We start from the raw sequence: 55,278 nt of genomic DNA, 5'->3' as shown, positions 1-55,278 counted from the left end.
TGGATCTGCACCATGATGCGGTGGCCGCGCCGGAAGGTGTGGTTGACGTCGCTCATGGCGTAGTTGACCGCTTCCACCTTGCCCGGCGTGAACGGCTCCGGTTTTTCGAAGCTGTTGCGGAACTTGCCGCGCAGCGGATCGCCGCGCACCAGTTGCTGATAGCCGGCCATCGTCAACGTCGGTTTCGGCACGTCCGGACCGCGCTCGTCGTCCTCGCCCGCGCCTGGGTAGGCGGTCGGATAGACGTCGATCAGCTTGACCACCCAGTCGGCATCGGTGCCGGTGGTGGAAACGAACAGCTTGGGCTTGACCGGGCCGGCCAGCGTGACGTCCTCTTCCAATACTTCGCTGCGGTAGGTCAGCACGTCCGGCCGGCTCGAGGCGAAACGCTGGTCGCCGACCATGTATTCCTTCGGTGCACCCAGCGCAGGATAGGCCGTGAAGGGCACCGGCTTGCGCGGATCGGCCACATATTCGTCGTAGGCCTCGCCCGCGGCCGGCTGCTTCCAGTTCAGCGTGCCGTTCGGCCCGAGGAACAGCGTGCGCGGCTGGGCCTGCTTGGGTGGCCAGGCGGCATAATTACGCCACACATTGCTGCCCGTCTCGAACGCATAGACCTCCGACACGTTCTTGTTGGCTACGCCTTTCAGGTGCTGTTCGAAGAACGGATACAGGATGTTGTTGCGGAATTGCTCGCCAGTCTTGGCATCGAACTTGATGTAGCCGAGGTTTTTGCCGTCGGCGCGGCCCCAGGCGCCGTGCGACCACGGGCCCATCACCAGGCCGTTGTAGATGCCGGGATTGTTGCGTTTGATGCTGCTGTAGGTGGTCAGCGGGCCTTGCAGGTCTTCGGCGTCGTACCAGCCGCCCACGGTCAGCACGGCGGCCTTGATGTTCTTCAGGTGCGGCGCGATGTTGCGGGTTTTCCAGAATTCGTCGTAGCTTGAGTGTTCGATGGTCGGCAACAGCAGGGCGCGCTGCTTCGGCGTCATCGTGCCGGTGATGTTGGACAGCGTCAGGTGCGACAGGAAGAACTCGTAGCCGTCGGCGGTACCGTAGTCGAAATGATCCCAGGTCTTCGGCAGCGGGGTCGGGTTTTCCGCTTCCACGAAGGCCGAGTAGAAATCGAAATTGGCCGCCAGCATGAAGGCGCCGCCGTGATAGGAATCGTCGTTCATGTACAGGTCGGTCACCGGCGCCTGGGGTGACGCCGCCTTGATCGCCGGATGCGAATCGATGATGCTGGCCGAGGTGTAGAAGCCCGGGTAGGAGGTGCCCAGGATGCCGACCTTGCCGTTGTTGTTGGCGACGTTTTTCAGCAGCCACTCGACGGTGTCGTGCATGTCCTCGCTCTCGTTGCCCTGGCCTTTGGCGCGGTTGGGATTGACGTGCGGCGTCATCTCGATCCACTTGCCCTCGGACATGTAGCGGCCGCGCACGTCCTGCTTGACGAAGATGTAGCCGCTGTCCTCGAAGTCCTGCGAAGGGCCTATGTGTTCAGGGTAGTAGTCCACGCCGTAGTGTAGCTCGCCGCCCGACTGCACGCCTGCGCTGTACGGCGTGCGCTGAACCAGGAAGGGATAGCTCTTGCCGGTATCCTTGGGCACGTAGACGGCGGTGAACAGGCGCACGCCATCGCGCATCGGGATGCGGAATTCGTACTTGGTGTAGTGTTCGCGCAGGCTGTATTTCGGCGCGGCGCTCGCATCGGCGGCGCCGGCATGGCAGGAAAGGCCGCCCAGTATCAGGGCGAGGGCAAGGGCAGTAAGACGCGGTTTCATGAATTCCTTGTGTATGAGAAGTCAAACCCGCCCAGTGTAATGCCAGTGGATAACTTTGGCTGCGACAATTTTGCGCAGCGAAAGTTTTCCCTTTCTAAACAGTCACTTGGCTACCTGGATTGACGCTTGTTAACAGCCTTATCCACAGAATTTGTTAACAACCCGGCGTTCACAGCATCGGCAGCTTCAGCGAGTCGACCACCAGCCGTATCAGGCGCAAGCGGCCTTGCGTGTAGGGCGGGAAGAACAGTTTGATGAGCATCAGCGGCGATGCGCGCAGCACCGCGCGTTCGTGCGAAAAAGTCTTGAAGCCATACTCGCCGTGCGCGCTGCCCATGCCGGAATTGTTGACGCCGCCAAAAGGCAGATTGCCATGCGCAAAATGCGCGACGCAGTGATTGACGCAGGCCCCGCCCGAGCTGGTTTGCTTCAGCATCTTGTCGATATTGGCCTGGCGCGTGCTCCACACATACAAGGCCAGCGGCTTGGGCGCGGCGTTGATGGCGGCGATCACCTGGTCCAGCTCGCGGTATTCGATGATGGGCAGCAGCGGGCCGAAGATTTCCTCCGACAGGATAGCCGCGCCGGCCGGAATCTGCTCGATCAGCGTCGGCGCGACATAGCATTGCGCCTCGTCGACTTCGCCGCCGGTGTGCACCACGGCGCCGCGTTGCACCGCGTCCGACAGCAGTCCGGCCAGCCGTTGCGTGTGGCGTTGGTTGACCACGCGCGTCAGGTCGGGGCTGCGCTTTTGCGCCGCCGCGTCGGCGCCGTATCGTTGTTGCAGCACCTGGCGGCAGGCGGCGACAAACTGGGCCTTCACGCTGGCGTGCACGTACACATGATCGGGCGCCACGCAGGTCTGGCCGTTGTTGAGGAACTTCCCCCACATCAGCGTTTCCGCCGCCAGCTTCAGGTTGGCGGTTTCGTCGACGATGGTGGGCGATTTGCCGCCCAGTTCCAGCGTCACGCTGGCCAGGTGCCGGGCGGCCGCGGCCATCACCAGCTTGCCCACCGACGGCGAACCGGTGAAGAAGATGTGATCGAAGGGCAGCTGGAGCAGGGCGTGCGAAGTCGGCTGGCTGCCTTCAAACAGCGCCACCTCGTCGGCCTTGAACACCTCGGCGACGATGCGCGCCATCAGGGCGGACACGGCCGGCGTCATCTCGGACGGCTTGATGATCGCCGTGTTGCCGGCGGCCAGCGCCGACACCAGCGGGCCGAAACACAAACTGAGCGGATAGTTCCACGGCGCGATGATCAGCACCCGTCCGCGCGGCTGGTATTGCACCGAAGCGTAGGTGCCCAGCATGGTGGTGGTGGGCCAGTGGCGGCGCGGCTTCATCCAGCGCTTGAGGGCGCCCAGCACCTGGCGGATTTCCTCCATCACCGGCAGGAATTCGGACGCTTCCACCTCGGCCGGGGACTTGCGGTAGTCGCGCTGGAAGGCTTCGTAGAACGCCTCGCGCTGCGCCATCAGCGCGTCGCGCAGGCGCTTGACGCGGGCGATGCGCTCGGCCGCGCTCGATTCCCGCCAGCGCAGCGCGGTGGCCTGCTGGGCCTCGAATGCCTTGCTGACCTGCTGCACGTCCGCTTCATTCATCGCCGCTGTCCCTGTTCTTATATGTTGGAGGACCATTATTGCTGCAATTTTTATAGCAAGCAAGCGCTTGATTAGTATGATCTATCGGGCGTGGCGTGCCGCCCAAACGGCCTACAATGCGGCCTATGAAGACGCTGCGCAAATTGCTGCCGGTATCGGTGTTGTGGCTGCTGCTGGCCGCAAATGTGCAGGCCGCGCCGCCCGCAAAGCAGGCTCATGTGGAGAAGGAAAAGGCGGCGAAAGCCGCGCCATCCGGCCATCATCTCGACCGCTCCGGCAAGACCCGCAAGGGCAAGGCCTCCTACTACGGCCGCCGTTTCCATGGCAAGAAAATGGCGAACGGCGAACCCATGAAACCCGACAGCAATGCCGCCGCCAGCAAGACGCTGCCGGTGGGCACGGTCGCCAAAGTCACCAACCTGGACAACAACAAGAGCGAGGTGGTGGTGGTCAAGGACCGCGGCCCGTATGTGGACGGCCGCATCATCGACGTCACCCCCAAGACCGCCGACAAGCTGGACATGAAGGAGGAAGGCGTGGCGCCGGTGGCTGTCACACCGCTCAAGCTGCCGCCCAAGACCGAGGCCGCATCGGTCCCGCCCGAGAAATCGCACTAAGGCGCCACAAACACTTTCGGTAGCAGCGGATTGATGTCTTTTCTCAGCAACGTCGGTATGTAAGGATCGTTGTGAAAGGACAAGGACTCGTAGAATTTTTCGCTGCCGTTGGCCGGCTCCAGCATCAGGCGGCGTACGCCGAAGCTGTTGCAATATTGTTCGATGCGATGCATGAACCAGCGGCCCACACCCTGCGACCGGTATTTGCTGCGGACTATGAGCTCGCTGACGGCGCAAAATTCAGGCGGCGCCAGCTCCAGCCGGGCGATGGCGATTTGCTTGCCCTTGGTTTCCACGCTGACCCAGACGATCCTGCCGCGTGGGTTAGGCGGCAATTCGGGGTTCGGCCAGTTGGCATCCTGGCGGTAGTCGTGCAGCACTTTGGCCGAGATCGCTGACTTGAGCGGGACGAATTGTAATTCCAGGGGCATAAGTGCTTCAGGCTAAGGGAAACACTTAGCCTAGGGCGCGCACAATAGGAATACAAGCAAAGATTTGTATAAATTGTTGCTTAACCTGGGCGAAAGCGCGCGAGCATGGCCTGGATCTCGCCGCGCCGTTTCAACGCCTGGATCGCCTTGTCCAGCGCCGGCAAGTTCAGCTTGCCCCGCTGCGGCAGGGCGCAGTAGGTATCAAAGGACGACACCTTGAACGCCACCGGATTGAGCAGGGCCCGCTCCGGGTGCACCTTGCGCTGGTAATCGAAATACAGGGAATTGGTCAGCATATAGACAAAGCGCTTGCGCAACAGCTTGGACAGGTTGAGGTCGTCGCTGGCGGCGTCGTCGCGGATGAATTCCTCGCCCAGCGGCTGTTCCAGGTGGGCGTAGCGGTAGCCGAGGATGGTGCCGATGCGCTGCCGGCGCAACTCGCCAACGCGGCGCACGGCCGCCGTATCGATACGGGTGGTGACGATTTCGTTGTTGGTGAAAATCGCCTCCGACCACAACCAGTCTTTGCCATCCAGCCATTCAGGCCGCAGGTCGCACAGGATGTCGGCCTGGCCGCCGGCCAGCGGCGCCTCCACCCGTTTGCGCGGCACGGTCAGGTAGCGCGGGGTCAGGCGCAGCTCGCGCGCCAGCGCATCGCCGAACTCCTTGAGCAAGCCGCCCACCAGCACGCCATTGCGGAAATCCGTCATCGGCATCGCGCTGCCCATGGATACCACGTAGACCAACTCCCCGGCGCGGGCTGGCGCCATCAGCATCAGGACGGTGAAAAATAAAGTCATCAATCTCATACGGCTATCATACCGGTAGCCCGGGCAGGGGCCGTGACCGTATGCGAAAATGTTCCATCGGCGCGCGCGCGTCATTTGGAGCCACCATGGAAGACCGCTATTTCTATCAGCCTGCGCTGGGCCACGGCCTGCCGCATGACCCCTTCAACGCCATCGTCGGACCGCGCCCGATCGGCTGGATCTCCTCGCGCGGCGCCGACGGTACGCTGAATCTGGCGCCCTACAGTTTCTTTAACGCTTTTAACTACACGCCGCCGCTGATCGGTTTTTCCAGCCAGGGCCGCAAGGACACGCTGCGCAACATCGAGCAGACCGGTGAATTCGTGTGGAACCTGGCAACGCGGCCATTGGCCGAGGCGATGAACGCCAGTTGCGCGCCGGCGCCGCCGGAAGTGGACGAGTTCGCGCTGGCCGGCCTGACGCCGGCGCCTTCGACCATCGTCGGCGTGCCGCGCGTGGCGGAAAGTCCGGTGGCCTTCGAATGCAAATGCACGCAGATCATCCGCCTGCAAGACGCGTCCGGCGCGCCGACCGACGGCTGGCTGATCATGGGGGAAGTGGTGGGCGTGCACATCGCGCAGAGCTCGCTGCGCGACGGCGTGTACGACACGGCGGGCTCGCAGACCATCTTGCGTGGCGGCGGCCCGGCCGATTATTTCGAGATCAAGCGGGATAGCCTGTTCCGCATGCGGCGGCCAGACTATCCCAAGGCGGATCAGTAGGTGTAGAACATGCGCTGGATTTCCTTGCTGTCGCTGGTCTTGGTCAGGGCCAACATCAGCAGGATGCGCGCCTTTTGCGCATTCAGCGTATCGGAGACCACGAAGTCCAGCTCATCGTCGTTGGCTTCGCCGTTGCGGGCCACGATGCCCTGGCCGACGCGGGCCGAGCGCACGATCAGCACACCTTGCTTGCGGGCCGCGGTCAGCGAAGGCAGGACCTTGGACGCCAGGCTGCCGTCGCCGACGCCGGCGTGGATGATGCCCTTGGCGCCAGCGGCCACCAGCGCATTCAACGCGACCGGGCTGACGTTGGCGTAGCCGTAGACGATGTCGACCTGCGGCAGCGCGTCCAGCTTGCTGATGTCAAACTCGGTGTCGACCGTGTGCTTGCGGGTCGACGCATGGTAGAAGTAAGGCTTGTTGCCCTGGAAGTAGCCCAGCATGCCCAGTTCCGGCGTCTTGAAGCTGTCCGGGGTCGAGGTGTTGGTCTTGGTGACGTCGCGGGCGCCGTGGATCTGGTCGTTCATCGCGACCAGCACGCCCTTGCCGACGGCTTCCTGGCTGGCGGCCAGCAGCACGGCGTTGTACAGATTGATCGGACCGTCGGCCGACAGCGCGGTGCCCGGACGCATGGCGCCGACCAGCACGACCGGCTTCTTGCTCTTGACGACCAGGTCCAGGAAGTAGGCGGTCTCTTCCAGCGTGTCGGTGCCGTGGGTGATGACGATGCCATCCACATCAGGCTGGGCCAGCAGCACGTTGACGCGCTTGGCCAGCGTCAGCCAATGCTCGTTGCTCATGTTTTCGCTGGCGATCTGGAACACTTGCTCACCCTTGACCTGGGCCACCTTGGCCAGTTCCGGCACGGCCTGGATCAGGCGCTCGACACCGACCGTGGCGGCGGTGTAGCCGACCGTGGTGGTGCTGGTGGCGCCGCTGCCGGCGATGGTGCCGCCGGTGGCCAGGATGGTGACATGGGCCAGCGGAGCTGCGGCCTTTTCTGCTGCCCCGGCATAGGCACTAAGCAACATTGCGCAGGCTAACACTGCCTTGAGGAACCGTGCGGGCATAGGGTGGGTCATGCGATCTCCTGATCTGGTTCTAAAGCTTGAGATAGTAACAAATAGCCCGGCTGTCAACAATGCGCACCGTTGCCGCGTTATGGGTGGTGTGAGATCATGTTTGCATAGATAATTGCTGTAAGAAAATTAAAAAAGAGAAATATTATGAATTTTGCTAACACCACGCGCAGGGTCGCGGTGCTGGCGCTGATGGCCGTGTTGGCCGCCTGCGGCAAGAGCGCGGCGGAGAAGCGGCAAGAAGAAGCCGCGACGCTGACCAGTTTGGGCGAGAAGTATGTGAAGGAAAAGGTGCGCGAACCGTCGTCGGCGATGTTCCGCAACCAGGTGGTCGGCAAGGGCGGCGCCACGTGCGGCGAGTTTAACGCCAAGGACGCCTTCGGCACCTACATCGGCTACCAGCGCTACATCTCGGTGGCGCGCGACCTGACCCTGCTGGCGCAGGACGTGTCGCCGGCCGAGTTCGAACAAAACTGGAACCAGCTGTGCCGCTAGCCCGGCCTGTCGCCTTGCGTGTTTAGCGCTATCATGGGCGGATACTGACTGAGGACACGCATGGGCATGGAACCAAGAACCGCGGGAGGCAAGGGCGAACTCCCGATCGCGGTATCGACCGATATCGCCAATCGCCTGCACCAGATATTGCCGACGCTGAGCGCGGCCGAATTCGACCTGCTCAGCCGCTATGGCGAGCGGCAAAGCTTCAAGGCCGGCGACATCCTGTTCAAGCAGGGCGACCGCCACATTTCGATGTACGTCATCATCACCGGCGCGCTGGAGATCGAGCGCGCCTCGGCGCTCGGCACGGCCATCCTCAGCACCCACGGTCCCGGCATGTTCACCGGCGAGATGGGCACGCTGGCCGGCCGCGCGGCCGTCGCCACCGGCCGCGCCATCGCCGACAGCGAAATGATCGTCATCAGCGAAGAATCGCTGCGCACGCTGGTAATCTCGGAAGCGGCGCTGAGCGAAACCATCATGCGCGCCTACATCCTGCGGCGCGTGGCCTACATGCAGGACCAGGCCGGTGGCGTGGTGGTGTTCGGCGCCCGCCATTCGCAGGCGACGCTGGTGCTGCGCCACTTCCTGACCCGCAACGGCCAGCCCACCGCCTACTTCGACACCGAACTGCACACCGAAACGGCGGCGCTGATGGAACGCTTCGGCGTCACCGAGGCCGACATCCCGGCCGTCGTCACGCCGTCCGGCGAAGTGCTGCGCCAGCCGACCCTGCGCCAGGTGGCCGACGGCATCGGCCTCAGTTCCGACAACATCGACGGCCGCACCTTCGACCTGGTGGTGGTCGGCGCCGGCCCGGCCGGATTGGCGGCCGCGGTGTATGCGGCGTCGGAAGGACTGAGCGTGGCGGTGCTCGACTCCAAGGCGCCGGGCGGCCAGGCCGGCTCCAGCTCCAAGATCGAAAACTATTTCGGCTTCCCGACCGGCGTTTCCGGCCAGGCCCTGGCCGGACGCGGGCTGTCGCAGGCGCGCAAGTTCGGCGCCGAAGTGGCGGTGCCGGTGCGCGTCAGCTCAGTCAATTGCGAGGGGCCGGATTTCGAGATCGCCATCGACAGCGGCGAGCGGCTGCGCGCCCGTTCCATCGTCGTCGCCACCGGCGCGCGCTATCGCAAGCCGGACTTGCCGGGACTGGAGCGCTTTGAAGGCCGGGGTGTCTACTACAGCGCCTCGTTCATGGAGGCCACCTTCTGCGCCAACGAGGAAGTGGTGATCGTCGGCGGCGGCAACTCGGCCGGACAGGCTGCGGTGTTCCTGGCCGCGCACGCGAAGCACGTGCACATCGTGGTGCGCGCCGACGGCCTGGCCGCCAGCATGTCGCGCTACCTGATCCAGCGCATCGAGGCCGCGCCCAACATCACACTGCACACGCGCAAGCAGATCGTCGAGCTGCAAGGCGAAGACAAGTTGGAACACATCTGCTGGCAAACGGCCGGCGGCGAGGTGAAGACCGCGCCGGCGCGCCATCTGTTCCTGTTCCTCGGCGCCGAGCCGAACACCGCCTGGCTGGGCGATTGCGTGGCGCTGGACGATAAGAACTTCGTGTTGACCGGGCCGCAGGTGCCGGCGGCGTCGTGGCCACTGGAGCGTAGCCCGCACTTCCTGGAAACCAGCCGGCCGCGCATCTTCGCCGTCGGCGACGTGCGCAGCGGATCGGTCAAGCGGGTGGCGGCGGCGGTGGGCGAAGGCTCGGCGGCGGTGCAGTCGCTGCACCAGGTGCTGGCCTCCGACTGATCACACGCTGCGCAGCGGCTTGCTGTAGCGCGTGGAGCGGCGGATCGCCGGATGCTTGCCCGGCGGGTGCGCCAGCGCCTCTGTCGCGCGGTCGTAGCCGTACTGCCACTGGTCGTTCATGTGCTGGACGAAGGTGTCGTAGGTCGGCGGCATCGCCAGCTCGATGCGGTTGCGGCGCCAGTCCAGCTTTTGCTGCAACTGCTGCTTGGCCAGCACCAGCGATACGTCCGAGGTATCGATGCGCATGTCGGCCAGGTGGATGTTGGCGTAGCGCAGGCGCGCGTTGCCGTCGATGCCCAGCACCGAACGCCAGGCGGGGATCGCAAACACCTGGTCGAACGCCTCCTTGAATTCCATGACGACTTCCGCGCCCAGCCGGCGTGCAATCTCCACCGGGAACAGATCCAGCACGCCGCCGATGTATTCCTGGCCGCGATGCTGCTGGCAGCGGAAGTAGATCATGTCGGCGATGGAGATGCGGGCGGCGTCGGTCAGCGGCACGCTGCCGTCGACCAGCAAGTCCTGCGCGACCGCATGCTGGCCCCAGCGGGCGTCGCTCAGCGGCGACTGCATGTTGTGCAGCAGCGCCGCCGCCTGTTCGCCGCAGAACACCGTTTGCGCAAACAGCTTGCGTCCCGCGCGCGGCTGGCCGACGTCCGATTCGTCGAACAGCAGCTTGCCGCCGATGATGGCCACATCCACTTCCGGCGTGCCGGTGGCGGGCGGGAAGGGCAGCTGCGGCGGGATCTCGAATAGATAATCGCCGAACAGGTCGGGGATCACCGGCGCCCTGGCGGTCGACAGCTTGCGCTTGGCGGCGCGCATCAAGCTGCCCATCAGGTCCGCGCGCTGGGTCGATTTCAGGCTGCACCAGAACTGGTACATCTCCGGCGACGACAGCCAGGCGCGCTGCGCTTCCGGGTCGGGCAGGTTGTGGATGATGGTGGCGGCGATCGCGCCACCGCAGCTGGCCAGCAGCACATCGGGAGCGCGGCCGGCCTGCCGCAGCGCGGCGTACATGCCGATGTAGATGCCGAAACGGAAACCGCCCCCGCCCAGTACCATGCAGCGTTTATACGGTTTATACGATTGTTGCCAAGGTTGAATTTGTGCTTGCGTCATAAACCGAACCATACCACAGCAGGCGCTACGCCGATGGAAACTGACGACGGCCGCCGTCTATTTCATTACGCGTAACGTTCACCAGGTGATCGGCGGCGCAGGGCGGCGTTGGCCGGTTCGGAGACGTAGCGGGCGACCAGGGCGGCGGCCAGCGCCGTCAGGCACAGGAACAGCAGCAGACAGGGCAGCCTGGCGCCGTAGCTCAGGTGCACTTTGTCCACCACGTTGCGCATGGCCGCCAGGACGATGATGTGGAACAGGTAGATTTCGTAGCTGTGCTGGCCGAACCAGCGCAACAGCGACCAGCGCGGCGTGCGCTGCGCCGCCGGCGCTTGCGCCGAACTGCCCAGCAGGAAAACCCCGCTCGCCAGCGCAACTAGCGTGAAGCCGAACACCTCGTGGCTTTCGATGCCGCGCAGGTACAGCGCCGCCAGCGCGACGCCGGCGGCGATGCGCAGCACGCGTCCCTGGCGCGCGTTCGGCACTTCGCGCTGCGCCAGCATCGCCGTCAGGCAGCCGATGGCGATGGCGTCGAAGCAGGCAAGGTAGCCGTACATGAAATAAATCTCGTTGTCGGTATGCTGGCTGCGATAAACCGGCCCGGCGACGATGGCCGCGCAGCACAGCAGTACGATCAGCCAGTTGCGGCGCAACAGCAGGCATGACAAGGGCAGCAGCAGGTAGAACATCTCCTCGACCGACAGCGACCAGTACACATTGAGGCAGTAGTTGAAGTAGCCGGCGGTTTGCATCAGCTGGTTGTGCCAGAACGTCAGCACCGAACCGGCGGCGACGAAGAAGTAGCTGGCCGGCCGGTCCACGTCGCCGTCCGAGTTGGAGAAGAACGGCACGTCAAAGCTGCCCAATACCACGATGATCGCCAACGCCAGCAGCAGGCAAGGCATGATGCGCGCGAAACGGTATAAATAGAATGTACGGATATCGATCTGCGCCAGGCTGCCCCAGCGGCGCAGCGATGTCGATGTGATCAGATAGCCGGATACGGTGAAGAACATCGTCACGCCGAAGTTGCCCTGTAGCGCCGCGCGCAATAGCCAGGTTGGCAGGATGTCGCCCAGCGGGCTATTTTTCAAGCCGTAGGCCAGCGTAAAGTGCAGCACCAGCACGCACAGGATGGCGACGCCGCGCAGGGTGTCGATATGGTTGTTTCTCATTGGTCGATATCCGTTCAAAGTTGATGCTCCAGCAGGATGCGCAGCGTGGCGCTGGTCGGCGTTTGCGAGATGCGGTAGCGGCGGCCGCGGCCGTCTTCATTGACGTATTCGTGCGATTCGCTGGACTGCTGGCGCAGCAGGTTGCTGGCCGAGATGCGGAACTGCGTCTTCGCATCCATCTTCCACAGCCCATACAGATCCAGCTCGCGTTTCGGGCTGGTGTTCATTTGCACCAGCGCCGATTGCCGCACCGGGCCGCCGGCCTGGTAGTTCAGGTTACCGCCGAAGGTCCACGCCGCGCCGGGCAGGCGATAGTCGGCACCCAGGTTTGCCGTGAACGGCACCTGGTTTTCCAGGCGGTTGTCCGGCCCCGGCACGCTGTCCACCCGCGACCAGTTGCGGGCCAGGTTGGCGCGCAGGTCCAGCTTGGGCGACAGCGGCAGCTTGGCTTCCAGCTCGATCCCGCGCACGCTGGCGTTGCCGCTGTTGAAGGGCGCTTCGACCCATTCGCCGTCCTGCTGGAACAAACGGGTCAAGGTCACGTCGCGGATGCGCCGCACATAGGTGCTGGCGCTGAGCAGCGCCCCCGCGCCGAGATAGTGTTCGTAAGCCGCGTCCATGCCCCAGGCCAGCTCCGGCCGCAGATTGGGATTGCCCTGTTCATCGGGATTGGTTTCGTTATTGTTGTTGTCGTTGGTGTAGCGGCGCGGCACCAGCTTGACCAGCGGCGGCGCCTTGTAGGTGCGGCTGATGGCCAAGCGCAGCACATCCTTGTTCGGCAACTCGTAGCGCGATTGCAGCGAAGGGCTCCATACCTGCGAGCGCAGGTCCAGCGCGTCCGGCGCGTTGGCGGCTTCCGCGCGGCTGGCGGTGCTCAGGCGTTCGTGGCGCAGGCCCAGGTACAGGGAATAGTGCGGTGTGACCTGCCATTCGTCCTGCGCGAACAAGGCCAGGCGGTTGACGTTGGCGCGATAGTCAGCGTTGCTGCCGCCGGTCTGCGCACCGCTGGCGTCGAACAGGGTTTCGTTGCGGTCTTCGCTGCGTGCGGCGCGGCTGGCATCCCAGCCCAGCGCGATCGCATGGCGCTCGCCGACCGGGTGGCGATAGGTGCCGCTGATCGTGACGCTGGTTTCCGACGGCCCGGAGTCGACGTGGTGGCGGCCCGATGGCTTACCGTCGCTGTCCATGCCGTTGAAGTCGAAAGTGCCGCTGCGGCGGTTGCTGCTCGCGCCCAGTTTGGTCTCCAGTTTGGCGCCGCTCTCCAGCAGGTGCGTCCAATTCAGGTCGCTGCGCAGCATGGCGAAATTGGCGACGAAGTTGGCGACGCTGCGCGGGTACTCGCTGTGCGGGCCGATGAGCGCCGTTTCGTTCTCGCCGTGGACGTTGTCGACGCGGCGCAGATTGGCGAAGCCTGTCCAGGTCAGCGTGTCGCCGCCGGTCAGCGTCCAGTTCAGGCGCGGCGCGAGGGTTAACGCGTCGGTATGGCCGGATTCGGTCTTCTGCGTGCGGCGCTGTTCGAGGACGGCGCCGGTGGCGTCGCGGCGTTCTTCCAGATCGGTGAACGGCGCTTCGCTGCGCTTGTGGGTGAGCGTCGCGGCCAGGCTGTAGGCCAGGCGGCCGTCCTGGTCCGACAACGTCGCCGACAGCGCGGGCGTATCGACGCCCGCCTGCCGCGCGAGGCTGGCGCTGAACGCGCGCTGGCCGCGTTTGACGGTCTTCTTCAGGATGATGTTGATCGCGCCGGCGACCGCCTGGTTGCTGAATTCAGCCGTGGCGCTGCGCATGATCTCGATGCGCTCGATCGTCTCGGGTTCTAAGGCGTCCAGCGAGAAGCCCGCCGCTACCGGTTCGCCATTCAGCATGATCTGCGTGTAGCCGTTGCCCAGGCCGCGCATGCTGATCGTGCCGCCCCGTCCGGGCACGCCGGTGATGCTGATGCCGGGCAGGCGTTTCAGCACATCGGCCAGCGTCTGGTCGCCCTGGCGCATGATCTCGTCGTGGTCGACCACGATGCTGGTGGTGGTTTCGCGCTGGCGCTGGTCGGCGCGCTGGCCGCTGACTTTCACTTGCTGCGGCTCGCTGTCGGCGGCATGCGCGCTGGCGGCGATCAATAGCAGGCTGGCGGCGATATGGTGTGGCTGCATATTCTTCCTTGTTTTCAAAAACGCGGGCGACAGTCCCCCTTGCCGCAGCGTGGAGGCTGCGGCCTGGTGGACATCGGTGGCGTGGGTTTAGTAGCCTTGCTGCTGTTGGCGCAGGCGCAAGGCGCGTTTGGTGGTGTAGGCGTCCAGGTTGGCCAGCTTGGTGGCAGGGTTGATGAATTCCTCGTCCTGCCGGACTTCGAAGTGCAGGTGCGGACCGGTGGCGAAACCGGTTTCGCCGACGGTGCCGATCTGCTGTCCGGCTTCCACCGTGGCGCCGGCTTTGACGTTCATGCTGGTCAGGTGGGCGTACAGGGTGCGTTGCGCTCCGTGCTGGAGGATCACCGTTTTTCCGTAGCGGCCGCCGTTCTCGGTCAGCACGCCGGCGCTGACGACTACGCCGCCAGCCACCGCATGCACCGGCGTGCCAGCCGGCGCCGCGATGTCAATGCCTTTGTGCGGCGTCACCAGCACGGTGCGGCGCACGCCGAACAGACCGGTGACGCGCATCTTGTCCAGCGGGTAGCGCCAGTGTGCGTCGGCGGGCGAGGGTTTGGCTTCCGTGGCAGCCGGAGCTTCAGGCGCGGCCTCAATCGATGCCGCAGCCGGAGGCGGGACTTGCGCCGGGACTGGCACTGCGTACGGCTGCTGGCCGGTGTTGAACGCCACCGCCGGTTGCAGCATGGCGCCGCCGGCCAGTACGGCGATCATCAACGCGGCGATGCTCCAGGCGACCGCGCTGCTCAGCACCGGCAGTGCTGCCTGCTGCATCTGGCGGATACGCGCGGCGGCTGTGGCGCCGTCGATGCCGCCGAAGGCCACGCCGCCGGTCGGCATGGCGGCCGTTTGCGCTTTCCATTGCAGCAGCAGGGCGGCGGCGTACTGTTTGCGCTGCTGTTGCGGACGGCCCGCCAGCACGCGCTGGTCGCAGATCAGTTCCAGCGCCCATTCCATTTTCGCGTTCATCCAGCGCAGCGCCGGATTGAACCAGAACACCGTCTGCAGCAAGGCCGCTACGCCCAGGCACAGCGGATCGCGCGCACGCCAGTGGTGCAGCTCGTGGGCGATAACCATGTGCTGCTGCTCGGTGCTGAAACCGCGCAGGTGGCGCGGCAGCAGCAGCACCGGGCGCCGCACGCCGACCAGCATCGGCGAAATGGCGGCGTCGGTTTCCATCACGGTCAGGCGATGGCGGGCGATGTCCGCCAATTGGGCGCTGTCGAACGCGCCGTGTGCCAGCAAATCCTGCGGCGACAGGCGCTGCGAGGTGGCCAGCAAGCCGCGCCAGACGCGCCGCGCGCGCAGCCGGCGAGCCAGCATCCACGCCAGGCCGGCGGCGTAGACCAAGGTCCACAGCGCGGGCAGGAGCAGGGTGAGGGAAGGCGGATCGATATCGCCGGCTGCGGCATCCGGTTCCGCTGCTCCGGTTGCCGCGCCGCCTTGCCGGTCGACTGCCGATACGCCATCCTGCGCCACGCCCGCCAGCGCCGGCAGCCCGGTGCGGATAGCCGACGATTCGGCCGCGCTCAGCGTCACCGTCGGCGCCAGGCTTTGCTGCGGGCTGTGCGGCAGCAGCGCCAGCAACGCGGCGCCGGCCGTCACGGCTTGCGCCGCCAGCCAGAGCGCGCGGCGCGGCAGCAAGGCCGGCCAGCGGCGCAGCGCGACCACCAGCACCGCCCACACCAGCGCGCCGGCCAGCAGGCAGCTGACGCTGGCCAGCATCCATTTGAACAGCATCACATAGGCCAGCATCATGGCTTGCCGGCCTCGTCGGACGGCCAATCCTGGAGCATCTGCTCCAGCTGCGCCAATTCAGCCTGGTCCACCAGCTTGCTGCCGGTGAACATGGTGACCGGCAGCGGCGCCGCCATTTCCATCACGCGGGTGCCGAAATCGCGGGCGAAGGCGGCCAGCGTGCCGACTTTTTCCAGCCGCGCGCTGTAGACGTTGACGCCGTGCGCCGTGTGCTGGGCCAGCATCTGCTTGTCGAGCATGCGGTCCAGCGTCTTGCGGGTGGACGAGAACGACCAGCCGAGTTCTTCGGCGACGGCGTCATGCAGCTCGCGCGCGCTCAACGGCTGCTGTTTCCATAGTGCTTTGAGCAAGGTCAGCTCGCTGACGGACGGGATAGGGATGGATGTGGACATGGCTAGGCCTCTTTGCGACAGATGGGATGATTATGCGACACATGTCGCACACCAGTCAATCTGTTGTCTAAAAATTTGTAACATTGCTTTATATTAATTCTCTATATGTTACGATTAAGTTTTTGCTAATTGCCAATTCTGTACGGTCGTGCCGGACAGTCCGCAAGGTAGCGTGGCGTGGGTCTTCGCATGAAGCCGGCAGCACCGTTATGAAATGCGCTATACAATGCTTGGGGCCGCAGCCTTCCGCCGCTGCCTCACTGTATTGGAAACACATATGTATTACGGAGAGCGCTTCAACAGCATCACTCACACCGTGGGCGCCGCGCTCGCGGCAATCGGCGGCACCTTGCTGATTGTGCTGGCGGCGCGCACCGGCGACGCCTGGAAAGTGGTGAGCTTCAGCATTTATGCCGCCACGCTCCTGGGCTTGTACCTGACGTCGACGCTGTACCACAGCCTGCGCGGCCGCGCCAAAGACGTGCTGCGGCAGATGGATTACTGCGCCATCTACCTGCTCATCGCCGGCAGCTACACGCCGTTCACGCTGGTCAGCCTGCGGGGACCGTGGGGCTGGTCGCTATTCGGCGTGGTCTGGGGCCTGGCAGTGATCGGCATTTTGCAGGAAATCTGGTTTGCCAAGGGCGCGCGCGTCCTGTCGCTGCTCATATACGTGGCGATGGGGTGGGTGGGCGTGATCGGCGCCAGCCCGCTGATCGACGCGCTGGGCTGGAGCGGATTCGCCTGGCTGGCGGCCGGTGGCCTGGTGTACACGGTGGGCATTGCCTTCTTCGTCACCGACCACAAATGGAGCTACGGCCACGGCGTCTGGCACTTGTTTGTGCTGGGCGGCAGCGCTTGCCATTTCGGCGCGGTCTTGCTGTATGTAGCGTGAAGCACCTGTACAACTGTTGGATTTCGAGAGTAGAGCACCAGTGGATATTAATTCCGACGACCTGAAAACGTTTATCACCGTGATCGACAGCGGCACCCTCAGTGCCGCCTCGGTCCACCTCGGCCAGACCACGTCCGGTGTCAGCCGCGCGCTGTCGCGGCTGGAGGACAAGCTGGCGACGTCGCTGCTGACGCGCACCACGCGCCGCATGGAGCTGACCGAAGAGGGACACCTGTTCCTCGAACGCGCGCGCGCCATCCTCGGCGCCATGGAAGAAGCCGAGGAATCGATCCGCATCCGCCGCCAGAAGCCGGCCGGACGCCTGTGCGTGGACGCCGCGTCGCCCTTCATGCTGCATTGCGTGGTGCCGCACATGGCCGAGTTCCGCGCCATGTACCCGGAGATCAAGCTGGAATTGAGCAGCAACGACCAGATCACCGATCTGATCGAGCACCGCACCGACATCGCCATCCGCATCGGCACGCTGACCGATTCCACGCTGCATGCGCGCGCGCTCACTTCGAGCCCGCTGCACGTGCTGGCCAGCCCGGACTACCTGCGCCGCCACGGCACGCCGGAAACGCCGCAAGACCTGGCGCGCCATTCGCTGATCGGCTTCGCCCAGTACGAGCAGGGCAACAACTGGCCGCTGCGCCACGCGGCCGGCAACAGCCTGCCGATCACGCCGTCGATCGCCGCCTCCAGCGGCGAGACGCTGCGCCAGCTGGCGTTGACCGGACAGGGCGTGGTCTGCCTGGCGGACTTCATGACCCGTGCCGACATCGAAGCGGGCCGCCTGGTGCCCATCCTGGTGGACGCCAACACCGGCTACTGCCAGCAGATCCATGCGGTCTACTATCGCAACACCCAGCTGGCCCAGCGCATCAGCTGCTTCCTCGAGTTCCTGCAGCAAAAGCTCTGAGGCATCCAGTGTGCGGCGCCGTACAGATAGCCCTCCGGTGCGGCGCTACACTGGCCTTGCGTGCTGGGGAAACCGGCAGCAGGTGAGCCGATAGCCTCAAGTATCGGCACCAACATTGCGTCGTCGCCGGGAGGCCATCATGTCGCAGACCACTCATCCATCGAAGTTTCTGGTGCGCGCCTACCTGGAGCGCCGTTCGCATGAAGTCAAGCCGCCGCCTACGCCGGAAGAGATCCGGCGCCAGCTGGGCTGGGGCATGCTGATGTTCGAAGCCAAGGCCGGCAACGGCCGCTGCTGACGCCTTTTCGTCGTTCACCGTCCCTTTTCCGCCGTTCGCCGAATAGCGGTTTCCCCGCCAGCCGTTCCCCGGTATTGTTACATCCATACCGACTTGGGGGACTAACATGAGTATTCACACCGCCTACCGCTGGCGCCAGCAAATCGTCTGGGGCACCGGCTTGATCATCTTCGGCTGCGTGCTGCTGCTGGACCGCGCCGATATCATCGAACTGGATTTCAACCCGATGAACTTCTGGCGCTGGTGGCCCTGGCTGCTGGTCATTTCCGGCCTCACCAAAATCATCCCGCCGACCACGCCGCGCTATTTGCTCAGCGGCCTGTGGGAGATCTTCTTTGCCGGCTGGTGGTACGTATCGTTCAACCACATCTGGGGCCTGGGCTTCGGCGAAACCTGGCCCGCGCTGGTGGTGGCCACCGGCGTCGGCATGCTGTTGCGGCCTTTGCTGGACAATATCTTCGCAGCGACCAGGGAGCCGAAATGAGAGACAAACGTCAAAGGAATCCGGCCTCGCAGATGGTCGTTGGGCTGTTCGTCGTGGCCATGGGCATGATCTTCCTGCTCGATAACCTCGGCTGGCTGGACCTGGAATTTACGCTGCACCTGTGGCCAACCGCGCTGATCTTCTTCGGCATCCTGAAGGTGCTGCAAACCCGGTCGCCGTCCGGCGCCATCGTCGGCGGTGCGCTGATACTGGTCGGCAGCATGATGCTGCTGAAGGAAACCGGCTTCATTTCGATCAGCTGGGGTTCGCTGTGGCCGGTGCTGCTGATCGCCGCCGGCCTGTCGGTGGTGTTCCGCTCTCCTAACAGCCGCTGGCTGTTCGAGCAGCGTGGCGACATGCTGGACACGACCAGCAACGACGCCGTCATCAACATCACGGCCGTCATGGGCGGCTTCAAGCGCCGCATCACGTCGCCGGATTTCCGTGGCGGCGAGATCACCACGGTGATGGGCGGCTGCGACCTGGACCTGCGCCAAAGCTCGATCAACGGCGAGGCGGTGCTGAATGTGTTCGCGATGTTCGGCGGGATCACCATCAAGGTGCCGATCGACTGGACCGTGGTCCTGCAAGGCACGCCCATCATGGGCGGTTTTGAAGAAAAGACCGTGCCTCCCGGTTCGCCGGACAAGCGCCTGATCATCCGCGGCTACGCCATTATGGGCGGCCTGGAAGTGCGTAACTAGGCATGCAGGAGATTTCCTCCAGCCGGCGCGGCATCACCATCTACCTGCTGGTGTGGCTGTTCCTGGGGATCGCGCTGGGCGGCGTGATCTCGCTGGCGAACGACGCGCCGGTCGCCAACGCCATGATGTTCGCGATTCCGCTGAACCTGTTGTACGCGTTCGCGGCGGGCTATTCGTCCTACTACCTGTGCCGCGCCTATCCGCTGGGCGGCAGCAGGCCGGGCGCCACCGCGCTGGTGCTGACGGTGGCGGCGGTGGTGTCCGGCTTCCTGTGGCTGACTGTGGGGCGCGCCTGGAACGGCGCCTGCCTGATGCTGGATGTCTCGTGGGCCGGCATCGCATTCAGCCCGCAGTTGTCGGCGCTGATCGTCGGCCTGGGCATCCTGCTGTACGGCTTTGCGGCGGCGGTGCATTACCTGGTGATCGAGTTCGTGCGCGCCAAGAGCGCCGAGCAGCGCGAGCTGGAATCGCTGCTGATGGCGCAGGAGGCCGAGCTGCGCATGCTGCGCACGCAGATCGATCCGCACTTCCTGTTCAACAGCCTCAATTCGATCAGCGCGCTGACCTCGCAGGATCCGAAAGCGGCGCGCCGCATGACGCTGGAACTGGCCAGCTTCTTCCGCCAGAGCCTGGGCATGGAGGCGCATAAAAAAGTCACGCTGGACGAGGAGATGCGCTTGATACGCCACTTCCTGGCGATCGAGCAGGTGCGCTTCGGCGCGCGCCTGCAGGTGGAGGAGCAGGTCGGGGACGAAGCCGCCGCCTGCCTGGTGCCGCCGATGATCATCCAGCCGCTGGTGGAGAACGCCGTCAAGCACGGCATCTGCAATATGCCCGATGGCGGCACCATACGGGTGACGGCGCGCCGTGCCGGCTCGATGCTGCACATCCGGGTCGACAATCCGGTCGACCCGGACATGGCGTCCGTCCGCAGCGACGGCCACGGCATCGGCTTGAGCAATGTGCGCCAGCGCCTGTCCGGCGCCTACAAACACGAAGCCAGCATCCACTGGGGACGTATCGACAACAGCTTTGGCGTGGACATCGCGATGCCCGCGCAAACAGGCGAAGAGGGAGAGTAGAGCATGCGTGTGATTATCGTCGACGATGAAATGCTGGCGCGCGGCGTGGTGCGCGAGTACCTGGCCGAACATCCGGATGTGGAAGTGGTGGCCGAATGCGCCAACGGCTTCGAGGCGGTCAAGTCGATCACCGAGCTGGCGCCGGACCTGGTGTTCCTGGATATCCAGATGCCCAAGCTGGACGGCTTCGAAGTGGCCGAACTGGCGGGCGGCAAAACGCGCTACATCTTCGCCACCGCCTTCGACCAGTATGCGATCAAGGCCTTCGAGTTCCACGCGCTCGATTACCTGCTCAAGCCTTTCAGCCAGCAGCGCTTCGACCAGGCGCTGGCGCATGCGCGCGCCAACCTTGGCAAGCCGGAGGGCGATACTGCGCTGGCGAGCATGGTGCGCGAGGCGGCCGGCCGCAACAAGCCGCTGGGCCGCGTGCTGATACGCGACGGCGCCAAGGTCCACGTCATCAACAGCGACAAGATCGAGGTCATCGAGGCGCAGGACGACTACGTGCAGATACGCTCGGAAGGCAAGTCCTACCTGAAGAACCAGCGCATGGCGGAGCTGGAAGAGCAGCTGGACGCGCAGCAGTTCCTGCGCATCCACCGCTCATGGATCGTCAACATCGCCTGGGTCGATCGTATCGAGCAGGCCACCAGGGACAGTTATGTCGCCATCCTCAAGGACGGCGGCAAGGTGCCGGTCAGCCGCAGCGGCTACCAGAAGATCCGCGCCGTGCTTCAGTAGCGTCAGGCCGCTTGCAGCGCCAGCCGCGCCGGTTCGAAGCCCAGGTTCTCGAACCACGCCACGTTTTCCTGCAGCGCGGTGAGCACCAGCTGGTAGGCGCCGGGAGCGGCGGGGGCATCGACATCCACATGCCATGCCAGCCGCTCGCCGGGCGCCACGCCGGCAGCGGGCAAGGGCGTGCGCACGCCGTCGTACACGCACGGAACGCCGTCCGGACGCAGCCAGTGGTAGCTCAGCATGACCGGCCGCGGACCGTCGCCGTGCCAGGCTTCGGCGCCGTCGTGGCGCAAATCGACCGGGATGCGATAGCGGTGCTTGCAGCGCATCGCCGGCAGTGGCGTGTGCGCCTGCAGCGCACCGGGCGCATGCCGGATCGCGGTATCGGCCACCGGCGGCGCCGCATCCATCAGCAATTGCGCGGACAGGTCGGCATAGCCCAGGCCCACGGTCGATGCGGGCAGCTGCACTTCAAACGCGCACAGGCTGTCGTGCCAGGCCAGGTCGCGCTGGCCATCCTTCAATACTTCGACCACCGCGAAGCCCGCCGTGTACCTGCCGGCGGGCAGCGCCGCCGTGACGCTGTAGCTCAGCCGATGCCGGCCCGCCTCCAGGCCATCCTGCAATGCGCCCAGCATGCCGCTGTGGACACCGTAGACCAGGCGGTTGTCGCTGTCGCGGATGTGTATGCCCAGCAGCAGTTCCGGCAGGCGGCGCGTGGCCATCAGCTCCAGGTCGAAGTGCATGCTGCCGCCTGCTGTGATTTCACCGTGCTCGCGTAGCGTGGCCTGCGTGATGGCGAGGTCGCCGGTCCGCACGCTGTAGGCGGGCTGGCGCTCGAAGTGTTGCCAGCGGCGTGCCGTGGCCGCGGCCGCCGGCCTGCTGGCCGCGATGGCGCGCGCGGCCTGGTACAGCTGAAGGTCGAGCTGATTGAGCTCGAGCAGCCGCGCGCGCAAGGCGGGCGATACCTGCGCCGCGCCGGGCCGGCTGACGGTGGCGTTCACCCGCTCCAGTGGCGGCATGTCGGCCTGCTCCAGCAGTGCGCCGAAGCTCGCCAGGAAGCTCTCCAGCTGGTCGTAGACGCCCACCACCTCGTAGCGCTGCAGCGCCGTCATGGCATTGCGCAGGCGTGTCGGCGGGTCCTCGGTGCCGTCGCCGTCGATACGGCAGAAATGCTCGACATAGGTGTTCGATACGTGCGGCAGCAGGCGCTCCGCCAGGTCGGCGCCATCGCTGTCGAGGAAGCGGCGCACCAGCGGCACCAGTCCCCACAGCTGGTCGTCGCCATGGTTGGTCAATGCGAAATACAGCGACGACAGGATGCGGTCGAGCGGCTCGCGCAGCAGCGTCGCATAGCTGTAGCGTGGATCGAGGCCTTCCGCCTTGAGGTAGCTGACGTGCGCGCACAGCACGCTGTACTGGCCGCCGTGGCGACGTATCAGGCTCTGGTGCTCGTCGTCGATGTGCGGCGAAACGCAACCCGATCCCAGGCCGCGCGCCAGCCAGCCGGCGACCGCGCTGCCGCCGGTCTTGGGAAGATGGTCGAAGATGACGCGGCCGGAGTAAGCTTTTAGTTGAGGCATGGGACGCTGATGAGTCGACGTTGATGGAGCAGCTTGAATATCTGCGCCGCGCATTGCCGGACCGTTTGCCGCGCCGTGTCGAGCACCAGGTCCGGCGCGCGTGGCACTTCATACGGCGCCGAGATGCCGGTAAAGTCGGGAATGCGGCCTTGCCGCGCCAGCGCGTACAAGCCTTTGACGTCGCGCGCTTCGCAGACTTCCAGCGGCGCGTTGCAATACACTTCGAAGAAGTTTTCACCGGCCAGTTCACGCACCATGTCGCGGTCCGCCTGTAGCGGCGAGACAAAGGCGGCGATGATGATGGCGCCCGTCTCGGTGAACAGGCGGCATACCTCGGCGGCGCGGCGCAGATTTTCGCGACGGTCGCTGGCGCTGTATCCCAAGTCCTTGCAGAGGCCTTGCCGCAGCTGGTCGCCGTCGAGCAGCACGGTGCGCAGCCCGGCTTCCGCCAGCATGCGGCTGAGCTGGATGGACACGGTCGTTTTCCCCGCTCCGGACAGGCCGGACAGCCACACCACGCCCGCACGCTGGGCCGGCGCCGGCCGGAAGGAGTCGTCCATGTTTACCTCACTGATTCGATAAGTTCGGCTCAATGTTATGCCAAACGACATCGCGCACAGTAGGTCAGGGCTTGAAATTTACATTTTCTAACACGGAATACAAACCGACATCCTGCGCCATGCATTGCTACACAACGTCAATCCGGTCAGGAAGACGCTGGTCGCTGTCGCGCCGCCGCGCGCGGTCGGACAGCACGCGCAGAATGGTGTGGTCGGGGACGTCCAGGGCGCTGAGAAACGCCCATGCATGGGCGGCGCCCGCCGTGGCATCGATGATGATGGCGTGCCTGATCGCGTCGGCAAGACGCGTATTTTCCCGAGGTCTCATGGCCGCAGTCCTGAAAAACTGAAGGCTCACGGAGTCGGAGTGAGTCGCAAAATATCAACGGCAATGCGCAAAGGCGGGGCGCAGCCCGTTTATGAGGAAAATATAGCAGACGCGCCGGTGACTGTGGATTGCATATCGCTATCAAACTGCTAGTAACGATACTGCTTCGGGGGCGGCGGCGCGTTCGATGCGCCACCAGGCCGGCATCAGCTGTTGTATTTCGGGGCGGCCGAAGCGGTCGTCGATCAGGTAGACGGTGCCGCGGTCCGATTGCGTGCGGATCACGCGGCCGGCCGCCTGCACCACTTTCTGCATGCCGGGGAAGGTGTAGGTGTAGTCGTAGCCGGCGCCGAAGATGGCGTCCATGCGCTGGCGGATCTGCTCGTTGACCGGGTTGATCTGTGGCAGGCCCAGCGTGGCGACAAAGGCGCCGATCAGGCGCGCGCCCGGCAAATCGACGCCCTCGCCGAAGGAGCCGCCCAGCACGGCGAAGCCGATGCCCTCGCTGTCGAGCGTGAAGCGGGCCAGGAACTGCGCCCGCTCCGCCTCGTCCATGCGGCGCGACTGGCGCCACACCGGCACCTCGGGATAGCGTTCGGCGAACTGGTTGGCGGCCTTGTCCATGTAGTCGAAGCTGCTGAAGAAGGCCAGGTAGTTGCCCGGCTGGCGGCGATATTGCTCGCCCATCAGTTCGGCGATCGGGCGCAGCGATTGCTGGCGGTGCTGGTAGCGGGTGGAGATGTGCGCGGCCACCTGCACCGACAGCTGCTCGGCCACGAACGGCGATTCGACGTCGACCCAGGCCGTGGTCTCGGGCATGCCCAGCATGTCGCCGAAGTAGTTCCACGGGCTGAGCGTGGCCGAGAACAGCGCCGTGCTGTGGGTGCTCTCGAAGCGCGGCTTGAGGAAGGGCGCCGGCACGATGTTGCGCAGGCAGAGCACGGAATTGGAATGGCTGGCGCGCGCGCCTTCCGACTTCTCGATATCGAACAGCGCGTGGTCGCCGAAGCTCTCCGCCAGCCGCGTGAACAGCAGCGCGTTGAAATAGAAGGCCTGCAAATCCGCGTCGACATAGGACGGGTGGTCGGCCATGTAGTCGGAGATGGCGGTGGCCGCCGTTTGCAGCGCGCCCATGAATTTTTCCGGCAGCGCGGCGTAGGACTGGTATTCGGCCGACTGGTCTTTTTCCAGCTGGTTCCACTGGCGGTGCACGCGGTCCAGCGGTTTCTTCAGTTCTTCGGGGACCAGCTTGCGCAGCAGGCGCAACGCGGCGTGTTCCATGTCGGCCGAATACATCTTGCGGGCGCGCGCGACCATGTTGTGGGCCTCGTCCACCAGCACGTTGACCTTCCAGTCGTTCAGCAGCGTCAGGCTGTGCAGCATGGCGCTGAGGTCGAAGTAGTAGTTGTAGTCGCCGATGACGATGTCGCACCAGCGCGCCATCTCGCTGCTCAGGTAGTAGGGGCAGACCTCGTGCGCCAGAGCGACCGCGCGCAGCGTGTCGCGGTCCAGCGCGAGCAGGGTGGGGGCGGCGTCGGTGGATGCGGGCGGCAGCATGATGTCCAGCGCGGCCTGGCGCGCGGCCGGCAGGCGGTCGTAGAAACCCTTGGCCAGCGGGCAGGAATCGCCGTGGCAGGCTTTGTCCGGATTGACGCAGGCGGTGGCCTTGGACGCCATCTCCAGCGTGCGCAAGGGCAGCAGTGGCGCGCCGCTGCGGATCACGTCGACCGCGTCCAGCGCCATCTGCCGGCCCGAGGTTTTCGCGGCCAGGAAGAACACTTTGTCGACGCCGTGTTCGGCGCTGGCTTTCAGCATGGGGAACAGGCTGCCGACGGTCTTGCCGATGCCGGTCGGCGCCTGCGCCAGCAGGCACACGCCGCGCTTGCTGGCCTTGTACATCGCTTCGGCCAGCTGGCGCTGGCCGGGGCGGAAGTCCGCATGCGGAAAACGCATCGCCTTCAGCTGCAGGTCGCGTTCGGCGCGGTGCGCCATTTCCTGCTGCGCCCATTGCAGGAACAGCGTGCATTGCTGTTCGAAGTAGATGCGCAGGCTGGCCGCCGTGTGCTCTTCCTGCAGCACGGTTTCCTTCTGGCTGCCGATGTCGAAGTAGACCAGCGCCAGTTTGATCCGGTCCAGTCCTTGATCCGCGCACAGCAGGTGGCCGTAGATTTTGACCTGCGCCCAGTGCAGCTGGCGCTGGTTGTCCGGCATCTTCTTCAGGTCGCCGCGATAGGTCTTGATTTCCTCGAGACGCCGGGCGCGGAGGTCGTAGCCGTCGGCGCGGCCGCGCACGCGCAGCGGGCCGAAATCGCCGGACAGTGCGACTTCGGTCTGGTAATCATCGTCGCGCCGCGCGGTGACGACGGCGTGGCCGGCGATGCCTTCCTGCGCCGTCGGCGAGGGCGTGAAGCGCAGGTCGAGGTCGCCGGTCTTGGCGGTGAACTCGCACAGCGCGCGCACGGCGATCGTGTAGCCGGGTGCGCTCATGCCGCCCATTGCAGGTAGCAGACCGAGATCGGCATGTCGTGCGTGGCGCAGTAGTCGATCCAGCGCAGCTGGTTGTCCTGCAGCCGGTCGCCCGGGCCTTTGACTTCAATCATGTTGTAGCGGCGCTCGGCCGGCCAGAACTGGATCAGGTCGGGGAAGCCGCTGCGGTTGGCCTTGATGTCGGCCAGGATGCGTTCGAAGGCGCGCTTCAGGTGCAACGCCGGGATGCAGTCCAGCGCCAGGTCGAGCAGCGCCGGGTCCAGCGTCTCCCAGTACACGAAGGGCGACTGGATGCCGGCCTTGGCGGTGAAGTTGGCGCGTATCGTGGTGCGGTATTGATCGCTGTCGAGCTGCGCCAGCGCGGCGGCGAACTGCTGCGCGCGGCGGCGCTGGAAATCGGCGCTGTGCAGGTCGGCCGGGCCGCGGTGGTAGGGATGGAAGAAGGCGCCCGGTATCGGGCTGAACACGGCGTCCCAGCACAGCAGGCCGAACAGCGAATTGATCAGCGCGTTCTCGACGTAGTAGACCGGGGCATCGTCGCGGTTCAGGTGGTCGCGCACGACGAATTCGACGTAGCTCGGTTCCTGCGGTGGCGGCAGGCTGAGGTCGATGCGCAGCGGTTGCGCGGGCGCGTGCGGCGCCGGCTTGGCGTGGCCCAGCTTGCGCGCCAGGCGCGGCTGCATGCGCAGCAGCTGCTGGCGTTCGGCTTCGCTTTCCGGCGCTTGCAGCGCGGCTTGCAGCAGCTCGAAGGCGGCGCGCGGCTGTTCGTCTTTTTCCAGCACGCGCACGGCGCGCGCGCGGGCGCCGGGGTAGTTGCAGTTCGCGTAGAGCGCGTGCGCGGCCGGCCAGTCGGCCAGCTTCTCGAGGTGCTGGGCGATCTGGAAGGTCAGCTTGTCGCGGCGGCTGCGCAGCCATTCGTTGTCGGCCGGGCAGGGCGGCAGGTCGCGGATCACGTCGGCCGGCGCTTCGCCTTCGATGAAGCGCTCGTGGCAGCGGTGCAGCGCGAGGAAGTCGTCGATGTCACGGCGGCTGCGGAAGCCGCGCGCGGCCGGCGAGAAGTCGACCTTTTCGTACTGGTAGATGCCGAGGTCGGACAGCACGAACTCGGTCCAGTCCTGGTGGTAGTTGCCGAAGAAGATAAGCCGCAGGCGGTCGCACAGTTCCTGCGTCAGGTTGCGGTAGCAGTGGTCGCCGGAACCCTGGTACCAGCTGGAGTAGCGGTGCTCGCCTTCATGCTGTGCGCGCAGCGCTTCCAGCTGGTCGGCCTTGCGCAACTGGCGCAGGTGCGGGGGGAGCTGGAAGATCTGGCCGATCTCGGGTTTTTGCAGCAGTTCGAACAGCTGGTCCAGGTCCAGCGCGGGGTCTTCCTCGATCAGGCCCAGGGCCGCCAGCGGACGGGCGGCTTCATGCGTGCTGCCGATCTCCGCATAGGCCAGTTTGCTGGCGCGGAACACCGTCCCCTTGCGCATCACCATGCGCACGAACAGCGCGCGCGAGGCTTGCGGCAAGGTGGGGAAGGCGGTGAGGAAGCTGCGTTCCTCGGCGGTCAGCAAGTCGTCGTAGCGCTCGCCTATCCACGTCAGTACCTGCTGGAAGTTGTCCAGGTAGTACAAGGGATTTTCTAGGACTTTGATCATTGCCGGAGTGAGCTGTTGCGATAACTGTGTTTATGTACAGTGTATCGCATTTGGCGGCGCACGCCCAGCAAAATAAAAAGCCAGGCGCGCGGGCCTGGCTGGTGCGGGGAGTTGAACCTGCTTACTTTTTCGCGGTCTTGGCCGGTTTGACGGTGTTTTGATCGACCAGGGCGCTGGCTTTGGCGATTTGCGTTTCCACCGCTTCGACCGCTTGCTTGGTGGCCTTGGTCACTTGCTCGTAGCCGCTGAAGGCGTTGTCGATCGCGGTCTTGACGATCTGCACCGCGTTCTCCGATCCGGGACGCACGTTCTTGGTGACGTCATAGATCAGCGCGCTGAGCGTGCTCTTGGCTTCGGTCATATGGGCGTCGGCGGCCTTGGTGAATTCTTCGCGGATCTCGGCGATGATGCTGCCCAGTTGCTGATTGTAGGCGGCGGCGCCGGCTACGCCCGGTTGCATCTTGGCGGCGGCCAGCGACATGGCGGCCTTGGGATCTGCGGTCTGGCTGATTTCCTTGCCGGCGGCGAGGCCGTCTTCCAGCTGGGTTTTGGCGGTGGCCATGTTCAGGGCGACGACTTGCTCGACGCCTTGCACGGCTTTACTGGTCAGGCTGTTGAAGGTTTCAAGCTGAAATTCAAACAGTGCTTTGGTGGCGTTGGCAAATTGTTCGGGATTTGTAAACATACAGTCTCCTCAAGATGATGAAATGTAGCCAGTAATGCCCCGGGGTTCCCCCTGTTATTGCGACCCCATTATTTAGCAAGAACCAACTTTTCGCAACGGCTATCTTTATAGGGGCCGGAGTCCTTTTCCCAGCCCGGCCCCAGCGGCGTCTGCGAGCAGCTGAGGTAGTTGTCGATCTTGCTGCGCCACTTGTACCACGGCGCCGGACCGGCGTTGAGGCTGCTGCTGCACAGGGCCAGCATGGCGGCGGCCAGCGCGTATCGTTTGATGTAGATCATGTTTTATACCAGTTGTCGCGAGCAGACGCGGTTGCGGCCGCCGTTTTTGGCAGCGTACAGCAATTCGTCGGCGGAGGCGATCATGTTGAGGTGGGCTTCGTGCGTGGAGGTCGCGAAGTCGACGCTGGCCACGCCGAAGCTGGCCGTGATGTGGATCTGCTGGCCCTCGTAGGCGACCGGCGTGTCGGCCAGCGCGTGGCGCAGGCGCTCGGCCAGCAGGGCGCCGCCGGCCAGGTCGGTCTCCGGCAGGATCAGCAGGAATTCCTCGCCGCCGTAGCGCACCACGCTGTCGACGCTGTCGCGCGTCATCGATTGCAGCAGGGCGCCGAAGCGTTGCAGCACGGCGTCGCCGCCGTTGTGGCCGTAGGTGTCGTTGACCGCCTTGAAGTGGTCCAGGTCGCTCATGATGACCGTCAGGCTCAGCCGGTAGCGCTGGGCGCGCGAGATTTCCGTCTCCAGCAATTGTTCGTGCAGGTGGCGCCGGTTGTAGCAGCCGGTCAGCGGATCGCGCACCGACAGGTTCTTCAGCACCGTCTGCGCGCTGTATTCGTCGCGCAACAGCAACTGGTAGCGGCGCGCCGCCACGTAGCCGAACACATTGGTCAGCACCAGCAGCGCCGCCATGGTCGCCAGCTCGACGCGGCGCAGGTTGCCCAGCTGCTGGGCCAGCACGATGAAGCCCAGCGTGGCCGGCGCGGCGATCGCGGCCGCGTACAGCAGCCGGTTCGGAATGTAGATGTAGATCACGATGACGACGATGGACATCGAAATCGCGTGCAGCGAAAACTCGGAAGGGCGCAGCGCGGCGATCAGCAGGAAGCCGGCCGCGCCCGCCATCTCGACCATGCTGGCGACGCCGCGCGTGATGGGGATGGAATCGGGCCGGCGCCGCAGCAGCACCAGGCTGCCCAGCGCGGTGGCGGCCACCAGCAGGCGCGCGCTGGCCAGCACCGCGGTGCGCAGGCTGTAGCCCAGCCAGATGACGTCGGTGGCGGCAAAGCACAGGTAGAACAGGGAACAGAAGACAAACGTCACGCGCAGCTGCGCCTGCGTCATGGTCAGGTGATGGCGCAGGAATGCACGTTCGGCCGTGGCGTCGCTGAATTCGCAACGCAGGGTCGCCATTTCCATCTTCGCAGGCTGGGCAGGATGTGGGTGCACAGGACTGGTCTCTCCGCTAGGCGCCGGCTGTTTGCCGGTCTGATACAACCTATTATACGGCTGCAATAATTGCGCGGAGGAAAATTGTTGAGTCCGGCTCAAAGCGGGGCCGTCCTTGGCAGGCGCATGGTGAAGGTGGTGCCTAGGCCGAGCTGGCTGACGACGTCGATATGCCCGCCCAGCACGCCGGTGACGATGTTGTGCGTAATGTACAAACCCAGGCCGGAACCGCCGGCGCCGAGCCGGGTGGTGAAGAAGGGATCGTAGATGCGCGGCAGATTGGCGCTCGGGATGCCGTCGCCGTCATCGCCGACCGAAATGGCGATTTCGCCGTTGCCGGTGTCCTGCGCCCGGATCGTGATGGTGCCGTGGCCACGGCCGTTGAAGCCATGCGTGATGCTGTTGTCGATCAGGTTTTCCAGCGCCTGGGCCAGCGGGCCGGGATAGCTGTCGAGTTCCAGCCAGTGTTCGACGTCCTCGACCAGCACCAGTCCATGTTGCTGGAGCGTGGACTGGGACGATTGCAGCAACTGGGCCACCAGGTCGCCCAGCACGAAGCGGCTGCGCTGCGAACTGGCGCTGTCGACCGCGATGCGGCGGAAACCGGCCACCAGCGCGGCGGCGCGGTTCAGGTTGCGCAGCACCACGGCGTCGGCATCGGCGGCCTGTTGCAGATAGACTTCCAGCACCGAGCGCCGCAGCCCGCCCTCCAGGTCGCGCCGCAGTTCGGCCGTGCGTTCGCTCATGCTGCCGGCCATGGTCAGGCAGTTGCCGATCGGCGTGTTCAGCTCGTGGGCCACGCCGGCCACCAGCGCGCCCAGCGCCGCCAGCTTGTCTCGCCGCACCAGCTCTTCCTGCGTCAGGCTGAGGTTGTCCAGCGCCGTGGTCAGCTCGTCGTTGGCGTGCTCGGCTTCCTCTTTGGCGCGCACCAGCTCGGCTGTCCGGGCCTGCACCAGTTCTTCCAGATGCTCGCGATGACGCACCAGTTCGGCCTCGCGCCGGGTGCTGGCGATGGCGATGCCGGCCAGGTGGCTGGCGGCCTTGATCAGGCGGCGGTCATCCTCGGTCGGGCTGCGCGGCTCGCGGTAGTACATGGCGAAGCTGCCCAGCACCGTGCCGGGATCGAGCAGGATGGGCATGGCCCAGCAGGCGCGCAGGCCGTACTGGACGGCGATCTCCTTGTACGGCGCCCACAGCGGATCGTTGTAGGTGTCGCTGACCACCACGGTCTCCTTGCGGTGCACGGCTGTGCCGCAGGAACCTGCCACCGGGCCGGCCGCCAGGCCGTGGATGGTCGCCATATAGTCGGCCGGCATGTTGGGACCGGCGGCGGTCAGCAGCGTGACGCCGTCCGGCGCCACCAGCATCACCGTGCACAGCACCGGCGGCGCCTGCGATTCGATCAGCAGGGTCAGGCGTTCCAGCGTGTCGGCCAGCGGCGCGCCGCGCGCGATCATTTCCAGCACCTGGTTCTTGCCGTCGCGTAGTTGCTCGGCCAGTTTGCGGCTGCTGATGTCGACGATGCGCACATGCATCAGGCGGTGTTCGGGCGTGTTCAGCGGCACCATGCGCAGTTCGCACGGGATCTCGCGGCCGGAACTGTGCAGCACCGTCAGCTCGAATATCTGGACCCCGCCCGCCATCACCTGGTCGACGTAGCCGGCGAAGGCCTCGGCCGAACTGCGGCCGTCGGGCTGTCGCGCCGGGCACAGCGCGGGCAGGGTGGCTTGCACCAGCTCGGTCTCGGTGGAACCGAACAGGATGCGTGTCTGGCGGTTGACGTCCAGCACGCGATTGCTGCCGCGCTGCATCAGCAGGATGGCGTCCGGCGAGCCGGACAGCATGTGGTGGTAGTTGACTTCCAGCGTCGCCATGGTCGGCATGTCGGCCGCCGGCGGGGCCGGCGAGATCGCCTTCAGCTCCAGCAGCACGCGTTCAGCGATGTCTTCGGTGGGTAGCGACAGCGGCAGGTAGGCGCTGACGCCGGCTTCGCGGGCGCGCTCGCGCTCGTCGGGACTGGGGCTGCCGGACAGCAGGAACACCGGCAGCGTATCGCCGCAGGCGGCGCGCATGCGCAGGCACAGTTCCAGCCGCGCGCTGCCGGCCAGCGCCACGTCGAGCAACGCCAGTGCGACCTGGCCGCCTGCCGCCAGCGCCAGTGCCTCGTCGCCGCGCCGCACCAGCTCGACCCCCAAGCCGTGGCGGGCCAGCATGATCCTGAGCAGGGCGAGATCGTAGTTCGTGTTGGTGGCTATCAACACGATGTTGGGCTGGTGGGGGAGTGACGGCTGCATCATGGGTAAGGGTATCCGCTCCGCAGTACGTGATAGCAGCCAGTGTCACAGGATGGGCGGGCCGGGTCAAGCCTTTCTGCGGACTCAGGCCGCCGCCAGCGCCGCCTCTTCCTGGGCTTGCCGGATCAGCGGGAAATTGTCTTCGATCCAGTCGACCAGCACTTCCAGCCGCTCGGCGGCCTGGCGCCCCAGCGGCGTCAGGCTGTATTCCACATGCGGCGGCACCACCTGATGCGCCACCCGCAGCACCAAGCCGTCGGTGGCCAGCGCATCCAGCGTCTGCGCCAGCATCTTCTCGCTGACGCCGCCGATCTCCCGGCGCAGCTGGCTGAAGCGGTGGGTGCCGTCCAGCAGCACCACCAGCACCAGCACGCCCCAGCGGCTGGTGATGTGGCCGAGCACGGCGCGCGACGGGCATTCCGCCGCCAGCACGTGGGCGCGCGGGTCGCCCAGGTTGCCGGCCAGCGCCTTGCGCAGGGACCGGCTGGATTTGATTTGGCTCATATTGTTCCTTCTCTGGTCAGGGGTACTTACTAAATTGTGCGTACTTACAATTCGTAAGTATAGGCCCTATTATAGTCCCAACCGCGCGGAAACCTCCCCGTGGCAGCCTATTCGAAGGAAAACAACATGATTATCGTTACTGGTGCTACCGGCCAACTGGGCCGTCTGGTGATCGCCCGCCTGCTGAAAACCGTTCCTGCCGCGCAGATCGTCGCCGCCGTGCGCGATGTCGCCAAGGCATCCGACCTGGCCGCGCAAGGCGTACAGGTGCGGCGTGCCGACTACACCGATCCGGCCTCGCTGGACGCCGCCTTCCAGGGCGCGAGCAAGGTGCTGCTGATTTCGTCGAACGAACTGGGCCAGCGCGGCGCGCAGCACCGCAACGTCATCGACGCCGCCGTGCGCGCCAGGGCCGGCCTGCTGGCCTACACCAGCGTGCTGCATGCGGACACGTCGACGCTGGCGCTGGCGGCCGAGCATCGCGAGACCGAGGCGGCGGTGCGCGCTTCCGGCTTGCCGTACAGTTTGCTGCGCAACGGCTGGTACGTGGAAAACTACACGGGCAGCCTCGGCGGGGCGCTGGCGCATGGCGCGCTGGCCGGCGGCGCCGGGGAAGGGCGGATTGCAGCTGCCGCCCGTGCCGACTACGCCGACGCGGCGGCGGCCGTGCTGACCAGCACGCAGGCGGTCGAGCAAGTGTATGAGCTGGCGGGGGATCATGGTTTCACGCTGGGCGAGCTGGCGGACGAAGTGTCGCGCCAGTCGGGCAAGCACATCCCTTTCCACAATCTGCCGCAGCAGGAGTATCGGGAGATGCTGGTGGGTGTTGGCTTGCCGGCGCCGCTGGCCGAGCTGATCGCCGATTCGGATGCGCAGGCCGCCAAGGGCGCGCTGGATGATCGCAGTGGTGCGCTGGGCCGGTTGATCGGCCGCCCGACCATATCGCTGGCCGACGCCGTCAAAGTGGCGCTGTAATGAAAAAAGCCGCAGTCCTTTTTAAGGGCGCTGCGGCTTTTTTGCGGAATTTTTGGTGCCCACGGAGGGACTCGAACCCCCACACCTTGCGGCACATGGACCTGAACCATGCGCGTCTACCAATTCCGCCACGTGGGCACTGTTACTGCTATCTGCTACGTGTTCTGCAACAGAGGCCCGAATCTTAAAGGAGGGCTGGCACCTCGTCAATAGAGTTTTCGTGCTTTTATGAAATAATTTCCAGAGAGGGAAGTGAGCGGCAATGAAAAAAGCCCCCATCTGCTTTTCAGCTCGATGGAGGCTTTTTTGCGGAATTTTTTGGTGCCCACGGAGGGACTCGAACCCCCACACCTTGCGGCACATGGACCTGAACCATGCGCGTCTACCAATTCCGCCACGTGGGCACTGTTACTGCTATCTGCTGCGTGTTCTGCAACAGAGGCAGCATCATGCCGCATGGCGGCGCTGCCGTCAAGGGCATCGTGAAACGACTCGGAAATGAAAAAAGCCTCCATCTGCTTTTCAGCTCGATGGAGGCTTTTTTGCGGAATTTTTTGGTGCCCACGGAGGGACTCGAACCCCCACACCTTGCGGCACATGGACCTGAACCATGCGCGTCTACCAATTCCGCCACGTGGGCACTGTTACTGCTTTGCTGCTCTCTGCTACATATGCTGTAACAGAGGCCAGAATCATAGGGGAGCGGCACGGCGCCGTCAAGAGAGAAATGCTGATTTTTGATAAAGATTGCACCGGGCCGCACGCCTGATTTGCTGCTTGCTTGTTTGCTCACACTTTCGTAAGCTCCTGAATGCTGGCCCCGTCACTGAGGCAAAGGAGGTAGGCGATGGATACGATGAGTAGCTGGTTCGGTAGCCAGGGCTTCATGCCGCATGGTCACTGTTTTCTCTGGACGCCGTCGATCCTGTGGCTGAGCGTGATTTCCGACGCACTGATCGCGCTGGCCTACCTGACCATTCCGATCACGCTGCTGTACTTTATCCGCAAGCGCCGCGACTTGCCGTTCGACTGGATGTTCATCGCCTTCGGCATTTTCATCCTGGCTTGCGGCAGCACCCACGTGGCCGACATCTGGGTGATCTGGCATCCGGACTACTGGCTGTCGGTGATACTGAAGTCGATCACCGCCGCCGCCTCGGTGGTGACGGCCATCGTGCTGGTGCGGCTGGTGCCGGTGGCGCTGCGCATCCCCAGTCCGGCGCAGCTGGAGGCGGTCAACGCCGAACTGCAGCGCGCCAATGCCGAGTTGCGCATTGCCATGGAGCGCGCCGAAGTGGCCAACCGCGCCAAGAGCGCCTTCCTGGCGGCGATGAGCCACGAACTGCGCACCCCGCTCAACGCCATCCTCGGCTATACCCAGATCCTCAAGCGCGACAAGGCTTTGACGCCGACCCAGAAGAGCGGCGTCGGCACGATCCAGCAGGGCGGCCAGCATCTGCTGGCGCTGATTAACGACGTGCTTGACCTGTCGCGGGTGGAGGCGGGCAAGATGGACTTCCATCCCAAGCCAGTGGTGTTGGCCGATCTGTTGTCGGTGGTGGCCGACATCATGCGCGTGCGCGCCGAGCAAAAGCACTTGCACTTCGAACTGGAGCTGGCGGCCGGTCTGCCGGAGGCGATCAGCGTCGACGAAACCCGCTTGCGCCAGGTGCTGCTGAATTTGCTGGGCAACGCCGTCAAGTTCACCGACCGCGGCACGGTGCGCTTGCGCGTGCTGCCGCTGCCTGCAAGGCCCGGCGCCGCGCCCGATGCCGCCGCGCTGCGCTTCGAGGTGCACGACGACGGCATCGGCATCGCCCCAGGCCATATCGACGCCATCTTCCGTCCGTTCGAGCAAGTGGGCGATGCCTCGCGCCGTGCCGGTGGCACCGGGCTGGGCCTGGCGATCAGCGGCCAGCTGGTGCGGCTGATGGGCGGCGAGCTGAAAGTGGAAAGCATGCTGGGTACAGGGAGCCGCTTCTGGTTCGATGTGGCGATGCCGGTGGTGGCGGCGCCCGCCGCCATCAGCAGCGATGGTCACAACGCCACCGGCTACCTGGGGCCGCGCAAGACCATCCTGGTAGTGGACGATGTCGCCACCAACCGCGCCTTGCTGCGTGATTTGCTGGGCGCACTGGACTTCCGCATGCTGGAGGCCGACAACGGCGCCGACGGCTTGCTGCAGGCGCAGTCCGGCGCGCCGGACCTGGTGTTGCTGGACATGGTGATGCCGGACATGGACGGCATCGAAACCACGCGCCGCCTGCGTGCCGACGCGCGCACCAGCACCATGCCGGTGTTGATGATTTCCGCCAGCTCGACCCCGGAAGAGGAGGAGCGCTCACGTCAGGTGGGCGCCAACGCCTTCCTCAGCAAGCCGGTTGACGAGCTTGAGCTGCTGCGCGAGATCGGCGCGCATCTCAAGCTGGAGTGGAGTACGGCCCCGGAGTGAGGCCGGCCTGGTCCGGCATGCATGACTTCCGGCACTCTCTGTTCGCCGCGCCTCTGGCATAGCATCGTCCCCATCGACTCGCCGCATGCGACACACGCGGCGGTCCCACTTTTTTCGATGGGCGGATATGGTTACGCGACGCGATGTGATGATGCTGGGCTTGGGCGCTCCCTTGTTGAGCGCCTGCGGAGGCGGTGGCAATTCCGGTAATGGCGCCGGGCCGGAAAACGTGGTCGCTTCGGTGGTCGTGGACGACGACTGGCGCACGGCGACGCCGGAGAGCGAGGGCGTGGCGGCGGCCGCGATGCAGAGCCTGCTGTCCGAAGGTGCGCAAATCCCGGAGATGCGCAGCCTGCTGGTGGTGCGCAACGGCAGCCTGATCGGCGAGCGCTACTACGCCGACGGCAAATCCTCCGACCTGCGCCACATCCGCTCGGCCACCAAGACCGTCAGCAGCCTGCTGGCCGGGCAGGCCATCCGTGACGGCAAGATACGCGACGCCACGGCCACGCTGGGTGAGTTGCTGCCCAAGGAGCTGGCCAAGGTGCCTGGCTCTGTGGCGGGCAATGTCACACTGGCCCAAGTGCTGCGCATGCGCAGCGGCCTGGAGTGGGATGAGGATGTCCATTTGCAGGAACTCTTGCATACTCCCGACCTGACCAGCCTGGCGCTGCACTTGCCGGTGGCGCCGCTGGGGCCCAACGGGCCGTACTGGAATTACAACAGCGCTGTATCGCATCTGGTGTCGCCCATCGTCGCGGATGCGTATGGCGAGGACACGCTGGCGGTCGCCACGCGCAACCTGTTCGCGCCACTCGGCATCCGCCAGGTGACCTGGCAGCGCGACGCGACCGGCACGATACTCGGCTCCTTTGGCTTGCAGTTGCGGGCGCGGGACATGATGAAGCTGGCGTGGATGGCGCTCGACGGCGGCATGTGGCAGGGCAAGTCCGTGGTGCCGGCCGCCTGGCTGGCCGAGAGTTTTGTCAATCACGTCCACATCGGCCCGATAGGCGACCTGAGCGATGTTGGCTACGGCTATTTGTGGTGGCGCGGCATGCTGGGTGGCCATCAGGTGATCACGGCCTACGGTTTTGGCGGGCAATTCGCCATGTTGGTGCCGGACTTGCGCATGACTGTCGCCACGGCCGCGTTGTGGGATCTGCCCATCCAGCAGGGTAGTGACAACGAAGAGCTGATATTCAACCTGATCGGCCGCTTCCTGAGCAAACTGTAGAGGCGCATGAATGAAAAAAGCCGCAGACCTTTTTAAGGGCGCTGCGGCTTTTTTGCGGAATTTTGTGGTGCCCACGGAGGGACTCGAACCCCCACACCTTGCGGCACATGGACCTGAACCATGCGCGTCTACCAATTCCGCCACGTGGGCACTGATGCTTCTCAACAACTCTGCTATTATAACGACGGGGAGAGTTTTGCGCCAGATGAGCTTTCGCTCCTTACTGCACATCAACCCTGTCTAGCAGTTTCTCACTTTGCCGCCGTTTTTCAACATTGTCGCTGCGAGAGACCAAGATTATAGAGGAATTTTGCGGGATGTCAAATGCCCCAACATAAAAAATCCGCTTGAATTCGCAAAACCGGCCGCAAATTAGTCAATCAGGGCGTTTCCAAGTACACTACGCCTGTCGTCGTGTCATATATATGCACCTGACGATTTTGCCAGGCCGGATTTCCTCTGAACACTGTCAATAATAACTACAGAAATACTTTTGAACCAATCTACCCATACCATTCCCAGCCGGGAGGAAATTCTCGGCATCTTCCGCAGCGCCAAGGCGCCGCTCGATCTGCGCGCACTGTCGAAGTCGCTGAAGGTCGCGACCGAGGCCCAGGCCGTGTTGTCGCGCCGCTTGAACGCCATGCAGCGCGACGGTCAGATCGTCTCCGACGACAGCGGCCACTTCTCGCTGGCCACCGAAACCGGCTTCATCGCCGGCCGCGTCGCCAGCCATAAAGATGGCTTCGGCTTCGTGATCCCGGACGAGCCGGGCGAAGACCTGTTCCTGCCTGAAAAAGAAATGCAGAAAGTCCTGCATGGCGACCGCGTGCTGGCCAAGGTCATCGGCGTCGATCGCCGCGGCCGTCCGGAAGGCACCATCGTCGAGGTGGTCACCCGCGCCAACACCCACATCATCGGCCGCCTGCTGAACGAAAACGGCGCCTGGATCGTGGCGCCGGAAGACCAGCGCATCGCCCAGGACATCCTGGTCGAAGGCTCGATCGGCAAGGCCAAGTCGGGCCAGATCGTCAGCGTTGAGCTGACCGAGCAGCCGATGCGCTTCAAGCAGCCGGTCGGCAAGATCGTTGAAATCCTGGGCTCGCTGGACGACCCCGGCATGGAAATCGAAATCGCCGTGCGCAAGTTCGGCGTGCCGCATGTGTTCTCGGACGCCGCGCTCAAACAAGCCAACAAGCTGCCGGACCACGTGCGCGACGCCGACCTGGCCGACCGCGTCGACCTGCGCGACATCCCGATGGTCACCATCGACGGTGAAGACGCGCGCGACTTCGACGATGCGGTCTACTGCGAGCCGGTCAAGATCGGCCGCGCCAACGCCTACCGTCTGATCGTCGCGATTGCCGACGTCAGCCACTACGTCAAGCCGAACGACGCGCTCGACGCCGACGCGCTGGAGCGCAGCACCTCGGTCTACTTCCCGCGCCGCGTGATTCCTATGCTGCCGGAAAAGTTGTCCAACGGCCTGTGCTCGCTGAACCCGGCGGTCGACCGTCTGACGCTGGTGTGCGACGCCGTCGTCACCGCCAAGGGCGAGATCAAGGCTTACCAGTTCTATCCGGCCGTGATCCACTCGGCCGCGCGCCTGACCTACACCGAAGTGGCCGACATCCTCGGCAACACCAAGGGACCGGAAGCCGCGCGCCGTCCTGGCATCGTGCCGCATCTGCTGAACCTGTACGAGGTGTACCACGCCTTGCTGAAGGCGCGCACCGAACGCGGCGCGATCGACTTCGAGACCACCGAGACCTACATCGTCTGCAACCCGTCCGGCAAGATCGAGAAGATCATCCCGCGCACCCGCAACGACGCCCACAAGCTGATCGAAGAATGCATGTTGACCGCCAACGTCTGCGCGGCCGACCTGCTGATCCGCCACAAGCATCCAGGCACCTACCGCATCCACGCCAGCCCGACCGCTGAAAAGCTCAAGCAGGTACGCACCTTCCTCAAGCAGGTCGGCCTGACGCTGAACGGCGGCGACAAGCCGGCCGCCGGCGATTACGCCGTGCTGATGAAGCAGGTCAAGGAGCGTCCGGACGCGTCGCTGCTGCAAACCATGCTGCTGCGTTCGATGCAGCAGGCGGTCTACTCTCCCGACAACATCGGCCACTTCGGCCTGGCGTATGAGGCGTATGCCCACTTCACCAGCCCGATCCGCCGCTATCCGGACTTGCTGACGCACCGCGCCATCAAGGCCATCCTGCTGGGTAAGAAGTACGAGCCGAAAGTGGCCAGCACCAGCGTGCTGAACACCAACGTCTCGAACGCCACCCGCAAGCAGCAGGCCAAGGACAAGGCCGAAGGCAAAGAGAAAAAATCCGGCGACCTGACCGTGTGGGACGCGCTGGGCGTGCACTGCTCGGCCAACGAACGCCGCGCCGACGAAGCGTCGCGCGATGTCGAAGCCTGGCTGAAGTGCTACTTCATGCAGGACAAGCTGGGCGAGGAATTCACCGGCATCATCACCGGCGTGACCACCTTCGGCATCTTCGTGCAGCTGGACCAGTTGTTCGTTGAAGGCCTGGTGCACATCACCGACCTCGGCGCCGACTACTTCCAGTACGACGACGCCCGCCACGAACTGCGCGGCGAACGCACCGGCAAGAAGTTCCAGCTGACCGACCGCGTCAGCGTACAAGTGGTGCGCGTGGACCTGGAATCGCGCAAGATCGATCTGCGCCTGGCCGGAGCCGACGCGCCGCCGCCGCGCGCCGACAAGTCCGATGCGCAGTCGAAGGACCGCAAGACCAACATCAAGCCTGGCCCGGCCGTGCCGAAAGCACAGCCGATCAAGGCTGTCGCCAAGGGCCAGTCCGACAGGACCGGCGCCGGCAAGCCTGCCGCCGCCAAACCGGCCGCGGCGAAAGCTGCCGCCAAGCCTGCCGCCAAGGCGCGCGGTGGCCGCAAGACTAATGCCGGGGCGGCTGCTCCGGTAGCACCCCGAGCAGCGAAGACTGTCTCAAAAAGTAAAAAGAAGCGATAAATGAGTAAGAATAAAATGATTTTTGGTTTCCACGCCGTGACCTCGCGTTTGCGTCATGAAGCGAGCTCCGTGGAAGAGATTTTTGTCGACATCGGGCGCGACGACCGCCGCATGAAGGACCTGATCGCCAACGCCAAGGCTGCCGGCGTGCGCGTGATGCCGGTTGATTCGGCCCGTCTGGACAAGATCGTCGGCACCCGCCGCCACCAGGGCGTGATCGCGTTCGCGTCGCAGCTGGCGCTGGCGCGCAACCTGGACGAACTGCTGGACGCCATCGAAGGCCCGCCGCTGCTGCTGGTCCTGGACGGCATCACCGATCCGCACAACCTGGGCGCCTGCCTGCGCGTGGCCGACGGCGTCGGCGCACACGCGGTGATCGTGCCGAAGGACCGTGCAGTGGGCTTGAACGCCACCGCCGCCAAGGTCGCGTCCGGCGCGGCCGAGACCGTGCCTTACATCACCGTCACCAACCTGGCGCGCACCCTGCGCGACCTGAAGGACCGCGACATCTGGCTGATCGGCACTTCCGACGACGGCGAAAAAGGCTTGTATGAAGCCGACTTTACCGGCCCGACCGCGCTGGTCATGGGTTCGGAAGGCGAGGGCATGCGCCGCCTGACCCGCGAGACCTGCGACATGCTGGTCAGCATTCCGATGTTCGGTTCGGTTGAGAGCCTGAACGTTTCCGTCGCATCCGGCGTCTGTCTGTACGAGGCACGCCGCCAGCGTATCGCCAAAGACATTTAAGCGATACGATTACCCGGCGGCCTGTGACCAGGGCTGCCGGGCTTCAGCCTCGACTCCCCTCCTAGCAAGCCGCTTCCCAGCAACCAACGACCGAATACGCTACCATGAGCGTTTCCGTTGTAATCCTGTACATCCATGTTCCATCGCCTGCGCCAAGACATTAACAGCATCATCGAACGCGATCCTGCGGCCCGCAACGCCTGGGAGGTGCTGACCTGCTACCCCGGTTTGCAAGCCATCGTCATGCACCGTTGGGCGCACTGGTGCTGGACGCACAAGATGAAATGGCTGGGCCGTTTCATTTCCTACCTGGCCCGCATCGTCACCGGCATCGAGATCCATCCCGGCGCCACCATCGGCCGCCGCGTCTTTATCGACCACGGCTTCGGCGTGGTGATCGGCGAGACCGCCGAAGTGGGCGACGATTGCACCATTTACCAGGGCGTGACCTTGGGCGGCACCTCGCTGCACACCGGCGCCAAGCGCCATCCGACGCTGGCGCGCGGCGTCATCGTCGGCGCTGGCGCCAAGGTGCTGGGCGGCTTCACGGTGGGCGAGTACGCCAAGGTCGGCTCCAACGCCGTGCTGCTCAAGCCGGTGCCGGCGGGCGCCACGGCGGTCGGCAATCCGGCGCATATTGTGCAGAAGGAACCGGCCTCGGCGACCAGCGCCACCGCCAACCTGTTCAGCGCCTACGGCGTCACGCCGAACGGCGACGATCCGCTGTCGAAGGCCTTGCACGGCCTGATCAACCACGCGGTGAAACAGGAAGAACAGATCGAACGCATTCTCGCCACCATGAAGGCGGCGGGCTTGCACTGTCAGGGCGTGCCCGAATGTGATAAATTGAATTCCGACCAACTCAACAAGCTCGTCGAATAAGGAAGCTGCTTATGGAATCGTCGCCCGATGGCGTTGAAGTGCTGGACCCGTTTGAAATCCGCGTGCTGGCCGTGCTGGCCGAGAAGGAAGCGCTGACGCCGGATAACTATCCGCTGTCGCTGAACGCGCTGGTCAACGGCTGCAACCAGCTGTCGAGCCGCGACCCGGTGATGGCGTTGTCGGAAGAGACGGTGGCCGAGGTGCTGCAGCGGCTGATGCAGCGCAAGTACGTCAACGGCATCACGCAGGCGGGCGCGCGCGTGACCAAGTACGAGCACCGCATGCGCATCAAGTGGTCGCTGGAGCAGGACAAGCTGGCCGTGCTGAGCATCCTGATGCTGCGCGGCCTGCAGACCGCCGGCGAAATCCGCACCCGCAGCGGCCGCCTGCATGACTTCAAGACGGTGGGCGATGTCGAGCAGGCGCTGCAATTCCTGATCGACAAATATCCGCCGCTGGTGTCGAAGCTGGCGCTGGCGCCCGGCACCAAGGAGCCGCGCTACGGCCAGCTGCTCGGTGGCGAAGAGGCGTTGGCGCGGGAAGAAACCGCCGCCAGCCTGGGCGGTTCGGTCAGCGTGGCCGGGCAGGGCGGCCGCGTCGCCGCGCTGGAGCAGGAAGTCCAGCAACTGCGCCAGCAGGTCGAAGACCTGACTGCGCAGTTTGCCGAATTCCGCAAGCAGTTCGAATAACGTCGGGGGTCAAGTCTGACATTCGGACACGGTCTCTGCTGTAGCGCGTGTTACAGCAGAGGCCGTGTCCGAATGTCAGACTTGACCCCCGTGCTTATTCGAACTTGAACTCGATCAAGGCATCGTTGGAGTAGGTCTTGTCGCCTAGTGGCACCGAGTACATCTTTCCATCCTCGTCGACCTTGAGCTCCAGCCTGCGGGCGCCATCGACCAGCGTGGCGCTGGCGATTACGCGGTCGCTGCGCACGCTCATGTTGAAGTCCTTGAACGAGCACCAGTCCGTGGTCAGCGTGATGGTGTTGATCGTCGCGCGTATCAGGAACGGTATGTAGTTCTTCGCGATCGCCATCAGCACCCGGCACTCCAGCTGGATATCGCCCAGGCGCCGCATGTCCGCCGGCACGCCGGCGCTGCGCACGTCCGGCATCCAGCCGTAGTAGCTCTTCTTCTGGTTCAGCACCACATCGGCATTGTCGTCTTCCGCCGCCCGGTTGCGCGGCAGGGTGAAACTGTGGTCCGCCGCCAGCGGCACGGCGATGTCGGTCTCGTTGCCGGACAGGCGCACCACCACATTCTCCATCGCGTCTGCCGGCGCCTTTCTTTTGGTGTGCAGGCGGAAGCGCAGTTGCTGCGCATTCGGCGCCAGCGCGTGCTGGCTGTCGAAGGCGTCCAGGCCGGACAGCATGTAGCGGTAAGGCTGCATTTCCGGGCTGCGGGTGCCGTTGATGACGACCATCTGGTCCGACCCGGCTTCCGTTTCAGCCGCCGTGGCCGGCAGTGCCACCACGGCGGCCGCCAGCAGCGCGGCGGTCATAAAGTGCTTGCCTGCCATGCTCAGCCTTCCTCGCGGCGGCGGCGCATCCAGACGGCGGCGGCGATCATCGCCACGCCGGCTGCGGCGCCGATCCATACGCTCACGCCACCCAAGGTGCCCCACGAGGCGTTGAAGATGGTATCCGGCAGCGCCAGCTTGTTGGCTTCATGGTGCAGCGCCACGCTGTCGGCCTCGAAGATGATCCACGAACCCGGAATCACGCCCAGCAGGATGCGGTCGACCACGCGGGTGACGAACCAGCCGGCGTTGAAGCCGAAGTGCAGCGCCTTCTCGGTCCACATCAGCAGCAGCGACGTCACCAGTGGCGTGCCCACGGCCCACAGGAACACCTTGGAGCGCGCCATGCTCGACACCATCAGCAGCCAGCCCACCGTCGGCAAGGCCCACAGGATGTAGACCGGCAGTAGTCCCGCCAGGCGCAGCGGCGTCAGGTAGAGATCCGGCGCCATCAGCAGGGCGCCGAACAGGTTGGTGCCGTGCACCAGCATCGCGAAGCAGCCGGCCAGCAGGATCACCAGCGACAGCACGGTGCCGATCGCCACCGTGATCAGCGGTGCCACCACCAGGGCCAGCGCGACCTTGGACATGACGGTGGTGAAGTCCGACACCGGCAGCGATTTCCAGAACAGCAGGCTGCGGTCGCGGCGCTCGTCGTTCAGCGCGCCCAGGCAGTAGAAGAACACCAGGAAGCTCAGCACCATCATGATCGGCAGCGCCGACAGCATGTAGGCCTGCGACGCCGTTTCGACGATGCGCGCGCGCATCGCGCCTTCGACGGTGACGGTGCCGATCGACATGGTCTGGCCATCGTCGCTAAAGTTGGCGTTGTGGCCCAGGAAGATGCCGGTCAGCGCCAATGTTGCGATCAGTCCGGCGATGACGACGGGGGCCCAGAACAGCATGCCCTTGTGCTCCCACAGTTCGCGCTTGATCAGCCATTTCATCGTTTTCATGCGTAGGTTCCTTTCATCGACGCGACAAACAGGTCGGCAACGCTGGGCGTGCGCAATTCCCCGAAGGTCGACAGTTGCAGGCGCGGCACGCCATCGAACAACATGATGGGCTTGCCGAACACGGTGCGCTGGCTCATCGGCTGCAGCGCGTTGGCGGCCGCCACGAATTGCGGCTCGACCATCACCTCGGTGAAGCGCTCGCCCACCTCGTCCATCGACGCCGCCAGCGAGATCTGGCCGTCCTGGATGAACATCAGGTCGGTCAGGATGTGCTCGACTTCCTCGATCTGGTGGGTGGTGATCAGGATGGTCTTGTTCTCGTCGAAGTAGTCTTCCAGCAGGTTCTGGTAGAACTGCTTGCGGTACAGGATATCCAGGCCCAGCGTCGGTTCGTCGAGCACCAGCAGCTTGGCGTCGATCGCCATCACCAGCGCCAGGTGCAGCTGCACCACCATGCCCTTGGACATGGCTTTGACCTTCATGTCCGGCGTCAGCTTGGTGTTGGCCAGATACTTCTCGGCCTTGCTGCGGTCGAAGCGCGGGTGCACGCCTTCGACGAAGGCGATCGCGTCCTTGACCTTCAGCCACTTCGGCAGGATGGCGACGTCGGCGATGAAGCAGACGTCGTTCATCAGCGCCTCGCGCTGGCTGCGCGGATCCATGCCCAGCACCGACAGCTCGCCTTCGAACTGGGTCAGGCCCAGGATGGCTTTGAGGGTGGTGGTCTTGCCGGAACCGTTGGGGCCGATCAGGCCGACAATGCGGCCTGCCTCGACCGTGAAGCTGGTGCCGTTCAGCGCGGCTTGCTTGCCGTATTTCTTGCTGAGGTTGGCTGCGGTGATGATGGCGCTCATGACGCACCTCCGGGGGCGATGGGCTTGAGCAGGGTGTCCAGTTCCAGGCCGAGGCGGCGGATACGTTCCAGCATCAGCGGCCATTCTTCGCGCAGGAAGCGCTCGCGTTCAGTGGCCAGCAGTTTGTCGCGGGCGCCGTCAGTGACGTACATACCTACTCCCCTTCTTTTTTCTACGAGCGTTTCGTCCACCAGTTCCTGGTAGGCGCGCGATACGGTGATCGGATTGAGTTGATAGTCGGCGGCCACCTGCCTTACCGAGGGCAGGGCGTCGCCGGGCTTGAGCAGGCCGTCGAGCATCATGCCGATGACCTTTTCCTTGAGCTGCCGATAAATCGGCGCATTGTCATTCCAGCCTATCGTGGACATACATGTGGTCCTCTTTATGTGTGTTGATGGAGTGGTGTTGTAGCAAACTATAACACTTGAATTAAAAAAGGCAAGCGTTTCCTGTTGTTTTATGTCGGCGACGTGGCTTGGGTCATAATGGCGGCGTTAAGCTTTTTTGCAGAAAGACTCCATGATGCACTTTCAACGCACTATCAAACTTGCCGCGCCGCTCATGCTGGTGGCCGTGCTGGCCGCCTGTTCCACGCTGATCGGCCCGCGTCAGGTGGAATTGCCGCAGGCGCGCATGCAGCAAAACCTGGACCGAAAATTCCCGGTGCGCCACCGCGTGCTGGGTGTGTTCGAGGTCGAGCTGAGCCATCCGCAACTGGCCATCCTGGCCGAGAGCGACCGCGTGGCGCTGACTTTGGACGTGAACGTGTCGCCGCTGCTGGCGCGCCAGTCGTGGCACGGCAGCATGGCGGTGTCGGGCCGTTTGAAGGTGGATAACGTGCGTAACACGATCTACATCAGCGATGCGCATGTGGACCGCTTTGTGGTGGACGGCATGGACGAGGGCAAGCAGAACCAGATCGCCGGCGTCGCCAATCTGCTGGGCGAGAGCACGCTCAAGGATGTACCGGTACACACCTTCCGTCCGGAAGACCTGCGCTACGCCGGCGTGCAGTTCGTGCTGACCGGGATCAGCACCAAGCCGGGCGCGCTGGTCGCCAACCTGCAGCCGGCGCAGTAAGCGCTAGACAAAACCGAGGTTGCGCGCGCTGGCGTTGTAGTTGGCCAGGTTGGGCAGCATGGCCAGCAGGTCGCTGTTCGACACTCCCAGCCAGCTGCCCAGCGTGGCCGCATATTGCTCGATCGAGGTGGTCGGCAGCAGGCGGCCCTGGCCGACATCGTCCGGGCCGTCGCTGGCCACCACCGGCGCCTTGCCGTAGTAGCGGCCGCCCTTGACGGCGCCGCCCAGCATGAAGTGCATGCTGCCCCAGCCGTGATCCGAACCGTCGTTGTTGCCGCTCAGCGTGCGGCCGAAGTCGGACGCGGTGAAGGCCGTCACCTGGTTGGCCACGCCCAGTTCCACCGTGCTCTGGTAGAAAGCCGCCATCGCGTCGGCCACGCTCTTCAGCAGGCCCGGATGCACTTTGACCAAGCCGTCGTGCGTATCGAAACCGCCCATCGACACAAAGAACACCTGCCGCTTGGCGCCCAGCGCCGAGGCGCTGGAGATCATGCGCGCCACCATCTTCAGCTGGTCGCCCAGGTTGTTATTGGCGGGGAAGGGCGTGTTGATGGCCGGCGCGCCCGCCAGCGCCGAGGTCAGCACGTCGTTGGCGGAGATGGCGCGCTGCGTCACGCGCACATAGTCGGAGTGCATCACATGCGCGTGCGGCTGCGTGATCAGTGTGCGCAAGGCGCTGCTGCAACTGGCCGAGCCGAACATCGGACTCTGCAAGGCACTGAACGGCACCGAGCCCTTGGTCGACACCTGGTACTGCACCGCCTCTTTCCCGGACAGAAACACCGCATTGCCGGAGACGTTGACACAGGTGAAGGTGGCGTTGCCGTTGCCCGCCTCGAACAGGTCGCCCATCCGGCCGCCCCAGCCGGAAGTGGCGCCTTCCGGCATCGACGATTGCCATTCCGATTGCTGGTCATTATGCGAGAACAGCTTGGACGGCAACGGCACGGCTTTGGCGAGAAATTGCTGCTTGCTGGTCGGCTGCACCAGGGTGCCGACGTTGAGCAGCACGCCCATCTTGCCGGCGTCGAAGAGCGGCAGCAGCGGCGCCAGTTCCGGTGCCAGCGCGTACTGGTGGGCGACGCCGTTGACGTCGACCGGCGGCGCGCCCGTGTTGAGCACCGTCCCCGACAGCGCGCTGTGCTGGTAGGCCAGGTTGGAGCGCAGCCCATAGTAGGCGTTGTAGCTGGCGGCGTCGTACGGCACCAGGGTGTTGGCGTAGTCGTTGCCGCCGTACAGGAACACGCAGACGATGGCCTTGTAGTCGCTGGCGTTGGCGGCCGAGGCTTCGGCCATCGCCGCCAGGTTGACGGCCAGCGGTGCGGCCACGCCGCTCATGGCCAGCATCGAGGCGCGCTGCAGGAAGGCGCGGCGGGAAGAGTTGGTGGTCATGGCGGCTCCCTAGAGTTGGACGAGGTATTCCGGCGCGGCCATGACCAGCGTCAGCGCGGCGTAGATGCGGTTGTGCAGCACGGCGTCGGTCTTGGCGGACATGGTGTCGATGGCGCCGCGTATCAGGCCGACGCTGGCGCTGCTCAGCTGGCCGGCCGCCAGCACCAGGTTGATTTCGTCGACCAGCTGCTGGCCGTTGGCCGCCAGCGGCAGCAGGGTGCTGTAGTCCGGCAGCACGTCGCCGACGCCCTTGACCGCGCGCTGCATAAAGTTGACGTAGCCGACCACCGAGGTTTCATTGGTCAGCTGGAACTCCGGCGCGACCAGCCCGGCCTTGGACACCGCGCTGTTCGGCGGCACATAGCCTGGCCGGTAGAAGTTGAACACCGACGGCGATCGCAGCGGGCTCTGGCCCAGGCGGCTGGACGCATCGCTGGTGTTGCCGATGGCCCAGGCGTCCGAGGCGGAGGCGGCGTTGTAGGCGCGCGCCCAGCCGAGGAAGCGCAGCATCGGCTCGCGCAGCTTGCCGTAGCCGGGGCCGATGTAGGTGTCGGCGCGCGCTTCGGGATCGAGCAGCAGGGCCTTGACCACCGCCGCCAGGTTGCCCTTGACGCCGTGGCTGTCGCGGTTGAACACGGCGGCCACGCGCGCCACGTAGGCCGGCGAAGGATTGCTGGTCACCAGTTTCTGGATCAACTGGCGGCTGATGAAGGGCGCCACGTTGTCATGGGCGTAGATGATGTCCAGCGCCGCCTTCAGCGCGTCGGCGCCGGACAGGCCGGCCGCCACCGTGCCGCCGAGGAAGCTGGAAGCGCCGGTTTCATGCCGCTTGGCCACCTGTGCCATCGGCCGGCGCAGGAAGTCGGGCGTGGCGTTGGTCGTGCCGGTCATGTCGAAGTCCCAGCCGGTGAACACGCGGGCCAGGCCGGTGATGTCGCTCAGGCCGTAGGTTTCCCTGGGCACTCCGCTGTTCAGCTTGGGCGTGCCGTCGAGGTTCAGCTGCACCAGGCCGATGCTGAACAATTGCATCAGCTCACGCGCGTAGTTTTCGTCGGGCAGGGCGCCGGTGCTGGGGTTTTGCTTGACGTTGCCGCGGAAGGTCAGGTACTGGCCCATGGTCGCGCTGGTCGAGATCGCGCCCAGCAGCGCGCGGTAGTTGCCGAAAGCGTAGTCTTCCAGCAGGTCCAGGTAGGCCGCCGCCGAGAAGGAGCGCCAGCCGGCGCCCACCAGGCCGTCGATCGCCACCACGCAGATTTCCGACAAGGCCAGCGTGACGCGCTGGCGCAGCGTGTCCGGCGCCGAGATCAGCTTGCGCCAGGCGCAGGCGTCGAAGCCGTTTTCCGAATTGCGGTTGGCGATATCGTTGTAGCCCTTGGCCATCAGCCAGTCCCAGCGGGCGCCGGAGCGCGGCGCGGCCAGCTGGGCGTCGATCCAGCCGGCGTAGCCCAGGGTCTGCACCCTGGCGATCTCGGCGCGGTTGGCTCCCATCGAGGCCTGCGCCAGGAAGCGGGCGGCGGCGGCCGCGGTCGGTGTTGGGGTCATGACTGGAATCTCCACGATGAAGGGGCTCAGGCATTGCTGTGTAGTAATTTATGCCGAGTCCGGTTGCATCGCCACCGATTATTTGTAACGAAGCATTACGGTGCAACGCTTCGTGCGCCGGACGCCTGCGCTTTGCGCCGCACGCTTGCATTTCGCGCCGTTTTACCGCATTTCGTCGCATCGCGATCCGCGCCGCCGGGCCGGCAGGCATAGTGGCCTCACCTTAACCAGCCATGCGGAGCAGATCATGATTCAGCAAATTGTCAGCCACACTCCTACCTACGTTTGGGCCTTGCTGGCCTTCATTCTGTATCGCGGCGTGCTGGCCAGCCGCGACCGCGAGATCGCCTTCCGCAGACTGTTCATCATCCCGGCGGTGATGTTGTGGCTGTCGTTGTCCAGCATGAACGAGCATGGCGCGCTGGGCGGCGGTGTCTGGGGCGTCTGGGCGCTGGGCGTGGTGGCCGGCGCGGCGCTCACCTGGAGACTCGGCAGCGGCGCCGTGATCACGGTCAGCCGTGCCGCCGGCACCGTGCAGCAGCGCGGCAGCTGGGCGCCGCTGATGCTGATGATCGCCATCTTCGCCACCAAGTACACGGTGGCGGTGTTGACGGCCATGCATCCCGAGCTGCAACAGAACCTGGTGTTCGCGGCGGCCGTCACCGTGCTGTTCGGCCTGTTCAACGGCGTGTTCGTCGGCCGCCTGGCACGCTATGTGGCCGCCTGGATGTTCCAGCCCGAAGCGACCGCGGCTTGATGGATTTGCAAGTTTCCTTGTAGTGCAGGGCAAGAGCTTCTACAATTCGCGACATTGACGAAAAGTTGGAGCGAGCTTCATGACGATATTTGGAATTGGACTGCACGTGCTGGTGGCGCTGTTCTTCGCCGTGCACGTGATCCGCAGCGGGCAGCAGATGTATTGGCTGATGATCCTGTTTATGTTTCCGGGACTGGGCAGCATCGTGTACTTCATCGCGATCTACCTGCCGGATTCAAAATTGAACCACGGCGCCCGCAAGGTGGTGACGGCGGCGGCCCGCTCGCTCGATCCGGGCCGGGAACTGCGCGAGGCGCGCGACGCCTACGCCTACACCCCCACCGCGCAGAACCAGATGCGCCTGGCCAGCGCGCAGATGGAGGCCGGCGCCGCCGACGAGGCGGCCGCCACCTACGAAGCCTGCCTGCAAGGACCGTTCTCGGGCGACCTGGAGATCCGCTACGGCGCCGCGCGCGCCACGCTGGCCTGCGGCCGCGCCGCCGCAGCCGTGACGCATCTGCAAACCATCCGCGCCGCCGACGCCAATTTCCGCGGCGAGCAGGTATCGCTGCTGCTGGCCCAGTCGCTGGCCGCGGCCGGCCGCCAGGACGAGGCGAAGGCGGAGTTCGAGTTTGCGCTGGGCCGCTACAACAGCTTTGCCGTGCAGGCCGAGTTTGCGATCTGGGCGGCCGGCGCCGGCGATGCGGCGCGCGCCAGCCAGCTGCACGCCGAGCTGCAACGCACGATGGAGCGCTGGACCCGCCACACGCGCGACCTGAACCAGGAATTGATACGCCGCCTGAACGCGGCGATGGCAGCCGTCAAGCGCTGATTACTTCGGCTTGACGCTGTGGCCGGCGTTGTAGGCGCCGCCGGTCGCGGCGATGGCCTGGTTGAGCTTGGCCATGGTCTCCGGCGCCACGTCCTTGCTGCACGCGATGTGGCGCTTCATCCCCGGCGGCATGTCGGGGAAGTCATACTGCACCGTCGACTGCAATAACTTTTCCTTCGGACGGAAATAGTTCAAGTCTTCGCGATCCACAAACATGAACGAGGCGCGGCCCACCGAGAGCATGCGCATCATCAGCGTGGTCTCCACCGTGCGGCTCATGATGCGGATTTTTCCGCTCTTGATCATCTGGTCCAGCACCGGCCCGTAGGACACGCCTTCGACCACGCCCAGCGTCAGGCTGGGGTCGTCCAGCAAGGAGGTCAGCGTCTGGTGCGCGGTGACCTGCTGCACATAATTCTGCGAAATCAGCACGGTGTGCGGCAAGTCTTCATGGATGGGGGAGGTGAACTGCGCCACCGCCTCGCGCTCGGGCAGCCGGTACCAGCTGATCGAGCAGTAATTGGTGGCGCCGTGCGTGAAGTTGGCCCAGATCCGTTTCTGCGGTTCGTTGACGAACTGCACAGGGATGCCGGCGATATTGAAAATGTTCTTCACGCGCTCGAGCAGGAAGCCTTGGGCCTGACCCTGCTCGATGTAGTGGTAGGGCGGCTTGTCGCGCCAGGCCACGGTCAGCGTCTGGGGAGCGCACCAGACGCTGCTGCTCAGCAATGCGGTGGCGGACAGTAGACTGCCGCGAAAGAAACAGGTACGTATCGTCATGAATCGATTATAGGGCCATCCGCTGCGCCGCCGCTAGAACTGTGGGAGAATCTTGTTCGTTTGATAAAAAGGAGACCCATGAACGCTTTGTTGCCCGCATTCGTCGCCGCCAGCGATGTCGTCGATTTTCATCATCCCGACGTAGAGGCGCTGGCCCGCTCGCTCCAGGCCGGCACGCCGCGCGCGACGGCGCAGCGCTGCTTCGACTGGGTGCGCGATCAGATCGAGCACAGCATCGACTACAAGCGCGACGAGATCAGCTGCAACGCCTCCGAGGCGCTGGCGCTGGGCACCGGCCTGTGCATCGCGAAAAGCCATCTGCTGGTGGCGCTGCTGCGCGCCAACGGCATTCCGTCCGGGTTCTGCTACCAGCGTTTGACGTTGCGCGACGCCGGCTCGCCGTTCTGCACGCATGGCCTGGTGGCGGTGTGGCTGGAAGAGGGCGGCTGGTATCGCTGCGATGCGCGCGGCAACAAGGCCACCGTGCATTGCGAATTCACGCCGGGCGCGGAGAACCTGGCCTTTCCGGTGGTGACGCCTGGTGAGCAGCTGTATCCGCAGGTGTGGGCGCAACCGTGGCCGGAGCTGGTGCGGCGCATGCGCGAACTGCCATCCATCTCGGCTTATTGCGTGACGCCGATCGACGCCGCGCCACCGGTGGACGGGGTGGCGATTACGCTGGAATGATGGCGCCGTCCAGCGCGTGGCGCGTGATGGCGCCATGGCTGTCGATGGCGATCCAGCCGCCGCGCGGCGGTTGGGCGTCCGGCTCCCAGTCCGGCAGCACGTAGCGGCGCTTGCCGTCCACAATGTGCAGGGCGGGGCGGTGGGTGTGGCCGTGGATCATGACGTCGGCGCCGGTCTCGGCAAACACATCATGGATCGCCTGCGGCGTCACGTCCATGATTTCGTAGGATTTATTGCCCTGGTCCTTGCGGCTGTTCTCGCGCATGCCGGCGATGATGGCCTTGCGCTGCGCCAGCGGCATCGCCACGAACTGCTGCTGCCACGCGGGCTGGCGCACCATGGCGCGGAACTCCATGTACTTGACGTCCTCGGTGCACTGGGCGTCGCCGTGCAGCACCACCAGGCGCTGGCCGGCGATCTCGGCCACCCAGGTTTCCGGCAGCAGGGTCAGGCCCGCCGCGGCGGCGAACTGCGCGCCGACCAGGAAATCGCGGTTGCCGGCGATCCAGTAGACGGCCACGCCCGCATCGCTCACGCTGCGCAGCGCGGCAATGATTTGCTGGTGATAGGGATCGCTGATGTCGTCGTCGCCGGCCCAGTATTCAAACAGGTCGCCAAGCAGGTACAACTGTTGCGCGCGCCGCGCATGCCGCTCCAGGAAGTCGAAAAACGCTACGCTGGTGGCGGGATGCGCGGGCTGCAAATGCAGATCGGAGATAAACAGCGCGCAGACCTGATCCGCGCGCATGTTGGCATCGCTCATTAATTAAGCAGCCAGTTCGATCTTCTCGATGATGATGTCTTCGGCCGGCACGTCGGCGAACATGCCGCTGCGGGTGGTCTTGACTTTTTTCATTGCGTCGACCACGTCGGTGCCTTCGATGACTTTACCGAACACGGCGTAACCCCAGCCGTCCTGGCCTGGGTAGTCCAGGAAGGAGTTGTTCTTCACGTTGATGAAGAACTGGGCCGATGCCGAATGCGGCGCCGAGGTGCGGGCCATGGCCAGCGTGTAGGTGTCGTTCTTCAGGCCGTTCTTGGCTTCGTTTTCCACGGTGGTGTCGGCTGGCTTCTGCTTCATGCCTGGCTCGAAACCGCCGCCCTGGACCATGAAACCGTCGATCACGCGGTGGAAGATGGTGTTGGCGTAGTGGCCGGCTTCCATGTAGGCCAGGAAGTTGGCGACCGATTTAGGCGCTTTCTCGTCGTTCAGTTCGACGGTCATGTTGCCCATGTTGGTGGTGATGATTACGTTGGTCATGTTGTTATCCTGAGGTAGTTAAAAAATACGGCAGGCCGCTATTTTACAGTTTTGGCTGGACAGGGGTCTTCAAAATCGTCGCCGACTTGATCACGACCGGGATCACGGGGATGTTTTGGAACATGCCCTTGTCGTCGACCAGCACGCCTTTGATCTTGTCGACCACTTCCTGGCCCTTGATGACTTTGCCGAACACCGTGTAGCCGAAACCGTCGCGGCCAGGGTAGTTCAGGGCTTCGTTATCGGCCACGTTGATGAAGAATTGCGAGGTGGCGGAGTTGGGATCGCCGGTGCGGGCCATGGCCAGCGTGTAGTTGTTGTTGGTCAGGCCGTTCTGCGATTCGATCGGCACCGGCGCGTTGGTTTTCTTTTGCTTGAGCTTTTCATCGAAGCCGCCGCCCTGGATCATGAAACCGTCGATCACGCGGTGGAAGATGGTGCCCTTGTAGAAGCCGGCCTTCACATAGGTCAAGAAATTGTCGACCGACTTGGGCGCTTTCTCGTGGTTCAGTTCGACCACGATGTCGCCCATCGAGGTCTTGATTTCGACTTGCGGCGTGGCGTTGTTGGCGGCCGGAGCGGCCGGAGCGGCTGCCAGGGCCGCGCCCGACAGGGCGACGCCGGCAAACATGGTCATCAGTTTGGCGAACAGCGATGGCTGAGTTTGGTGCATTGTTACTTCCTCGTAGTGGTTTTATCAGTGTTGAACAGTCCGACTTGCCAAAAATCCTCAGTCAGATTGGGTCTATGCTGTTTTTATCAATGCTATACTTGTCCATTCTACCCCTTAGAAGGTGGAAAGAATAACTACCGAGTGTCAGCCGGTCCCCAACGTGATGCGATGAATCCCAGGTGCGCGCCTACCGCGCCGCGCCCGGTCCTCGTATTGCCCGGGACCGCGGCACGCGCTTTAAAAAGATACCGCAAGAGCCCGATGAGCAATTTAAAGATTTACAACACGCTGGCGCGTGACAAGCAGACATTCGTTCCCATCGAGGCAGGCAAAGTCCGCATGTACGTCTGCGGCATGACCATCTACGACTACTGCCACATCGGCCACGCCCGCATGATGATGGCGTTCGACGTCATGTACCGCTGGCTGCTGGCCTCGGGCTACGAGGTCACCTACGCCCGCAACATCACCGACATCGACGACAAGATCATCAAGCGCGCGGTCGAGAACGGCGAGACCATCTCGCAGCTGACCACCCGCTTCACCAAGTACATGGACGAAGACACCGGCGCGCTGGGCATCCTGCCGGCCACGCTGGTGCCGCGCGCCACCGAATACGTGCCGCAAATGCTGGCGCTGATCGAGACGCTGGAATCCAAGGACCTGGCCTACCAGGGCGCGGACGGCGACGTCAACTACGCGGTGCGCAACTTCCCCAACTACGGCAAGCTGTCCGGCAAGTCGCTGGACGACCTGCGCGCCGGCGAACGCGTCGACGTCAACACCGGCAAGCGCGATCCGCTGGACTTCGTGCTGTGGAAGGCATCGAAAGAATCCGAGCCGGACGAGGTCAAGTGGGATTCCAAGTGGGGCAAGGGCCGTCCGGGCTGGCACATCGAGTGCTCCGCGATGTGCTCGGCACTGCTGGGCGAACACTTCGACATCCACGGCGGCGGCGCGGACTTGCAGTTCCCGCACCACGAAAACGAGATCGCGCAGTCGGAAGGCGCGTTCGGCCACACGATGGTCAACTACTGGGTGCACAACGGCTTCGTGCGCGTGGATAACGAGAAGATGTCCAAATCGCTGGGCAACTTCTTCACCATCCGCGACGTGCTGAAGAAGT

The 55,278-nt window shown here is 64.6% G+C and carries 53 protein-coding genes and 4 tRNA genes (2 of these 57 cut by a window edge); 23 read left to right on the top strand and 34 right to left on the bottom strand.

Features of this window, described 5'->3' with window-relative positions; all coding sequences use genetic code 11:
- Both D0T21_RS10985 and D0T21_RS10980 read right to left on the bottom strand, forming a co-directional pair.
- Positions 1–1,781, bottom strand: partial view of a CocE/NonD family hydrolase gene (locus D0T21_RS10985; protein WP_116989804.1) — the 5' portion only. The gene continues 157 nt to the left of window position 1, outside the view; only the first 1,781 of its 1,938 coding nucleotides appear in the window; it begins with the start codon at positions 1,779–1,781; its stop codon lies beyond the left edge, outside the window.
- 169 nt (positions 1,782–1,950) lie between these two features.
- Positions 1,951–3,384: an aldehyde dehydrogenase family protein gene (locus tag D0T21_RS10980; protein ID WP_116989805.1), complete on the bottom strand. Its 1,434-nt coding sequence runs from the start codon at positions 3,382–3,384 to the stop codon at positions 1,951–1,953.
- Positions 3,385–3,509: 125 nt separating this feature from the next.
- Between D0T21_RS10980 and D0T21_RS10975 the strand changes: the two genes are divergently transcribed.
- Positions 3,510–4,001 (top strand): septal ring lytic transglycosylase RlpA family protein, encoded by a 492-nt coding sequence (locus tag D0T21_RS10975; protein ID WP_116989806.1) that lies wholly within the window; start codon positions 3,510–3,512, stop codon positions 3,999–4,001.
- Here D0T21_RS10975 and D0T21_RS10970 read toward each other — a convergent pair.
- Entirely contained in the window at positions 3,998–4,432 is a 435-nt protein-coding gene (locus tag D0T21_RS10970) for a GNAT family N-acetyltransferase (protein WP_116989807.1), read from the bottom strand. The two genes, D0T21_RS10975 and D0T21_RS10970, sit on opposite strands and share 4 nt — an antisense overlap.
- Before the next feature lie 80 nt (positions 4,433–4,512).
- Entirely contained in the window at positions 4,513–5,232 is a 720-nt protein-coding gene (locus D0T21_RS10965) for an ABC transporter substrate-binding protein (protein ID WP_229211437.1), read from the bottom strand.
- A 95-nt stretch (positions 5,233–5,327) separates the two neighbouring features.
- Here D0T21_RS10965 and D0T21_RS10960 point away from each other — a divergent pair, with 95 nt between their 5' ends.
- A complete protein-coding gene (locus tag D0T21_RS10960; RefSeq protein ID WP_116989809.1) occupies positions 5,328–5,963 on the top strand; it encodes a flavin reductase family protein in 636 nt (211 codons plus the stop codon).
- Here D0T21_RS10960 and D0T21_RS10955 read toward each other — a convergent pair.
- Positions 5,957–6,994, bottom strand: coding sequence for a type II asparaginase (locus tag D0T21_RS10955; protein ID WP_373886670.1), 1,038 nt, complete (start codon positions 6,992–6,994; stop codon positions 5,957–5,959). The two genes, D0T21_RS10960 and D0T21_RS10955, sit on opposite strands and share 7 nt — an antisense overlap.
- Before the next feature lie 195 nt (positions 6,995–7,189).
- Here D0T21_RS10955 and D0T21_RS10950 point away from each other — a divergent pair, with 195 nt between their 5' ends.
- Entirely contained in the window at positions 7,190–7,537 is a 348-nt protein-coding gene (locus tag D0T21_RS10950) for a hypothetical protein (protein ID WP_116989811.1), read from the top strand.
- 66 nt (positions 7,538–7,603) lie between these two features.
- Positions 7,604–9,292, top strand: coding sequence for an FAD-dependent oxidoreductase (locus tag D0T21_RS10945; protein ID WP_116990061.1), 1,689 nt, complete (start codon positions 7,604–7,606; stop codon positions 9,290–9,292).
- Here the strand turns inward: D0T21_RS10945 and D0T21_RS10940 are convergent, their stop codons facing one another.
- The 5 genes from D0T21_RS10940 to D0T21_RS10920 form a co-directional block, all read right to left on the bottom strand.
- Entirely contained in the window at positions 9,293–10,357 is a 1,065-nt protein-coding gene (locus tag D0T21_RS10940; protein ID WP_116989812.1) for a patatin-like phospholipase family protein, read from the bottom strand.
- 122 nt (positions 10,358–10,479) lie between these two features.
- Positions 10,480–11,589 (bottom strand): acyltransferase, encoded by a 1,110-nt coding sequence (locus D0T21_RS10935; RefSeq protein ID WP_116989813.1) that lies wholly within the window; start codon positions 11,587–11,589, stop codon positions 10,480–10,482.
- Positions 11,590–11,603: 14 nt separating this feature from the next.
- Positions 11,604–13,733: a TonB-dependent siderophore receptor gene (locus D0T21_RS10930; RefSeq protein ID WP_116989814.1), complete on the bottom strand. Its 2,130-nt coding sequence runs from the start codon at positions 13,731–13,733 to the stop codon at positions 11,604–11,606.
- An 87-nt stretch (positions 13,734–13,820) separates the two neighbouring features.
- Entirely contained in the window at positions 13,821–15,485 is a 1,665-nt protein-coding gene (locus D0T21_RS10925) for a M23/M56 family metallopeptidase (protein ID WP_116989815.1), read from the bottom strand.
- Positions 15,482–15,877: a BlaI/MecI/CopY family transcriptional regulator gene (locus D0T21_RS10920; RefSeq protein ID WP_116989816.1), complete on the bottom strand. Its 396-nt coding sequence runs from the start codon at positions 15,875–15,877 to the stop codon at positions 15,482–15,484. The genes D0T21_RS10925 and D0T21_RS10920 overlap by 4 nt, the downstream gene beginning before the upstream one ends.
- A gap of 277 nt (positions 15,878–16,154) precedes the next feature.
- Between D0T21_RS10920 and D0T21_RS10915 the strand changes: the two genes are divergently transcribed.
- The 7 genes from D0T21_RS10915 to D0T21_RS10890 all read left to right on the top strand — a co-directional run bounded on the left by D0T21_RS10915 (position 16,155) and on the right by D0T21_RS10890 (position 21,003).
- Positions 16,155–16,772 (top strand): hemolysin III family protein, encoded by a 618-nt coding sequence (locus D0T21_RS10915; RefSeq protein WP_116989817.1) that lies wholly within the window; start codon positions 16,155–16,157, stop codon positions 16,770–16,772.
- A gap of 40 nt (positions 16,773–16,812) precedes the next feature.
- Positions 16,813–17,694, top strand: a complete 882-nt coding sequence (locus D0T21_RS10910) for a LysR family transcriptional regulator (RefSeq protein ID WP_116989818.1) — start codon at positions 16,813–16,815, stop codon at positions 17,692–17,694.
- A 139-nt stretch (positions 17,695–17,833) separates the two neighbouring features.
- The gene (locus tag D0T21_RS32210; protein ID WP_199538452.1) at positions 17,834–17,992 is read left to right on the top strand and encodes a hypothetical protein; all 159 of its coding nucleotides are present in this window, start codon (positions 17,834–17,836) and stop codon (positions 17,990–17,992) included.
- A 106-nt stretch (positions 17,993–18,098) separates the two neighbouring features.
- The gene (locus tag D0T21_RS10905; RefSeq protein ID WP_116989819.1) at positions 18,099–18,476 is read left to right on the top strand and encodes a LiaI-LiaF-like domain-containing protein; all 378 of its coding nucleotides are present in this window, start codon (positions 18,099–18,101) and stop codon (positions 18,474–18,476) included.
- Positions 18,473–19,180, top strand: coding sequence for a LiaI-LiaF-like domain-containing protein (locus D0T21_RS10900; protein WP_199538453.1), 708 nt, complete (start codon positions 18,473–18,475; stop codon positions 19,178–19,180). The genes D0T21_RS10905 and D0T21_RS10900 overlap by 4 nt, the downstream gene beginning before the upstream one ends.
- Positions 19,181–19,182: 2 nt before the next feature.
- On the top strand, positions 19,183–20,262 hold the full coding sequence (locus D0T21_RS10895) for a sensor histidine kinase (protein ID WP_116989821.1): 1,080 nt from the start codon (positions 19,183–19,185) through the stop codon (positions 20,260–20,262).
- Positions 20,263–20,265: 3 nt separating this feature from the next.
- Positions 20,266–21,003, top strand: coding sequence for a LytTR family DNA-binding domain-containing protein (locus tag D0T21_RS10890; protein ID WP_116989822.1), 738 nt, complete (start codon positions 20,266–20,268; stop codon positions 21,001–21,003).
- Positions 21,004–21,005: 2 nt separating this feature from the next.
- On the opposite strand, the gene D0T21_RS10885 is transcribed toward D0T21_RS10890, so the two are convergent.
- The 10 genes from D0T21_RS10885 to D0T21_RS10840 all read right to left on the bottom strand — a co-directional run bounded on the left by D0T21_RS10885 (position 21,006) and on the right by D0T21_RS10840 (position 32,517).
- Positions 21,006–22,583 carry a Wzt carbohydrate-binding domain-containing protein gene (locus D0T21_RS10885; RefSeq protein WP_158567994.1) on the bottom strand — a complete coding sequence of 526 codons (1,578 nt, stop codon included), beginning with the start codon at positions 22,581–22,583 and terminating at the stop codon, positions 21,006–21,008.
- Positions 22,571–23,143, bottom strand: coding sequence for an adenylyl-sulfate kinase (gene cysC / locus D0T21_RS10880; protein WP_116989824.1), 573 nt, complete (start codon positions 23,141–23,143; stop codon positions 22,571–22,573). Before cysC ends, D0T21_RS10885 begins: the two co-directional genes overlap by 13 nt.
- 127 nt (positions 23,144–23,270) lie before the next feature.
- Positions 23,271–23,471, bottom strand: coding sequence for a hypothetical protein (locus D0T21_RS10875; protein WP_147328090.1), 201 nt, complete (start codon positions 23,469–23,471; stop codon positions 23,271–23,273).
- A gap of 141 nt (positions 23,472–23,612) precedes the next feature.
- Positions 23,613–25,958 carry a helicase C-terminal domain-containing protein gene (locus tag D0T21_RS10870; RefSeq protein WP_373886666.1) on the bottom strand — a complete coding sequence of 782 codons (2,346 nt, stop codon included), beginning with the start codon at positions 25,956–25,958 and terminating at the stop codon, positions 23,613–23,615.
- The gene (locus D0T21_RS10865) at positions 25,955–27,595 is read right to left on the bottom strand and encodes a VRR-NUC domain-containing protein (RefSeq protein WP_116989827.1); all 1,641 of its coding nucleotides are present in this window, start codon (positions 27,593–27,595) and stop codon (positions 25,955–25,957) included. Before D0T21_RS10865 ends, D0T21_RS10870 begins: the two co-directional genes overlap by 4 nt.
- Positions 27,596–27,716: 121 nt before the next feature.
- Positions 27,717–28,280: a phasin family protein gene (locus tag D0T21_RS10860; protein WP_116989828.1), complete on the bottom strand. Its 564-nt coding sequence runs from the start codon at positions 28,278–28,280 to the stop codon at positions 27,717–27,719.
- Positions 28,281–28,348: 68 nt separating this feature from the next.
- Complete coding sequence (locus D0T21_RS10855; protein ID WP_116989829.1) at positions 28,349–28,558, bottom strand: hypothetical protein; 210 nt, start codon at positions 28,556–28,558, stop codon at positions 28,349–28,351.
- 3 nt (positions 28,559–28,561) lie between these two features.
- The gene (locus tag D0T21_RS10850) at positions 28,562–29,683 is read right to left on the bottom strand and encodes a GGDEF domain-containing protein (protein WP_307720714.1); all 1,122 of its coding nucleotides are present in this window, start codon (positions 29,681–29,683) and stop codon (positions 28,562–28,564) included.
- A 134-nt stretch (positions 29,684–29,817) separates the two neighbouring features.
- Positions 29,818–32,016 carry an ATP-binding protein gene (locus D0T21_RS10845; RefSeq protein WP_116989831.1) on the bottom strand — a complete coding sequence of 733 codons (2,199 nt, stop codon included), beginning with the start codon at positions 32,014–32,016 and terminating at the stop codon, positions 29,818–29,820.
- Between the two features lie 81 nt (positions 32,017–32,097).
- On the bottom strand, positions 32,098–32,517 hold the full coding sequence (locus D0T21_RS10840; RefSeq protein WP_116989832.1) for a helix-turn-helix domain-containing protein: 420 nt from the start codon (positions 32,515–32,517) through the stop codon (positions 32,098–32,100).
- 126 nt (positions 32,518–32,643) lie between these two features.
- On the opposite strand from D0T21_RS10840, the gene D0T21_RS10835 reads away from it, so the two are divergent.
- Positions 32,644–33,492 carry an NmrA family NAD(P)-binding protein gene (locus tag D0T21_RS10835; RefSeq protein ID WP_116990062.1) on the top strand — a complete coding sequence of 283 codons (849 nt, stop codon included), beginning with the start codon at positions 32,644–32,646 and terminating at the stop codon, positions 33,490–33,492.
- Between the two features lie 53 nt (positions 33,493–33,545).
- Here D0T21_RS10835 and D0T21_RS10830 read toward each other — a convergent pair.
- From D0T21_RS10830 to D0T21_RS10820, 3 genes are all read right to left on the bottom strand, one after another.
- Positions 33,546–33,630, bottom strand: a tRNA-Leu gene (locus tag D0T21_RS10830).
- Positions 33,631–33,811: 181 nt separating this feature from the next.
- A tRNA-Leu gene (locus D0T21_RS10825) sits at positions 33,812–33,896 on the bottom strand.
- A 151-nt stretch (positions 33,897–34,047) separates the two neighbouring features.
- Positions 34,048–34,132: transfer RNA gene (locus tag D0T21_RS10820), tRNA-Leu, on the bottom strand.
- 207 nt (positions 34,133–34,339) lie between these two features.
- On the opposite strand from D0T21_RS10820, the gene D0T21_RS10815 reads away from it, so the two are divergent.
- Positions 34,340–35,944, top strand: coding sequence for an ATP-binding protein (locus D0T21_RS10815; RefSeq protein WP_116989833.1), 1,605 nt, complete (start codon positions 34,340–34,342; stop codon positions 35,942–35,944).
- Positions 35,945–36,071: 127 nt separating this feature from the next.
- On the top strand, positions 36,072–37,181 hold the full coding sequence (locus tag D0T21_RS10810; RefSeq protein ID WP_199538454.1) for a serine hydrolase: 1,110 nt from the start codon (positions 36,072–36,074) through the stop codon (positions 37,179–37,181).
- A 65-nt stretch (positions 37,182–37,246) separates the two neighbouring features.
- Here the strand turns inward: D0T21_RS10810 and D0T21_RS10805 are convergent.
- Positions 37,247–37,331, bottom strand: a tRNA-Leu gene (locus D0T21_RS10805).
- Positions 37,332–37,674: 343 nt separating this feature from the next.
- Here D0T21_RS10805 and rnr point away from each other — a divergent pair.
- The 4 genes from rnr (at position 37,675) to D0T21_RS10785 (ending at position 42,506) form a co-directional block, all read left to right on the top strand.
- Entirely contained in the window at positions 37,675–40,188 is a 2,514-nt protein-coding gene (gene rnr / locus D0T21_RS10800; protein ID WP_116989835.1) for a ribonuclease R, read from the top strand.
- Complete coding sequence (gene rlmB / locus D0T21_RS10795; protein ID WP_116989836.1) at positions 40,189–40,935, top strand: 23S rRNA (guanosine(2251)-2'-O)-methyltransferase RlmB; 747 nt, start codon at positions 40,189–40,191, stop codon at positions 40,933–40,935.
- Between the two features lie 135 nt (positions 40,936–41,070).
- The gene (cysE, locus tag D0T21_RS10790) at positions 41,071–41,817 is read left to right on the top strand and encodes a serine O-acetyltransferase (RefSeq protein WP_116989837.1); all 747 of its coding nucleotides are present in this window, start codon (positions 41,071–41,073) and stop codon (positions 41,815–41,817) included.
- 11 nt (positions 41,818–41,828) lie between these two features.
- Positions 41,829–42,506: a YceH family protein gene (locus tag D0T21_RS10785; RefSeq protein ID WP_116989838.1), complete on the top strand. Its 678-nt coding sequence runs from the start codon at positions 41,829–41,831 to the stop codon at positions 42,504–42,506.
- 94 nt (positions 42,507–42,600) lie between these two features.
- Here the strand turns inward: D0T21_RS10785 and D0T21_RS10780 are convergent, their stop codons facing one another.
- The 4 genes from D0T21_RS10780 to D0T21_RS10765 are packed head-to-tail and all read right to left on the bottom strand — an operon-like array spanning position 42,601 to position 45,516.
- Positions 42,601–43,338 carry a hypothetical protein gene (locus D0T21_RS10780; RefSeq protein ID WP_116989839.1) on the bottom strand — a complete coding sequence of 246 codons (738 nt, stop codon included), beginning with the start codon at positions 43,336–43,338 and terminating at the stop codon, positions 42,601–42,603.
- 2 nt (positions 43,339–43,340) lie between these two features.
- Entirely contained in the window at positions 43,341–44,294 is a 954-nt protein-coding gene (locus D0T21_RS10775; protein WP_116989840.1) for a hypothetical protein, read from the bottom strand.
- On the bottom strand, positions 44,291–45,148 hold the full coding sequence (locus D0T21_RS10770; protein ID WP_116989841.1) for an ABC transporter ATP-binding protein: 858 nt from the start codon (positions 45,146–45,148) through the stop codon (positions 44,291–44,293). Before D0T21_RS10770 ends, D0T21_RS10775 begins: the two co-directional genes overlap by 4 nt.
- The gene (locus tag D0T21_RS10765; RefSeq protein WP_116989842.1) at positions 45,145–45,516 is read right to left on the bottom strand and encodes a GntR family transcriptional regulator; all 372 of its coding nucleotides are present in this window, start codon (positions 45,514–45,516) and stop codon (positions 45,145–45,147) included. Before D0T21_RS10765 ends, D0T21_RS10770 begins: the two co-directional genes overlap by 4 nt.
- 151 nt (positions 45,517–45,667) lie before the next feature.
- Between D0T21_RS10765 and D0T21_RS10760 the strand changes: the two genes are divergently transcribed.
- Entirely contained in the window at positions 45,668–46,228 is a 561-nt protein-coding gene (locus D0T21_RS10760) for a DUF1439 domain-containing protein (protein ID WP_229211436.1), read from the top strand.
- A 3-nt stretch (positions 46,229–46,231) separates the two neighbouring features.
- On the opposite strand, the gene D0T21_RS10755 is transcribed toward D0T21_RS10760, so the two are convergent.
- Entirely contained in the window at positions 46,232–47,620 is a 1,389-nt protein-coding gene (locus tag D0T21_RS10755; protein ID WP_116989843.1) for a DUF1501 domain-containing protein, read from the bottom strand.
- A 9-nt stretch (positions 47,621–47,629) separates the two neighbouring features.
- Positions 47,630–49,162: a DUF1800 family protein gene (locus D0T21_RS10750; RefSeq protein WP_116989844.1), complete on the bottom strand. Its 1,533-nt coding sequence runs from the start codon at positions 49,160–49,162 to the stop codon at positions 47,630–47,632.
- Between the two features lie 100 nt (positions 49,163–49,262).
- Between D0T21_RS10750 and D0T21_RS10745 the strand changes: the two genes are divergently transcribed.
- Together D0T21_RS10745 and D0T21_RS10740 are read left to right on the top strand one after the other, a co-directional pair.
- Complete coding sequence (locus D0T21_RS10745) at positions 49,263–49,919, top strand: DUF6622 family protein (protein WP_307720713.1); 657 nt, start codon at positions 49,263–49,265, stop codon at positions 49,917–49,919.
- Positions 49,920–49,998: 79 nt separating this feature from the next.
- The gene (locus D0T21_RS10740; RefSeq protein ID WP_116989846.1) at positions 49,999–50,751 is read left to right on the top strand and encodes a tetratricopeptide repeat protein; all 753 of its coding nucleotides are present in this window, start codon (positions 49,999–50,001) and stop codon (positions 50,749–50,751) included.
- On the opposite strand, the gene D0T21_RS10735 is transcribed toward D0T21_RS10740, so the two are convergent.
- Complete coding sequence (locus D0T21_RS10735; RefSeq protein WP_116989847.1) at positions 50,752–51,531, bottom strand: ABC transporter substrate-binding protein; 780 nt, start codon at positions 51,529–51,531, stop codon at positions 50,752–50,754. It abuts the gene before it with no gap.
- Positions 51,532–51,609: 78 nt separating this feature from the next.
- Here D0T21_RS10735 and D0T21_RS10730 point away from each other — a divergent pair, with 78 nt between their 5' ends.
- Positions 51,610–52,218, top strand: a complete 609-nt coding sequence (locus D0T21_RS10730; RefSeq protein ID WP_116989848.1) for a transglutaminase family protein — start codon at positions 51,610–51,612, stop codon at positions 52,216–52,218.
- Here D0T21_RS10730 and D0T21_RS10725 read toward each other — a convergent pair.
- Genes D0T21_RS10725 through D0T21_RS10715 form a run of 3 tightly spaced genes read right to left on the bottom strand, consistent with a single transcriptional unit; the run spans position 52,205 to position 54,152 of the window.
- The gene (locus tag D0T21_RS10725) at positions 52,205–52,981 is read right to left on the bottom strand and encodes a UDP-2,3-diacylglucosamine diphosphatase (protein WP_116989849.1); all 777 of its coding nucleotides are present in this window, start codon (positions 52,979–52,981) and stop codon (positions 52,205–52,207) included. The two genes, D0T21_RS10730 and D0T21_RS10725, sit on opposite strands and share 14 nt — an antisense overlap.
- A 3-nt stretch (positions 52,982–52,984) precedes the next feature.
- Positions 52,985–53,479, bottom strand: a complete 495-nt coding sequence (locus D0T21_RS10720) for a peptidylprolyl isomerase (protein WP_116989850.1) — start codon at positions 53,477–53,479, stop codon at positions 52,985–52,987.
- A 43-nt stretch (positions 53,480–53,522) separates the two neighbouring features.
- Positions 53,523–54,152, bottom strand: a complete 630-nt coding sequence (locus D0T21_RS10715; RefSeq protein WP_116989851.1) for a peptidylprolyl isomerase — start codon at positions 54,150–54,152, stop codon at positions 53,523–53,525.
- A gap of 261 nt (positions 54,153–54,413) precedes the next feature.
- On the opposite strand from D0T21_RS10715, the gene cysS reads away from it, so the two are divergent.
- Positions 54,414–55,278, top strand: partial view of a cysteine--tRNA ligase gene (gene cysS / locus D0T21_RS10710; protein ID WP_116989852.1) — the 5' portion only. It continues 527 nt past the right edge of the window; 865 of the gene's 1,392 nt are visible here — the first part of the coding sequence; it begins with the start codon at positions 54,414–54,416; the stop codon falls past the right edge of the window.

Origin of the sequence: Duganella sp. BJB476 (genome assembly GCF_003416895.1) — a bacterium.
Classification (GTDB): domain Bacteria; phylum Pseudomonadota; class Gammaproteobacteria; order Burkholderiales; family Burkholderiaceae_D; genus Rugamonas.
This window is presented reverse-complemented; position numbering and strand designations above follow the sequence as displayed.

Excerpts from the sequence above, each read along its gene's own strand:
- D0T21_RS10845 (WP_116989831.1), bottom strand. The coding sequence starts at position 32,016 with ATGATGCAGCCGTCACTCCCCCACCAGCCCAACATCGTGTTGATAGCC.
- D0T21_RS10715 (WP_116989851.1), bottom strand. The coding sequence starts at position 54,152 with ATGCACCAAACTCAGCCATCGCTGTTCGCCAAACTGATGACCATGTTT.
- D0T21_RS10955 (WP_373886670.1), bottom strand. The coding sequence starts at position 6,994 with ATGTTGCTTAGTGCCTATGCCGGGGCAGCAGAAAAGGCCGCAGCTCCG.
- D0T21_RS10970 (WP_116989807.1), bottom strand. The coding sequence starts at position 4,432 with ATGCCCCTGGAATTACAATTCGTCCCGCTCAAGTCAGCGATCTCGGCC.
- D0T21_RS10895 (WP_116989821.1), top strand. The coding sequence starts at position 19,183 with ATGCAGGAGATTTCCTCCAGCCGGCGCGGCATCACCATCTACCTGCTG.
- D0T21_RS10950 (WP_116989811.1), top strand. The coding sequence starts at position 7,190 with ATGAATTTTGCTAACACCACGCGCAGGGTCGCGGTGCTGGCGCTGATG.
- D0T21_RS10935 (WP_116989813.1), bottom strand. The coding sequence starts at position 11,589 with ATGAGAAACAACCATATCGACACCCTGCGCGGCGTCGCCATCCTGTGC.
- D0T21_RS10750 (WP_116989844.1), bottom strand. The coding sequence starts at position 49,162 with ATGACCCCAACACCGACCGCGGCCGCCGCCGCCCGCTTCCTGGCGCAG.
- D0T21_RS10960 (WP_116989809.1), top strand. The coding sequence starts at position 5,328 with ATGGAAGACCGCTATTTCTATCAGCCTGCGCTGGGCCACGGCCTGCCG.
- D0T21_RS10945 (WP_116990061.1), top strand. The coding sequence starts at position 7,604 with ATGGAACCAAGAACCGCGGGAGGCAAGGGCGAACTCCCGATCGCGGTA.
- D0T21_RS10835 (WP_116990062.1), top strand. The coding sequence starts at position 32,644 with ATGATTATCGTTACTGGTGCTACCGGCCAACTGGGCCGTCTGGTGATC.
- D0T21_RS10840 (WP_116989832.1), bottom strand. The coding sequence starts at position 32,517 with ATGAGCCAAATCAAATCCAGCCGGTCCCTGCGCAAGGCGCTGGCCGGC.
- D0T21_RS10855 (WP_116989829.1), bottom strand. The coding sequence starts at position 28,558 with ATGATCTACATCAAACGATACGCGCTGGCCGCCGCCATGCTGGCCCTG.
- D0T21_RS10730 (WP_116989848.1), top strand. The coding sequence starts at position 51,610 with ATGAACGCTTTGTTGCCCGCATTCGTCGCCGCCAGCGATGTCGTCGAT.
- D0T21_RS10940 (WP_116989812.1), bottom strand. The coding sequence starts at position 10,357 with ATGGTACTGGGCGGGGGCGGTTTCCGTTTCGGCATCTACATCGGCATG.
- D0T21_RS10770 (WP_116989841.1), bottom strand. The coding sequence starts at position 45,148 with ATGAGCGCCATCATCACCGCAGCCAACCTCAGCAAGAAATACGGCAAG.
- D0T21_RS10930 (WP_116989814.1), bottom strand. The coding sequence starts at position 13,733 with ATGCAGCCACACCATATCGCCGCCAGCCTGCTATTGATCGCCGCCAGC.
- rlmB (WP_116989836.1), top strand. The coding sequence starts at position 40,189 with ATGAGTAAGAATAAAATGATTTTTGGTTTCCACGCCGTGACCTCGCGT.
- D0T21_RS10810 (WP_199538454.1), top strand. The coding sequence starts at position 36,072 with ATGGTTACGCGACGCGATGTGATGATGCTGGGCTTGGGCGCTCCCTTG.
- cysC (WP_116989824.1), bottom strand. The coding sequence starts at position 23,143 with ATGGACGACTCCTTCCGGCCGGCGCCGGCCCAGCGTGCGGGCGTGGTG.
- D0T21_RS10860 (WP_116989828.1), bottom strand. The coding sequence starts at position 28,280 with ATGTTTACAAATCCCGAACAATTTGCCAACGCCACCAAAGCACTGTTT.
- D0T21_RS10915 (WP_116989817.1), top strand. The coding sequence starts at position 16,155 with ATGTATTACGGAGAGCGCTTCAACAGCATCACTCACACCGTGGGCGCC.
- D0T21_RS10875 (WP_147328090.1), bottom strand. The coding sequence starts at position 23,471 with ATGAGACCTCGGGAAAATACGCGTCTTGCCGACGCGATCAGGCACGCC.
- D0T21_RS10965 (WP_229211437.1), bottom strand. The coding sequence starts at position 5,232 with ATGACTTTATTTTTCACCGTCCTGATGCTGATGGCGCCAGCCCGCGCC.
- D0T21_RS10975 (WP_116989806.1), top strand. The coding sequence starts at position 3,510 with ATGAAGACGCTGCGCAAATTGCTGCCGGTATCGGTGTTGTGGCTGCTG.
- D0T21_RS10850 (WP_307720714.1), bottom strand. The coding sequence starts at position 29,683 with ATGGCGACCCTGCGTTGCGAATTCAGCGACGCCACGGCCGAACGTGCA.
- D0T21_RS10900 (WP_199538453.1), top strand. The coding sequence starts at position 18,473 with ATGAGAGACAAACGTCAAAGGAATCCGGCCTCGCAGATGGTCGTTGGG.
- D0T21_RS10775 (WP_116989840.1), bottom strand. The coding sequence starts at position 44,294 with ATGAAAACGATGAAATGGCTGATCAAGCGCGAACTGTGGGAGCACAAG.
- D0T21_RS10740 (WP_116989846.1), top strand. The coding sequence starts at position 49,999 with ATGACGATATTTGGAATTGGACTGCACGTGCTGGTGGCGCTGTTCTTC.
- D0T21_RS10725 (WP_116989849.1), bottom strand. The coding sequence starts at position 52,981 with ATGAGCGATGCCAACATGCGCGCGGATCAGGTCTGCGCGCTGTTTATC.
- D0T21_RS10920 (WP_116989816.1), bottom strand. The coding sequence starts at position 15,877 with ATGTCCACATCCATCCCTATCCCGTCCGTCAGCGAGCTGACCTTGCTC.
- D0T21_RS10780 (WP_116989839.1), bottom strand. The coding sequence starts at position 43,338 with ATGGCAGGCAAGCACTTTATGACCGCCGCGCTGCTGGCGGCCGCCGTG.
- D0T21_RS10885 (WP_158567994.1), bottom strand. The coding sequence starts at position 22,583 with ATGCCTCAACTAAAAGCTTACTCCGGCCGCGTCATCTTCGACCATCTT.
- D0T21_RS10785 (WP_116989838.1), top strand. The coding sequence starts at position 41,829 with ATGGAATCGTCGCCCGATGGCGTTGAAGTGCTGGACCCGTTTGAAATC.
- D0T21_RS10815 (WP_116989833.1), top strand. The coding sequence starts at position 34,340 with ATGGATACGATGAGTAGCTGGTTCGGTAGCCAGGGCTTCATGCCGCAT.
- D0T21_RS10735 (WP_116989847.1), bottom strand. The coding sequence starts at position 51,531 with ATGACGATACGTACCTGTTTCTTTCGCGGCAGTCTACTGTCCGCCACC.
- D0T21_RS10870 (WP_373886666.1), bottom strand. The coding sequence starts at position 25,958 with ATGAGCGCACCCGGCTACACGATCGCCGTGCGCGCGCTGTGCGAGTTC.
- D0T21_RS10980 (WP_116989805.1), bottom strand. The coding sequence starts at position 3,384 with ATGAATGAAGCGGACGTGCAGCAGGTCAGCAAGGCATTCGAGGCCCAG.
- D0T21_RS10720 (WP_116989850.1), bottom strand. The coding sequence starts at position 53,479 with ATGACCAACGTAATCATCACCACCAACATGGGCAACATGACCGTCGAA.
- cysE (WP_116989837.1), top strand. The coding sequence starts at position 41,071 with ATGTTCCATCGCCTGCGCCAAGACATTAACAGCATCATCGAACGCGAT.
- D0T21_RS10760 (WP_229211436.1), top strand. The coding sequence starts at position 45,668 with ATGATGCACTTTCAACGCACTATCAAACTTGCCGCGCCGCTCATGCTG.
- D0T21_RS10765 (WP_116989842.1), bottom strand. The coding sequence starts at position 45,516 with ATGTCCACGATAGGCTGGAATGACAATGCGCCGATTTATCGGCAGCTC.
- D0T21_RS10905 (WP_116989819.1), top strand. The coding sequence starts at position 18,099 with ATGAGTATTCACACCGCCTACCGCTGGCGCCAGCAAATCGTCTGGGGC.
- D0T21_RS10865 (WP_116989827.1), bottom strand. The coding sequence starts at position 27,595 with ATGATCAAAGTCCTAGAAAATCCCTTGTACTACCTGGACAACTTCCAG.
- D0T21_RS10925 (WP_116989815.1), bottom strand. The coding sequence starts at position 15,485 with ATGATGCTGGCCTATGTGATGCTGTTCAAATGGATGCTGGCCAGCGTC.
- D0T21_RS32210 (WP_199538452.1), top strand. The coding sequence starts at position 17,834 with ATGTCGCAGACCACTCATCCATCGAAGTTTCTGGTGCGCGCCTACCTG.
- D0T21_RS10890 (WP_116989822.1), top strand. The coding sequence starts at position 20,266 with ATGCGTGTGATTATCGTCGACGATGAAATGCTGGCGCGCGGCGTGGTG.
- D0T21_RS10755 (WP_116989843.1), bottom strand. The coding sequence starts at position 47,620 with ATGACCACCAACTCTTCCCGCCGCGCCTTCCTGCAGCGCGCCTCGATG.